Source organism: Iodobacter violaceini (assembly GCF_011601265.1).
Lineage (GTDB): Bacteria > Pseudomonadota > Gammaproteobacteria > Burkholderiales > Chitinibacteraceae > Iodobacter > Iodobacter violaceini.
In genome coordinates this window covers 288,092-342,768 of record NZ_JAAOLX010000005.1, presented here as the reverse complement: position 1 = coordinate 342,768, position 54,677 = coordinate 288,092, and the positions used below count along the sequence as shown (strand labels likewise).

Genomic DNA, 54,677 nt, shown 5'->3' with positions numbered 1-54,677 from the left:
AAAATGACGTGGCCGCTATTACCCAAAATCCAAAAGAGGATGCTATTAGTAAAATAAATCCGAGTTTATATTTTCCTCTTAATAGCGGCCATATAAATGGTAGTAAAAATACTGATGCCCATTTTAATAAACCTAAAAGGAGTTGTTTCTTTTGATCAGGGTTCATGAAGTCACCTTTGGTTGGGGCTACAAGGCCTTTTGAATGCCTCTAAATGCATAGCGGCAGGTTTTCAGTGCTCACCTGAAGCGGACACTAGAATTGATGGCCAGACTGCGAGAACAAGGTTCTCGGCAGCCTGGCGGATGCTCTCATGACGACACGCAAAAAAATCACCGGGAGATTAGTGCAATCCGGGTGATTTTTAATGCGCAATGTGCGATGAGAGTAGGTTTCGTGGCCGCAGGCGGTCTTAAGCGAAACAAGACGTGCCAAAGCCATCCAAGTGCATTAAAAATGCGTGGGGATGGTCTTACTTGGGTAGAAGGGAGTGCCGAGGTAAAGCGGCAAGGATCAGGTTGAAATCACACATCTGTACCAAAGATGTCGAACTTGCAGAAAGCACAAGATTTTGAATAGGGACTATAGAGAGTCCTTGCTGTGTGTCTATCCGTGGCCAGCTCGCACGTCGTATAAAGCGAAAAAGATAGGGTATGAGTCATTACATTAGCTTGAGCCGATGTGGGCTGTCAAGTAGTCCTTATTTAGCAATCAATGACTAAAATTTACTACGTATGATTCTTTTATGCCTACTTCTTGCATTAGCAGAAAGGGCCACGTTTGTTGTTGAGCCGCCACCTCATTGGCTATCTTGGCCAGCGCCTCATATGCTGTCCAAGAATCACGATGTAAACTGGTCTTTATACCTTTGGTTGTATCTGAAAATTACAAATACTGCCTTTGCATAGGCGTTTTTCGTCCTGCCTGCGGCAGTTGACTCCGCCCGATGAAGCTGCTAATTTCTGCTTGCGCTTGACACAAGCCCGATACCGTCTTCCGAAGCTCCTAGAGCAGTGTTTGTAACGTATTTTGGCCGATACTTCTATCCCGGCCTATAGCGGTGGCGACGGTAACACTGCGGACTAGGCCGATAGGATTGAAAGTATGAATATCGCCAGCATTCGACCGTCTACTCTTGACGGCATAAAGCAGCTTGCCAAAAAAATCAGCCGCGAGCAGAAAATCTCCCACACCATTGCTCTCGATGTGGCCAGCCGACAGGCTGGCTATGAGAACTTTGTGCATGCTCGAAGACAGGTCAAACGACCACTTTTTCCTGTATATCTGACTGTGCACTGGCACATCCCACATCGCGACCCAGGTGAACTGCGTGCAGGCCGTGAGATGTGGCGCGTCGACCTCAACCGGCCCCTTCCGGAAATTGTTGCCAAACATCGTGTCGCCTATTGTCGGGGTCTGCATGGTTTCCGCATGGAATATAACGATCACCTGGAGCACCGCTTAGATGTCATAGGGCAGGATGCGGCCAGAGATTTGCTGTTGACCGCTGCACGCGGCCTGCGCTTCATTGAGGCCACTGGCTTGCAGCCGGTTACTACTCAGAAGCAACGTGATCGACTCAGCCTAATTACCAACATACCTGGGCGCGATCATCAATCGCAATGGTTCGATCCGCTTACCGGCTCCAGCCTGGTGCTCGATGAACCGTATGCCCCAGCCCTGCGTAACGTCGCTGGGGAGCGACAAGGCTGGCTTGGGTACAATAACTTGCTCGAAAAAGCACCTGACTGGCAGGGCATCTACTTTCCGGGCGAGTGTCTGCCACGTCTGATTGGTGATAACGCCGAGCTGTTGCAGCGTATCTCAACGATCTTGGCGAGCGTTGCTCCCGTTCCCGTTCCGGAATCATGGCCACATGAGACTGCTCCATACAACGACGATTTTATTAGTCCGAATCGCCAGGCTGATGCGAGGCCGCGTCGCCCTCGCCCCGGGCCATCCTGGCGAGAGTACAAAGGTGCCGTGCCATACGGCGGTACTGCCGGCATTCCTTCTGAATGGCGTCCCAAAAAAGCAATGCCGTTTGAACTGCATCTGCAGCTTAGCCCCCTCATGCAAGCGCTCAGTTCTGGCTTTATGTCTCGGGTGAGTATGAAGTTATTACGTGCCCGTTCCAGCCTAAATGAATGGGTGATTCGGGAGCATAAGCATGAGCACCCTGATGTGGTGTATGACTTATACTATGGCCCGCAGAGATCACCCCTCTGCAAAACGGATGCCGAGCGTCTGGAGGTGCTGTCACAGGCCCGCATCATCGTTGAGCGTGGCTACGACGATTGCAAACCACGGCGTATCTTGCTTGATGCTCTGGATGCTGGCATGACCGAAGTAGCAAAGTTACTGAGCCAGAATCAGTAATTAGAATCGGTAGTTTTGTAACATCATGACCAGAGCCAGTTCATTACTATGAACTGGCTGTTTTGTTTCTATTGCGAGGCGTATCTTTTAGGAAACCTCTGCACAACTTAAATCTTCAGGAATATTGTATCAACACCTTCGTTTGACGAGCCTGAGCATGAAAGCCAACGGACAAAGAAAAACCGCCGATGGATTTCTCCAAATCGGCTATTTTGGTTGTCCCGCCTTTTCTGCTGGGGGGAAATCAATGCAGCTGCTTGAGTCTGAGATGATCCAGCAAGTTCACGCGCAGCGCGAACATCTCTTGGCATCGGCTGAGTAATTCGGTTTTTAATAGGAAGGGAATCAAGCATCATAGCCATCTGCGATATATAGATGACCACCGGCTGCTGAGCCTTTCTCAGCATTTACCAATACACCAGGCAACCAAATAATTTTAGTTTTTGCCAGTTTTTCACCGTACCGTTGTTTGCGCCAGTGGCCACGCCGCCAGTGCGTAGGCATGTTGGCCAAATTAAGAGATAACCCCATCTTCTCTGCCAAGGCTCGGCCACAAAGGTGAATCCGACGAAAGCCCAAGGAGGCAAGCTTGCTCTTAGCGCGATCACGGTCTTTCTGTTTGATGCTATCGGTTTGCTGTACCAGTCGAGCTGGAGCTTCACTTGGGTAGCCAGATTCCACTTCTGCGTTTTCTGCCGACAAATAACACAGGCAATTAGCGGCCATACTCAATGCACGGCTAAGAACGGGAGCCCATTTGTCCTCTTGGGGTTTAGGGTAGTGGCTCTTTTCATTAAGGTTGTCATATAAGTCTCCGAAAGTGAGCTCCTTATTATTGTTTTCTGCCGGATGCAGAAATTCCACCATGCCTAAGGCCCCCTCAGCGTCATGCGCCAGATTACATAGCAGTGAGCATTTGTCCCAAGGAAAGTCTTTCGTTAATGACGATGTGAAAACAATGTCTAGTGAATTCTCAAGGGGGCCATCCTGAATATGTGCCACATAGCAGCCATCGATATATCGGCAAGGGTTTGGGCTAGGAATTTCGAGATGAGCACCCCAGTACAGGTAGAATGACTGATAAGGAAACTTGATCGCAGATAGCGGTACTTCGCTAGCATTCGTTTCGCTAAACAAAGATGATATCTGACTGAGATCAAATATCTGCTCGCCATTTTCATACCACATCTGCTCTGCTTGCCCAAGACTATCCGCATCGCCTGATCCCTCCGATCGAAGAATTTCTTCGATCTCCGAGCCTGAATATACATTGGAATCTTCAGTACTGAGGTTAATGAGTCCATCAAGATATAAATCCAATATCCGCTCACTTGTACTGATTAGTGCCTCAGAGAATCCATAGGCAATTGCATCATCAATAACTCTCCATAATGGATCTTTTCGCAGTATGGAATACCTGACAGGGTGATACGTAAACAGCCGTGCCTCACTGCTCGTTTTACTAATACGAGTCTGCCGAATTCGAAGTATGTCTGCGACTTGAACAGCATATTCTTGCTGGGCAGCAATCTTTTTTAGGGCGGCAAGATATATTGGGTCCGCATTACTCATTATCGTTTACTCATTTCCAGTTAATTTCACTCAGTACTGCGCTTGTGAGTTGCTAATAGAATCTTTAGGAAGAAGGTCATCAGCGTCAATTCCATGTATTTTTTTGAAAGCTTGTCTTAAATATGCGTCAAGTAGCATTCTGAACAATGCAGTGCGATCGGCAATCCCTACTTTTTTTCCGAGATGAAAATCCAGCATAGCTTGCTGCCTTGGTGTGACGCGCAGCGGCAGTGTTTTAGTGAAATTTCTGTGGCTTAACTGGGCAAAAAAATCATAATCGGTTTGGATTTGAGTTTGAACTACCGCTTGATCGGCAGCATCGCTCACCAGCTGCTGAATGAGTTGTGGGCAGACAGGGATATTTTCCTCAGAAGACGCTTTAGTTTCTGGGCCAAATTCAATAATTTCTTTGCCGGTGTTCATGACGGGAATGCCTCTGCATAGAATCCCTCAAACTCTGTTAGCGCTTTGTTATCCTTCCCTTTGTACTCAGTGATCCCTAGTCCCTCTGCAGATGCACGACGAAAGGCAATGCGATCACCTATTTTTGAAGTTAGCAGCGGCAGTTGCATGTGCACGGATGCAAATAGGTCACGAGCTTCGTCGATATCGCGGCTACTGGGATTAGTGCTCACTAAGTTAAGGAAGGCGCGAGCCTTTAATAGTGGATTGATCTTTTGTGCTTCCTCTAGCAGCGTGGCCATGCGCTTGACCACCCAGAGATCAAACTGGCTGGAGCGGAAAGGAACCAGTAGCAATTGGCACTGTGTTAGGGCTAGGCGAAACTCTTCTGTCTCAGAGCCGCCTGCATCGATCACTACATCATCGTAATGCCGTGCTAGCTGCTGTATATGGCCACTCACTCCAGTCCCAAATTTTGGCCCCCCTACAATCTCTGCCTTACCAGGGTGCTTCTCTGATCGTGCGGTGCACCACATGTCTGCATTAAGTAGCGTCGATGTATCTATTAAAAAAACTGAACGCCCAATGCTTGCCCGTTTCACCGCAATGTTTGTCGCATGAGTGGTTGTCCCAACGCCTCCTTTTAAATTCCCGATCAAGATATTCATTTGGCACTTTCCCTATAATTTTCAATATTTTTTAGTAGACATAAGATACACGCAACTATATTGATTTTACATAAAATTTTAGTGTGTAACATACAAATATTATTGTTGGGAGTTATTGGCGTTTTCTTTTATAGGAGCGTGGGAATGGCACAGAAGCTAAGTGAAGAGCATCAGCAGCTTTTGGATCAACTGCAGAGCGCCCGATGTATCGAGTGGCACAGCATTGATCCTTCGAGAAACAGATTCCGTTTTTATATTATTGAGTGCTTACCGGCGGATCTCTTTGGCATGCTAGAGCTCACGATCAGAAATGGACGAATTGGGCATGTGTCTGCAAATAAGCCTCGATGCCTTGTTATTGTGAAGTCCGTTCAGGAACAGGTTACTGCCATGAGAAAAGAGTGTGCTCGTCGGCTAAAGCATGGATATATGCCTGTGATTGTTCACCAGTGAGCGTGTCTTTCTTCGTGAGTAGTTAGAGCGTAGCCCTGAATAATTAAATTATCGAAATCAGCGTTGTTTGGCTGTTTTTAGCTTGTTTCATTTACAAGGTCAGATATGATTTATTTCATCTTATTTGATTTAAGCAAATAGCCTAAACTGAAAAATGGAAAATATAAAAACCTCGTCTTTAAGCCCGGAGGGGCTATTTCGGAAATGGCGTAATGCACATTGGCCACCGAAGGGAATGCGATCGTATCCAGATTTGCCGCTGTATATTGGAACTCATGAGCAAGTCGCTGAGTTTTCTCAAACTATGGGAGAAGTGTTATTAGGTTTATCTTCACATATAGAAGATACGTGCAGAGGGAAAATTCCACGTTGGTTAGACGTACCTAAAGTTTCATTTGATGTGTTGCGGGTTAATTTAACTCAAACAATCGCTAAAGCATCGAAACAATTTGCAGATACAGATCAATTAGTGAGGCGATGTGGTCGATTTGATGCAAATACGCTGCAATTGATTAATGCCAAGTTACTTGAAAATCCTTTTTTGTATATTGTTGCTCACCGTCCTTTTCATGATGTGCGAGCGTATGTATTTAGCTCTAATTCTGAACCGGATCGGTTGCATTTTTTGCAATGTGGATTAGTTTTGGCATGTACTCAGCCGGATGATTTATTGATCCAAGATCAGCGTAATATTTATCGAAAACGACGTAAGGATGCATATGGTGATTCTCTTGGTACAAGTGATACAGGTTGGTCTATTTACTTGAAATAAATATAATTTTTTTTAGTTTAAACAAAGGAGTTATATAAATATGCGATCATTAAGTGTGCTAAAAATTATGCTGCTAATGTTTGTCTTGTTGAAATCTGCCTATGCCCAAACGTCTGAAATCCAAGCTAAGGTTTATGGCGTAATGGATGGAGATACTATTTCGGTTGTTACATTAGACAAAAAACAAATTAAAATAAGACTTTCTCAAATCGATGCGCCTGAGTCGAAGCAACCCCAAGGGCAAAAGTCGAAGCAATCATTGTCAGATTTAGTTTATGGGAAAACAGTAACCATTAAGACTGAAAGTGTTGATAAATATGGGCGCACTATTGGAACGATTTTTGTTAATGGTGTTGATGTTAATTTAGAGCAAATCAAAAGGGGGATGGCTTGGTTTTATACGCAATATGGGCATGATTCGGTTTATCGTGAAGCTGAAAAAAAAGCTAAGAGCCAACGCATTGGACTCTGGAATGATTCTGCACCTACTCCACCATGGGAATGGCGGCATGGTAGTAAATTGTCAAGTTCAACTGTATCTACTTCTCCTTCATTAAGCTCCTGTGGAGTTAAACAATATTGTAAAGAAATGAGCTCATGTGCAGAGGCTCAGATGTACTTAACAAAGTGTGGACGAACTAAATTAGATCGTGATCGGGATGGTGTCGCATGCGAAAGCCTATGCAAATAGTGGGTAAGTAAAGTACTTCGTCTTAATTGTTTTTTTGCGTTTACTGAGAGAAAGGCAATAATAAAATGACATTTGAAATTTTTAAACAAGTAGATAAAGATGGTGATGATGTAGTTTTTGGTGATCATCTAATTACAGGGAGAAAAACTGATTTTATTTATTTAGCTTCGTGGCTTAATGAGGGCTATGAGGCTAATCGTCGAGTTAAATCAGTATTGGTACTTTCAGAAAAGTTTAAAGTTGCTGCGGATACGCTTTCACCTTTAGTTCGTTTAGATGTTAAGGAGGCTAGATCGTTGGTTGATGTGCTTGGGCACTTGGCTGAAGGAAAAGCCAAGAGTGCAAAGGTCTATAAAGTTTCTTTGTTGTTTGCGAATTCTTTATCTATTTGGTAATTAATGAATAGAACGATTAAAGTTAGTTAGTTGGTAAAGTTATTTTTTTGCGGTCTTATTTAAAGCTTGGATAGGTTCAAGAGAACCTGCCGAGCTTTTTTGTTGGTTTAAGATAATTCTTGTTGCTTAACTGTGTATTAAATATGAAGACTTAATAAATGTGTAGCCATAAGAAATAGAGGACAATTATATTTTTCGTGTGGCGTTCAAAATGGATAGGCGAGCATTTCTACAGCAAGGAGCAGGGGTGATTTTGCTTGCTAGTCCTCTTCAAAGTCAGGCGTCACCAACACAGAAGTTTTGGACTCAGGACCGGTCGATTTGGTTGACTCGACCTGAGAGCGGTGAGCAGATAAAAGAAACTTTTTGGGCTGATGGGCAAATTCAAAAAGATGGCTACATGAAAATTTGTCGGATTATGCGAGATATCCGGCAAAACCAAACTATTTTGATGCAGCCCGGCTTGTTGAATTTATGGTGGGCAATGCAAGAAACAGTTGCTACATACTATCGCCGCCAGCCTGGTATTTTGCTATCAGGGCATCGAACAGTTAAAACCAATAACTCCCTAGAAAATGCAGCTAAACAAAGCCTCCATATTTATGGAGCAGCGGCAGACTTGCGTTATGAGCGCGTCCCTCTTCCTGATTTGTTTAATGTAGCGAATTACTTCAAAGCAGGGGGCGTTGGTTATTACCCTGGGAGTAAATTTATTCATATTGATATTGGCCGCCGCCGATTCTGGAAAGGCTAATAAGCCACTAACAAGGATTGTGGAAGATGCAAAAAAACCTATGCCAAATCGCTGTTTGCTCTGCTTTGCTTGTTATATCAGCCGCTGCACTGGCCGACTCAAGCTTTGTTGTTTCTGGTGATCAGCGAGCAGCCCCAAAGTTAGTTTATCAAGAAAATGGCAGTACTCATTTTGTCCTTTCGGAAGGTTCTTTGCCTGCAATCTTTGTTGTCGATGGCCAAAGCACAAAGCCTGTACCTTTTGAATTAGTGGGAAATGTGGCTGTTGTTTCAGGCTCTGCAAATCACTATATCTTGGCTGGTGAGGGTGGGCGATCAGAAGTTTTTCACTATGAGGGGCGGTCAACTGGGGGAGGGACCATTGATGCAGAAATGATCATGAGCCAGGCAAACAAAGCGGCTGATGTTCAGGTGGCGAGTTCAGGGCCATCTAAAGGGCTAGCTAAGGCAATGGTCGCATATGAAAAAGCGAAAGCGGTGGGATTTCGCAAGGTGCCTGTGCAGGCTGTAAATGATCAAGGTGGGATTTTGCCCGCGCTGGCGCAAGCTCCAAGCTCTTCAACTTCTGTAATGGATGCAAATTTTACCTCTAGTGAGGTGGGTGTGGTGAAAGTCAACTTTGGGGCAAATGAAACTCAGATCGCAGAAGATAATGAAGCGGCTTTACTGCAAATTGTCAGTAATTGGAAGTCTAATAAATCGAAGCGAATTATACTGCGGGGACGTGGTGACAACTCTGAAAGTGAGGCCGCTGCCCTTAATCGAGTTATTGAGGCGAGAAGTTTTTTGATTAAGCGAGGCGTTCATGCGTCTAAAATTCGGATGCTTAGCAAAGCACGATTCGATTATATTGCCAGCAATGAGAGCGAAGAGGGTAGAAGCCAGAATCGCCGTATTGAGTTAGAAATGACTGATAGCAATCAATCCGCGGTATTTAAAGCTCGAAAAACGCAAGCTTGACAAGTTGCTTGACAAGCTCAGCCAGTATTGGCTAATGTTGGAACTCATACCTCACTATCTTTATCGTTTTTCAACGACGTGCGAGCTGAACACGGATAGACACACAGAAGGACTCCCTGTAGTCCCTACTCAAAATCTTGCTTTTTCTGCAAGTTCGACATCTTTGGTAAAGATGTGTGATTTCAACCTGATCCTTGCCGCTTTACCTCGGCACTCCCTTCTAACCAAGTAAGACCATCCCTACGCATTTTTGATGCACTTGGATGGCTTTGGCACGTCCTGTTTCGCTTAAGACCGCCTGCGGCCACGAAACCCACTCTCATCGCACATTGCGCATTAAACATCACCCGGATTGCACTAATCTCCCGGTGATTTTTTTTGCGTGTCGTCATGAGAGCATCCGCCTGGCTGCCGAGAACCTTGTTCTTGCAGCCTGGCCTCTAATTCCAGTGCTTGCTTCACGCGAGTACTGAAAACCAGCCCTTGTTGATTCAAGGGTATTCCAATAATGCGCATTCACATTCGTGATGCGCATTTTTTTTCATCTTCACGATAGAGGTTTAATCATGCAAAGAACGATCGTTCTAAATGGGTCAAAACTAACAGAGCGTTTTCAAGGAACTGGTTGGGTATGTTTCCAAGTTGAAAAGGCTTAATTAAAAGTCAAATCATGCCAATTTGATTGGTAAGTTTTAGTTTTTCCGTGCGGGTGCACATTTCTCCCGTGCAGCTGGCCGTGGAGAATATTTTTTAATATCCCTTCCAGCCAAGGTGGATGTCCATCATGAAAAAATTATTTGTTATTGCAGCCATTACCGTTGCATCGTTTTCATATTTTGCACAAGGCGCAACGAGCGCTGTTGCAGCTGCAAAGTTAAAGCATGAACAAGCAATCGCCCAAGCAACAGGCGAGTAAAACCAACCCTCTTTGGGGCTCCGGCCCCTTTGGGCGGAACCTCGTTAGCTCATAGGAAATTTTATGAACCTAAACGACCTTCCCCCTCTCAAGGCGGGTTTCTTTGATTCACCCGAAGATCTTTATCACTCAGATTGCCGTGCGTTAAGCAGAAGCGATTTGTTGATTGTGGAGCAATGGGGAACCGCATATCTCAAGCATAAATGGGATTCCAATACATCAAAAAAACGAACACCAGCCATGGCGTTCGGATCGGCATTTCACAAGGCGGTTTTAGAGCCTCTAAAATTTGCTGATCAATATTGCCAAGAGCCTGAACGACCCAATGGATATGCTAATTCTGCTGAGGAGTTAAAACAGCGCTGCAAAGATGCTGGTTTAGCTATATCGGGAGCAAAGGCAGATTTAATTGATCGTATCCTTGAAGTGGACCCATATTTTCAGACTTGGGATCAAAGAAGGGAGCAGCTTATTGGTAAGAAGGAAGTTATTTCTCTCGAGGATTGGGGATTAATTTCTGGAATGCAAATCGCGTTGCAAACCAACCCTGTTTTTGAAGCAATACGTGAGGGCTCTGTATTTGAGCAATCAATGTATTGGCAAGATGTAGATACAGGTATGTGGTTAAAGGGAAGGATTGACATGATGAACCCAGAGCTTGGGCACATTATTGTTGATCCTAAAACTGCAGCGGATCCTCGGCCACATCGGTTTCGTTATGAAGCTGATGATAAAGGTTATGACATGCAAGCAGCGATGTATGTTGATGGTGTAGAAGCAATTACAGGCGAAGTACCTCCGTTTATTTTTGCGGTGGTCCATAAAGAAGCCCCACATGCTGTTTATATGTACGAAGTCGATTCTAGCTATATAGAGCAGGGTCGGGATAAGTATAAATCAGCATTGCAACAGATTAAGCAAAGTCAACTCACAAACCATTGGCCTACGACTCCACGCAATATTAAAAGCTTGGAAGGACTAATTTCATTAGCTCCAACAACACGTCGTAAAAAAATAGGTTAATTTTTATTTACTCATCCCATTGCGGGCCACCCGCGCTGGGTGGCTGCTATTTACGGAGTCATCCATGAATCTTTCTGATGAATTGACAGTATATATAGGTTGTCTTTGTCTTTTTTTGTTGCCAATGGTGATTGGTGGATTCATTCATGAACACCGGCAAAAAACAAAAGAGAGAAAACAAAATACTCGATTGTTTTTTAATACAAAGAGGAATAAATAATGACCGCAAAATCAGAATTAGCGGAGTTAAATTTATCTCCCGTTCTTTTTAAAACACTTCAGGATACAGTTTTCCCTGGGGCAACAGATGAAGCAATACGAATGGCCGTGGCATATTGCCAAGCTCGTAATTTAGATATTCTTTCTCGTGTTGTGTATTTAGTTCCGATGTATACGAAAGTACGTTCGGCAAATGGTTCTGTTGCGTCAGTTTTTCGTGATGTTGTGATGCCTGGTATTGCATTGCATCGAATTAATGCAACAAGGACTGGGACATATTTAGGGTTAAGTGATACAGAATATGGCCCGCCAATTTCGACGACATTCCCAGAGCATAAAGCTAATTTTATGAATGCTAAAGGTGATTGGGAAGAGAAGGTATATCCAGCAAGAACGCTTGTTCACCCTGAATGGGTGAAAGTAGTTGCTAAGCGCTCAGTAAATGGGGGCGTTGCCGAATTTCCAGCTAAATTATTTTGGATGGAGATTTATGCAAAGCTCTCAAAATCCGAACGGCCTAATGACACATGGATGAGTCGGCCATATGGCCAGGCTGATAAGTGTGCTGAAGCGGCAGCGTTACGCAAGGGGTTTCCCGAGTGCTGCGCGGATGTTACCGCAGAGGAAGCAGATGGGAAGGCGATTGAAGGCGAGTTCTCTCATGTTCCGGCAGGGGAAGAAGGCGAGCTTAAACCTAAAGCGAGTGCCGCAGATATTCTGCGGAACCGTACAAAGCCCGATGCAAAGAAAGATGCTGCACCTGTGAACCAGCCTGAAGGCAATAAAAAACCTGATGCTGGTGCTCCTGAAAGTAATGATCCAGAAGAGATATTTAATGATTTTATGGTGAGGTTAAACGTAGCTGCTTCAAGAGAAGAAGCTACTAAAATCATAAATTCAAGTATTAAATCAATTCCATCGTCTTATCAAGGAAAAGCAAAAGAAGAGTTTAAAAGAAAACTTTCTAATTTTGCTTGATATCAGTTTTATCTAATCACCCCGTAGGGGGTGATTTTTCTAAAAAACTATATTCGTGGCTTTTTAGAAAAATAGATTCTTCCTTTGCTCAATTTATTGAGGGCGCGACCTGAACGTCGGAAGAAACGCAGTAGGGGCAGTATTTTTCTGCTCAGTTATATCCAACCCCAACGGGCACACCACCCGTTGCGGCGTGGTGTTGTCTTTTTTATAAAGGTAAACATCATGGCTGTTCAAGTACCTGAAGGTTTTGAAGCACGTATGGCCAATGTGTGTAAGCGGCTTTATACGTGGACTTTAGAGCACCCTGTTATTCATAAGGCAAGAATAGATATTGTAGAAAAGAATGAAATTATTCTTTTTTTTGGGAGTAAAGATGAAACCGCAATTGTTTCGTCTCATACGCTACCAAATCGTAAGTTATATTACGATGCAATTGAATTTAAACCTGTTCCACTCTCTCAGCTTAGTGATTCATATGATTCATTAATACAACCTCGTTTGATTTAATGGAGACAAATCATGATGCGCGAGAAGCAAATCATTTTTCAGGATATTACATTTTCTGAAAATAGTAGAGGACAGCTGGCTGAGGCGCTTATTGTGGAATCAATGAGAAATTTGCATTTCGCGATAAGAAAAGGAAAACTGTTTCATGAAACGCTTATTTGGTTTATTGACCCGACAAGCGATTTAGATATGTGGGTTGATGCAATGAATAAATACCATCATTCGCATAATCAGCCCTCACATGATGTCGATTTTTATAGGAACTTTGTTTGTCATTACTTCAAGGATGATATTCATAAGCTTTCAATTAAATATTTAAAACATACTTTTTCACTGCTAAAAAGTGGTGATTTGATTTGTCAGTCTGAAATTTTGGATTGGATTTATGATCCAAATTCTGACTTTAAAACATGGTGTGGTTACGCAGATTTAGATTGTCGAAAAGGTATTTCGCTTTCTGTTGAATTTTAATCTACGGCACTCCCTTATTAAATACTTCTATTTTGGAATTTATCATGAAATCTAACCTTTTTATGCTTATCGTAAATCCAGCAGAATTTTTTCGTAATTTATTTGTAGCGGAAACACCTGCCAAAACGACTGCTCCTGAAGTATTAGAGCCTAAACCTTCAACTCTTCGTCATCGTGTTGAGTTGCCTCGTTATTATTTTAACGAGGAAGATCGCCATAGTAATAAATCAAATATTTTTGATGGAACAAACTTTTTTAACGTTTGGATCCAGGAGGGAATGACCTTGCAAATGGAGGTTTCCACTACGGCAATTCGACGCACTTTATTGTGCGATGACTTTGTTCAAAAAAAATATAACTTGTCCGAAAAACACGATATGGGTGTGATTGAAGTGACTGCTTTAATAACAGAAAAAGTTATTAAGTGGTTTTCATTAGAGCAAGTCTATGCAATGTTGGATGGCAAGCCTGATCCTACACTGCCTGAGCCGGTTATTGTCTTACCCCTTAATGAAACGATTAAAAAAATGCCAGAGAGTTATTCAGGAAGACAGGATGAAGTTGCTGAAACTGTGAATGAGATCCCCGCTGTAGCTGAAACTTCTAATCACAGTGAATCGACATTTGTTCGTCGAGGAACTTTAGAATCTTTTGGCGGGGATTGTTATAAACACAATCCAGAAGAGTCTGATTCTTTTTTCTTGAAAATTAATGGCCGTGAAATTTGGGGCGTTGATCTTGAACGGGCATTGGAAAAGTCAGGCGCAAAAGTAGGTGATAAAATTTCTCTTTCTAAAAACGGGAGAATTCCTGTTGTTATTAAGAAAAATATTAAATCGACTGACGGCAGCCTTGTTGTTAAAAACGTTAATTCATTCATGCAGCAGTATTTAATTATTAAATGCTGATTTGCAAACATAAAACATTCAAGGATTGTAATCATGGCTTCTCTTAATAAAGTAATTCTGATTGGAAATTTAGGTAAAGATCCTGAAAATCGTTTTCTGCCATCGGGTGGTGCAGTGTGTAACTTCAGTATTGCGACCACCGAAAGTTGGAAAGATAAAGCCACCGGGCAAAAGCAAGAAAAAACCGAATGGCATAACATCACTATGTATGGGCGCTTGGCCGAAGTTGCTGGCCAGTTTCTAAAAAAAGGTTCTTCCGTGTACCTGGAGGGGCGTTTGCAAACCCGTAAATGGCAAGACAAAACCACAGGGCAAGATCGCTATACAACTGAAATTATTGCCGATGAAATGAAAATGCTTGGTAGTCGTTCCGGTGATAGCAGCAGTGGAGTGGATGGCCAGCAAAGTAGTGGGCGGCAACAGCGTCCTGCTGCGGCAGCAACGCCTGCTTCTTCAGTTCCGAGAAACTTTGACGATTTTGAGGATGACATTCCTTTCTAAAAACTTACTAATTTAGAAAGTTAAGTGAAATTAATATAAAAGCATGGTAATCAACCTTTCGAGGTTGGTTATCCTGCATGTTCAATAACATTCGAGAAATAAAATGTCACTTGTTTCGTCTAGTGAAGCTGGATTGGTTGTAACCGTGAAGTTTAGCAATGATGGCTGGACGTGTCGTGACCAAGGGCTTTCTGTTACTCGGAAACATCAAATTGATGCTAAGTCAGAATGGTGTCTTGTCTATGGATCACAGTTTGAGGTGAAGGAAGTAGTTCAATTCAAAGTGATTTGAATATGATTGAAACCATTTATGTTTATATGATTTACATGCCCCAATAATTCTTTATGAATTTTTGGGGCATTTTCATTTGGTTGGTGACTATAGATGTCTTCTTGCTTTTGAATTGTAGAAATAAATGTAAAATATGGTTTTTATATTTGTAAATATTTTTTAACTTTTAAACTATAGGGGCATAGTATGCAACGTTTTCGTGTATTCAATGATTATGCAGATTCAAAGCTAGTATTTTCTGTTCCCTGGGCATGGCTTGCAATTTGGCTTGTTAAGCGTTTTGGTAGAAAAGATGGTTACTATAGATTGGTTGATGGAAGAAATTCAAAAACTTTAATGGAATGGGTTCACTCTAAAGAAATAAATTTAACTGATTATGAGTTTGAATTAGATCAGATCCATTTAGGAGAAAATGGAAAGAGTTACTTAAATTCATCAGGGTGCTTACACTATGGGAAAATGTATAGATCTGTTGATAATTTAAAATTTAGAAATATATCAATGATAAAAAATAATAATTGAATTTCAATTTCCACAAGTTGGAATGGCGAGGAAGAACGCTACCATCTTAAAAATAGCAATGAATCTGATGAATAAGAGTGAGCGGAGTAAACTTGCTAAGCATTGCGCCAGTGTGGCTTACGGCTCAAGCGCTGACGGGATCTCTTATAACTATGCAGATAAAATCCTCTCAGATTTTCCTTGTATTCGAGTTGAGTATAATGCTTGGGCCGAAGTATACGCCAACGATCGGCTTACTAACCTGCTTATCTGCCAATGGATAAATGGGCTTGGTAGCAATAGGTCATGGTCACGTTCGGCGAACTCAATGGTTTTTGCTGCTAAGGATGTTATAAAAAGTATGCTTGATGAATGGGCTACTAATAATGCGCCGCTCACGCAGTTGATCGATCGTCACGAGGATTGGGATGTGATTGCCAACTCGCTCAGCTGGGGAGCCTTGTGCGAACATCAGCGGGATTCAGGGCTGCTATCTGATATTGTGTTTGAAATTGTTAAATGAATTTATACGGAATTGGTTAGTGTATAGGATTGATAAAAATATATTGAAATTTACTATTTTAATTTGGTTTTGTTTGTTTTTGAAATTGTTGTTTATTTAATTGGAGTTGATTGTGTTTCTATTGAAAAAGTTGAAAAGTGCGTTTATTAAAAAATATTCTGATAAAAATGTAGCATATCCAGGGGATTATCACCGGACGTTTATTGAGGCGAGAGAACGGACAATAAATTTTGGGCTTGAAGTTGACTCTATATCCTTTAAAAAACAAACTTTTTTGTCTGATATGGAAAGTGCCTCAAAACTAGCTCAGGTTCTTAGTGAATTTTTTATTGAAAATAATATTCGTGCTGACGATGTAGCTGGGCAATGCTGGAGAATTAATATATTTATAAAAAATTTTTTAGAAGAGCATTTTGGAGTTCCTTTGGTTTTAACTATTGGTTATATTGAGGATTACCCTAATTTCGATTACTATAAAATGACTGAAGCAGAGATTGCTACATTACTTAATTCCCCAATGGGACATAATGGGAATTGTGCTGCAAATTTGCATGTATGGTTAACATTGCCTAGCATGGAAATATTAGACGTATCCTTTATGACCAGTTTTGGTAAAGTCAATAACAAACCAGAATTGATTGGTACTGTTGTCTATGGCCCACCAGAAAAATTAAGCACTCCGAATTTTAATTATAAACCTATGGTACTAGGGGAGCACTTTATTAATAGGGTTGGTTTAAATAATGCTTTTATAATTATTGATAGCATACAGGAGTAAATTGAGTGATATTTAATCAAAAGTAATTTTTTTAATTGATTGGATGAAAAAATGAGTTCGAATAGACGTATCTCTGTTGATGTTCGAGGCACAATGCTGCATTACGCAAGAGCGTCTGCAAAATTGGCGAGAGATGCGGCAAAGCAAAGGCGATATGTTCTGGGACACCATTTGCCGTAAATGTGAATTGCAACATGCCGATGTACCTTGCCATCCTTATATGCATGATCTTGGTTTAGTTCGCGGTAGCAGAGATCAAGCAACCAAATAATTTAAGGAGTTATTTGGTTGCTTGGTGTATTGGTAAATGCCGAGAAAGACTCGCCACTGGGGGGCTTATATCGCTGATGGCCATAACCTTTGGCTCTCCGTTTATTAAAGACAGCATTACAAAGCCGACGCCAAGAGGTGTGCATGCTGCGCGTGAAAGGGATTAGCTATTTGGTTGCTGATTGCTCATGAGATAATGAATTAAGCCAATTAAGACTGTGACCGATCACAGTCATGCTGGATACAGGGGAGGTAGGGATGGCGTCAGCAGAACACGACTATCAGCATTTCATTCAATGGCTTCATCGACCTGACGGAGAGGTGCCAGAAGATGTCCGCCGTTTTGGACGGCTAGTGTTGGACAACTTTTCAAGTGTCAGTGCAACTACCCGTAATAGGAGCCAACGGTCGGTATATTTGGTTGATCTTGTGCGCCAGCAGTTCACCGCTATTGATCCGGGGCAACCTCAGCTGAATTCCATAGCGACTGGGGCGGGATGGGGTTGGCAGAGTCTGTCCCATCTCTCGCTTGGACCATTCCGGGGGTTTCGGAACACAGAGGAGTTTGATCTTACACGACGCATTGTGTTGTTTTATGGCCCCAATGGCAGCGGTAAGACCAGTCTTTGCGAGGCGCTTGAGTTTGCCCTGCTCGGAGCTGTAGATGAGGGGGCGCAAAAGCGGATTGATGCCGCTCAGTACTTACGCAATATCCATGAAGGTCGATTTATACCTCCTCAACTGACGGCATTGAACGCACAAGGTCAGCGAGTTGTTGTTCAGGTGGACGCCGATGCGTATCGTTTTTGCTTTATTGAGAAAAACCGCATTGACTCCTTTTCTAGGATTGCTGCAAAACCTGCCGGTCAGAAAACCGAGCTGATAGCCGCGCTATTCGGTATGGACGACTTCAACGAGTTCGTAAGTCAGTTTAATGAATCGATTGATGCGCAGCTCTCGCTTCTGCCAGAGCAAGGTCAGGAGCTTACACGCAGACGCCAAGCAATCGCTCATGATACCGAACTGCTTGCTGGTGAAGCGGTCTCTATCGCTGCATTCGATCAGGTTGAGCGGGAGTACGCTGAAGCTTTTCAGTCCGGATGGACGTATGCGCAGTTGCAACAGGCGGTGGGTTCTACGGAGGTCCCAGGTCGATTGCAGGCTTTGAGAGAAATATTGAACAAACCTGCGCCATCCCTGTACGGTATCCGGCAGCAGGATTTTCTTTCCGCATTTTGTGCTGCAGATGAGGCTCACGAGCTCGTTGAGGTGCTTGCAGGTCAGTTGGCATTGCAGCAGGATGGTACCGCATACCAAGAACTCTACACTTCAGTTCTTGGGTTGCAGGATCTTTCTCCTGATCATTGCCCAGCATGCGAGACTGCAATTGTAGGGGAGCAGCATGTCCATGCTAATCCTTTTGTAAAGGCTGTACAGGGTCTGGAACACCTGCGGGCACTAACTCAGCTCAAGCAGCGGCACCAAGCTGCTGTTGATCAGCGGCGGATCGCCTCAGATAAATTGCAAGCATTCTTCGCCAATTTTTCCCAGCGCGTTGGAGCTACGGTCGATAGTGAGCATGAAGTTTTTCGCTATCTAGCAAATCCAAGTGTTCAACCCGGAACGGCATGGTGGAAGGTAGGGTACACCCCTGTTGCTGGAGGCGCATCACTGTCACAGCAGGCGGTCAACTACGCACTTCAGTTGGAGGAGACGGATGCCGCTACTCAGCAAAATCTTGAGCAGCGTGCGCAACTAATAGCTGAGCGGGATCGACTTTCCGAGGCGCATATAGTACTAACTCAACATGTTACTCGACGCCAACATGCCTGTGCAGCCATTGCAGAGGCTCGTCAGCGTATCAATGCTTTTGAATTGCAGAACGCTGCACTGATCGAGGCAGTCGCGGAGGAGGAGGCACGCATTGCAGCGGAGACAAGAATTCAAGTCGCCTACAATGAGTTCTTGAGCCTGCTTCGGCATTACCGCTCTGGGTTGCCAGGAACGTTGATGGCAGGTTTGAACAACTTGGCCATGGAGCTGTACAACGAGTTCAACGTCCGGGATGTTGCAGTAGATAAGCTGGCTGCACTACACCTGCCTGTTACCGGAGACGGTCGTATCGAGTTGAGTTTCATAGGCTCTCCACAAGTGCGTGTTGATGCACTCCAAGTTCTGAGTGAGGGACATGTCCGGTGCCTTGGGTTGGCCATCCTGTTGGCAAAAGCTTCTCACATCCAAGCGCCTACAGTGATCTTCGATGATGCGATCAATGCTATCGACCATGAGCATAAACAGGGAATTCGGGAGGCTTTGTTCCAGAATGAGCGCTTTGCCAATACGCAGATCCTCGTGACCTGCCACAGCAATGAATTCATAAAGGACATTCAGAACAATGTTGATCGTGCGCAGTGGGTGTCTTACACATTTCGTCATCACTCCGGGGATCATCATCCGCGTGTCTTGCGGGATTTGCCGCCGCAAGCTTACCTAATTATAGCTAGGGCCGCCGTTAACCGAGGAGACCATCGCGGGGCTCTTCAGCCATGCAGACAGGCGTTAGAAATGCTCGCTAACAAAATATGGCGATGGCTTGGGCATTTTGACCTAGGTGTAATCAGTGTCCAGTTGGGAGGTGTCGGAGATCAACCCTCGCTACGAAATTTGTGCGAAGGTCTTCGCGTAAGACTGAATGGTGCGCGCACATTCGAGCATGGCGATAAACAGCCTTTGTTGGATGCATTGGCGCTGATTCTCGGAATACCTGAGCAGACCATGCTATGGCAGTACTTGAACAAAGGCACTCACGAGGAACAGGACCGGGAGGACTTTGATGAAGGGGTGGTTGAGCAACTGGTTGCCTTAATGGAGGGAATGAATACCTTGGGGCTACGCAAGCGCTAAAAGCATTCATCGAGAATGGCCACCGAATTATTGGGGTTTATTACCAGATGAAACAGTGTCACTGAACGCCGAGTTATACCTCCAGCAGGGAGGCGTTGAGGAGAGTGTTAGGTGATTAATCGTAATGCTAATTTTTACCGTCTAAACAAGAATAAAGAAGGAAATAATTATGACTGAGAATGTTTTAAATTTTTTTTCTGCCACCCCATTTACGCATGGTCTGATGATTAGTTTTCAAGATTCAAACGAACATGAGGTGATTATGCCTGAGCAGGAGTATCGTAATTTTTTCGTAATGCCTGTAGTTGCTGATTTAGGTGCGAATTGCACAGAAGAGCAGAATGAATTTCGAGTAAGAAAAGTTTGTGGGATTATGGAAAGCTATTTATCTGGGCTTAACGACGCGGTGCTTAATTCCTCAATAAAGGAGCGAGATGCTGTTTCTACCTATGCTTCACTGAAGGATGTGTGTGAGAAAATGTTTGGCGGTGCAACCACGTTGCTGGGCCTGCAGTATCTTAATGAAATAAGTAGCATGGAGACTAGAGTTCAAAGCGAACAATCAAAACGAGAGTTAAGCAAACTTGTGCAAATGTTCGGTCAGAGCTAACCGGTCTTAATTTTATTTTATGTGAGGCTAAATTCAAGAAAAAAAAGCCCAACCTTAATTGGTTGGGCTTTTTTTACGCTGATATCTAATAGTTTTTCATTGTCTGTATTGTGACTAAGTGCGTAACGTGACAGGATTAATTCATACTCAAATGTCCCATAATAATCGTTATGGGGCATTGATAAATCAATTCATGTAAATATGCATGAATTACACAATAATTCATTTATTTTTACATCTATGGCTTTTTGGCCTTCTTTGCCCATTGTGTGCAAAAAAACATGCTGTATTCTGTATTTGTATTGCAAAGCGAATGAGTTTTGCTTCAAACCAAGTGGTTTTAAAGATTGATGGTCTAAAAGGAATAATTTTATGGCGTGGGAATCAACTGGAGTGCTACCTCTGTTGTCAGAAAATTTATACGGGTGGCCACAGTCAAAGCCCGTGTTGGCTTTTTTGAAAGGAGGCAGAAAAACGGTTGTGATATGCAGCTGTCCAGACGAAGACGATCCGCATTTTGTTCGGTGGGTTGAAGATAATTCTGATGGGTTGGATGTGAGCCGCGATGTGCTCTGCTGGTGCTCTTTGCCTGCGGATCCTCCGGCGAATTTGATTGCCTGGATGACCTCCTCATCTTTGTCGCAAAGTAATTGCTTGGTGCAACGCTAAATGAACTTAATTCCTAGTGTGAGTCTTGAAAAAATGCTGCTACAGCGTAGCGCTGTGATTGAGCGCTTAACAGAGGCGCATCGTCTGCTTTGCGAAGCCGCTGAGTTGGCAGGTGAAGCTCATTTGGGGGACTTATCAGATTTGCTAGTTTTAGAGTCTAAGTATTCGAATCATATGCCAAGCCAGCATCGCTTACTGGAATGTGGGGTTGAGTCACTGATTAGGGTGTTGGATATTAATGGTTGGCGTTATTTGATGAATGAATCTGGAATTCGTTCGTTTATGGATAGCTCCGCTCGTGAGCAGTGGGAGGATCAATTACGAAAAGGAGTTGTTGTTCCCCTAGATAGAAATGCGATTGAGTCCACATTTAATTCTCTTTATGCTCAAAGGCAGGAAATGTTAGAACGTGGTGTGATTCAATTATTCAAGAATTTGTCGTGGGACCATAAAACTAATCAGCCCTTCAAGTTTGGGAATAAAATAATAATTAACTACTTTAGCTCTACTATGTGTGGAAAATCTCTTTATATTAGAAGTGAAGCAACAAATAAGTTGGATGATTTAATGAGAATTTTTTGTAAACTATGTAATCGGCCAGAACCAGATCATCGGCATGCAATGAGCTACTTGATTGGGAATCAAGAAAGGAGTGGGCAAAGATTCTTTCAGAATGATTTTTTCTCTGTTCGCTGGTTTAAAAAAGGCACGGCGCATATTGTTTTTTTGCAGAAAAATTTAATTGATAAACTCAATGATATTTTAAGCAAGCACTACCCTTTTGCTCTGCCTAGTGCTTGTTTATAATTGGTTTTTTTCTATATTAATAACATTCTGAATAGTGGTTTAAGAGCAAAATGAATCCATTTAAGAAAAAACAAAAAAAGATTATTTCTTCTGAATTATACAATAATTTGGTTGTTCCTATTTTTATGGCCTTAGAAATGTATTCGAGTGGGCAAATGGGGCCAGCTCACTTTGATAAAATACTTCTATGTTTTAATGTTACGGAAAAAATCAGGAAAAACACACATCTGCCTTTATTACGCAGAAAATCTTTAGATGATCTGAAATCAATACTTTTTGAATTACATGCACAGTACAAACAAAATGGTTTTTTTGTTTATGATGAAAATACAGATTATTTAATGGGAAAGGCGGTTGTGAACTTATGTAATCAATGGCGTTTTCTTCCTGAAGAAACTCTGCTCTATGCGATGTTGGATGTTATTGAACAGAGCCAATTAAAAAATGCTGGAACTTCTCAATTCTCTAAAGTCGTGACCCATGCCTAATCCAGAACTAGAACTCACTAATACACGCTCTAAAGCCGCGGCTATTTTAGATGATATGTTTTTTAAGCAGCATGAATTACCCTCAAGCATCACAAAGTTGCGTCAGCTTTTGGGTAACTCAGGATCTAATACAGTGCTGCAAGGCGTGCTGAATGAATGGAAAGAGTCTCTTGGGTTGCGTGTGTCTCAGCAACTACAGCAGCCCCCTCTCCCTAGTCCTCTAATCGCACCAATTTTAGCTGTGTGGGACGCTGCACTGCATTCAGCCTCTGTGATCACTCATGAAAAATTGCAGGCGCAGTTTGATGAGGCAGAACGAATAAAACGATCGGCTGAGGAGCAAGTGGCTGTTATGAGTAAAAGGCTGGATGAATTACAAATCGAAGCTCGGGATTACAGCCATAAACTTGAGCAATCTACCCAGTACTTAGCCTTGGCCACACAGCGTGGTAATGAACTGAGCTCGGATCTTGCTCATGAACGAGCCAGGTTAGACGGTGCATTAGAAAAGATAAGCGCGATGAATGAGCAGGCTCAGCAAGACAATATCCGGCGGAATGAGTTGGAATTGAAGTGCCTGCGGCTTGAACTCGCAGCTGAGCAATTGGTTGTCAAGCCTATAGCAGGGGCTGTTGCGGGCGGGATTGAATGATGACAGAACTTCTTGCCCCTACTTTTCCAAAAATATTTGAAGGCTCTTTCGTGCACTGGCCTATTCCTGATGGGAAAAATCGTGCATCTGGGACTGCTCAAATTTCTGCAATGAATGATGCCGAAGCCGTGCTGTGTTGGTTAAGTGAATATACGGGCAGCCCGAATACCGTAGTCTCCTATCGAAAAGAGGCGGAGCGATTCATGTTGTGGTTGGCGGAGACTTGGCGTGGAATTAGTGATGTCAGTCGAGAGGATATTTTAAGGTACACCCTTTTTTTGGCGGATCCTCAGCCAGCCGTTAAATGGTGCGGGCCAAGAAGAGCTCGTACACATGCGGAGTGGAAACCGTTTGTTCATGGGCTTCAGCCAGGAGCAGTCCATCACACCATGCTTTGTCTGCAATCCATGTTTAGTTACCTTGTTGAGGCGAATTACTTAAAAGGCAATCCAGTCGCTTTATCGCGCAAATTAAGGCGTAGCCAGGGGCAAGATGCTCGCACCTCAGTAAGGGCTAGATTGCTTGAGAGTGAGATCATCGAACGGATTTTAGCTTTTTCAAAAAACCTGACTTATCCAGATGGTGTGTCTCTCATAGAAAAAAGAAAGCTGGCTCGTGCACGATTCGTTATGGCGTTCTATCTTATGGTCGGTGCGCGATCTAGCGAGGGAGTGGCCACATATTCAGGCGATCTTGTCGGTCGGCGAGATGGTGATATTACGCGTTGGTATTGGTGCGTTGTTGGCAAGGGGGGAAAGCGGGCTGAGGTTCCGATCCCTCCCGCGCTATTGCCTATTTTGTATGAATACCGTGTCTGCTTTGGCGTAATGGGAACTCAGAGCAAAATTGCACGTTTACCTCTGCTACTGCCCCTTGGCATCAATGTGTCTACGCGCACGCCTATGATTTTGGATAGGAAATCGCTATATCGCATCATTAAAGGGGTATTGGCAGACATTGCACTTGAGCTGAAAAATGAGGGGCGTTTGGAGCAGGCCGAGGTGGTGAGCAGTGCTAGCCCACATTGGCTGCGCCATGCTTATGGAAAATGGCAGGTGGATCATGGCATTGAGTTACGTAATGTGATGCGTAATTTACGTCATAGCAATATGAATACCACGATGATTTATGTCGATGATGATTCAAATCAACGACATAAAGAAACAGAAAGTATCTTTTAAAGTGTGAATAAACAAAGGAATGCTTATGGGCGTTCAGATTGATGCTAAATCCGCTGATTACCAAGCTGGCTACCGGCAGGCTTTGAATGATGCCGCTAAAGCCTGCGGTGGAGAAGCGTGTATTGCCGCTGGCGAGAGCTATCAAACGTCACAGGGGGAGTTTTGGGATGCCGGTGGGGTTTATGGCCAGGCGAGATTTGACTGTGAACAGTTAATTCTCGCAATGACTAAATGACCAAGGGAAGATTTATGATAATCCTGCGATCAATATTTTCAAATTGCTCCGCTCTCGCTTCGTGATGGGGTTATATGAGCCTGAGCGGCTTGCTGGGGGGGGGGTGCGGTAATTGATCCTTATTAAATAAATAGTAAGATTGACCTTGGGTAAAAGAAAGGTAAAATCCAAAGACATCGACATATTAATAAATAGGGACGGGATGAATATTGATATTTACAGGCCTGAGACACGCTCAGATCTTTACCTCTTTGTGATGGCAGATAATGATCCAGGTGCCGTTGTTTCCAGCGTGCTCGAACAGCTTGGCCCATTCACGTTTATTAAGTCGCGAGAAGTTAATCTTGGTCAAAAGATTATTGGGGCTGATGCAAACGAAATTCTCGATAATATTGAACGCACGGGTTTTCATTTGCAGGTGTCAAAAGTTGCCAATCAAGTTTCTGATGGAGGGGCTGCTATCGGTGGAGGGATTCTTGGGGCAAGTGTAGCGGGGCCTGTTGGGGCGATTATTGGGGCATTGATTGGGTATGCGTTGGCTGAGCATGCAAAGAAGGCTTCAGATGACCTTTGATTTGAATACCTGCATAAAGGTTGCGCCAGTTGTTTGTGGGCTAGTTGTAATGCTCACTGTTTGGGGTTATCGCACACTTAAATCTAAACCTGTTACCGTCGAGGACATGTTTGTCGTTGGTATTACAGGAAGTTCTTTTCCTTCAGGCGTGATTTTTATTGCTGCGGCTTTTGATTCTTCTATGCTGGCTCAAGTTTCTGAAGCACCTGTATATATTGGAATTGCTGGCTGTGCGGTTCTGTATATTACAGGAAAAACTGTGAGAGAAAAAACTACGGCTTGATGGCATTGGGCTGGTGAGGGAGATTGCATTTCCTTAACCTATTGATAGTATCACCAACTAATTTATTAAATCATAATGATGATTATTCCGCATATACCCTTGAGATTATTTCATGGTTCTGCTCTGCCTGATCTTACGAGCTTAAAAATTGCCTTTGCGCAAAATGATACTCCTTTGGGGCCAGGAGTATATTTAACTGAAGATCCATTAGTCGCGAGATGTTATTCCAAAGATTTAGGGAAAATATATGAGGTTGAGGTAAGGGGAAATAGGAGTTACGTCATTAACCTTGATGAACCTTTTAAAAAACAGACTTTTGAGGCCCGTTCTTCAATAATTAAACTTTTGCATCTGGCTAAGTGTGAAATGCCTTCTACGGATAAACTGGATGCTCGCAAGATTATTCAAATGACGCAATCTAAATTTACAAAAGAAGAACGTAATCTGCGTCTTGCACAATTAGGTATTTGGATGATTTTTGGAACACTTGATTGCTATGAGTCTAACGGGCGTGGTGATCGAGGCATTCAATATGTGATTTTAGAAGATACTTCGATTATGAGTGTAAAACCATATATCAAGCAGGTTGAGCCGAGTGAAGTTTAACGGATCGTTCTGACTTGTGCTGCTGAGGATGGATCTGAAAGGTACACTTGGGATATTGGTATTGCACCCTGATGGTGGCGTGGCGGATTGAAATGGGGGGCTTTCCCCCCTTTTTTTGTCTGCTAAATGAGTTAATTAAAATTTCATATGTTTTTGTTTGTTTTTTAAGCTTTTTTTATGGCTAATTAGCACTCATTAAAGAAAATATTACATTAAATGATGCTTCATAATTACCCGTTCTGAATAAATGCTGATTTGTGGCGATTTATCAATCACGGGTATATTATATGTTTCTTATATTGTCGTATATATCTATTTTGTTTGTGCTCTATTTAGTGGCTAAGCTTGTGATGGAAATCCGCCGTAGTTTCGAAATTTTAGAGTCTAGCTCAGCAAAGACTGCGAAAGATCGACTTTTTGTTGAATTTGGCTGCGCTGTTTTGAGCGCTCCAATATATCAAGTATACGTTGATGGACGGCCTGCCTATTCCTTATCCGAAATTCAAGTTGTTGCCTTGTTTTTTGAGCACCCTATGCCTCTTGATGTAAGCCTAAAGATATTAACGGAGTTTTTTCCTTTGCACATAAATGGGAAAGAGTATCGTTTTAAAAAAAGGCAATCTATGCGGCCAGATTTTATAATGGATATTGAAAAAATTGAAAATGTTGAGAAAGAATATTTCGATACAAAATAAATAATATATTTTAATTATTAAACTTAATCTGTCTTTTGTTATTGATTGTGAATAAATAAAATGTATTGTGTTTGTATTGAATAATGATGTGTGGTTTTTTTATGGATAGTAATTTTGGTAAAGAGGCAATGCAGCTCGATCTTTTTTCTCATGTGAGCAATGCGTATGTTCAAGCTGGTGATGAAGCAATAAGTAATGCTTCTTTATATGTGGTTGTGGCTGAGAAATTGGGTCGGCCTGAGTTGCTTAATATTAAAACTCCTGTTGGCTCTTCAGGAGAAATGCACAACCTGATAAAGCGTAAAATACGCTGGTTTCAGCAGACGCTTAAACAGCTTGGTGTAATAGAGCGGGTCCAAGGAGAAAGGGGCGTATGGCGGCTTACTGAGGCAGTAGGTAAGGACTTGCACAAGGCTGCTGATTGTGTTCGTCTTGTCGCTTTTAGTACAGATCTGGGTGTTGCTATCTGGGGGCATTGCAAAGACATATTCACCTCTGTCAGTGAGCCTATCTCGTTGTGCATTACTTCTCCACCCTACCCTTTACGGAATGCACGGGCATATGGGAATCCAGCCGAATCAGAATATATTGATTTCATTTGTTCCGCGTTAGAGCCCATCGTTAAAAATTTAATTCCAGGTGCTAGCGTTGTTCTAAATCTGAGTAGTGACATTTTTCTGAGTAAATCTCCGGCTCGCTCCTTGTATGTTGAGAGACTGGTCTTGTCGCTACATGACCGATTGGGACTTTTTCTTATGGATCGGATCCCGTGGGTTAATAAAAGTAAGCCTCCTGGCCCGACATACTGGGCCTGTGTTAATCGAGTGCAATTAACAACGGCATATGAGCCAATTTTTTGGTTTACAAATGATCCATTAAAAGTCCGATCGGACAACCGGCGCGTGCTGGAGCCTCACAGCGATAGGCAGCAACGTTTGATGGCCGCTGGTGGGGCAAAACGATCGGCATCGTATGGAGATGGCGCTTATAAGATTCGCCCGGATTCGTTTGGCCGAGTTACTGAGGGAAAAATTGCTAGAAATGTTTTAGAGCGTGGCCACGCATGTAGTGATACTAAAGCGTACAGAGAGTACGCACTAAATCATAACCTACCTGTTCATGGCGCAATGTTTCCTACGAGCATCCCCGAGTTTTTTATCCAGTTCTTGACCGAGCCAAATGACTTAGTTGTCGATTGTTTTGGAGGAACAATAAAAACGGGGCTGGCTGCAGAGCGCCTTGGCCGTCGTTGGATGTCTACAGAGTTGATCATTCAATATTTGCGCGGGGCCGCAGGGTTATTTCAAAAGTTTAATGGTTTTGAAATGCATCCTGCACTGAGGTCCATCGGGTAGGTACGACTATCCATTCTTTAAATTTTGAATTCATAGATTAAATCGTGATTTTCGATGGTGCGACAGATAAAAAAGAGGATTTTGATATGGGCTGGAAGACTTTAAAAGAACATTTCGATATTGAACACTTTGTTCAGGTCACGAAAAAGGGTATTTGTATTGGGTCTGGGTTTGTTCATGATCTTGTAACCATTGACCCCAAAACGGGGGCGCTTCAGGAAAATCAAACTTTTCATGGACTTATTCGAGAGAAATATCCGGCGTTACTGAAAGCCACCCCCCAAGAAATTGTAGCGCTTATTGCTGCCCCAGATACGTTTGCTGCTTCTATCCCTGTCTATACTTACGATGGAATCAAAATTATTGAGAAACAATGTGAAATTGTTGGTTGGCCCAATGTCACTCACGACGGTTGTATGATGTATGAAAACAGCTTTTCGACGGATAAGGCTCAAGTTATCGCATGGGCAAAACGCAATACTGCATCTGCTATTGAATGCACATGCAATCGAATTGAAGAATTTGAACAGGAGCTCCTTACGCTTAAGCAGCGCTTGGCTGGTTATGAGGCTGAGCAAATAGAGCTGGAAGTAGCACATCCGACAACCGAGCAAGTTTAATTGGCAGGAGAATTACTGTGGAACTAACTGCAGATGAAATTGAGCTCATTCAAAAACGCAGAGATAAAGAAGCAGCACGGCAAGCTGCACATGTTTTTCAGCGCAAAGCAATCTCAACCGCTAACGATTTTGCCAAATGGTCTGATGAGAAAAACCAAGGACTGGCGTATTCAACTTTCATCAACGACTTTTTTTATCAAGAAAGTGATGGAAAACAAATGTATGCAGCGGTTGAACGTATTCTTGATGCTGCGAGGCCACAGTAATAGCGATGATAGCTGCACCATGGATTGTGAGCGTAGGCATAAGTGCCCGAATGCAACCGCAAACCAAGTTATCTCATTGGGGGGGGCTGTCTAAGTCTAAATATGGCATGGTTGAGGGGATATGTTTATTTAAGGAATTTTAATGTTGATCTTGCCTATCGCAGAGGTCGGCTAGATATCGGCCAAGGTCAACTATTCCAGCCTGGCGTAATGTGTTGGATACAGTTATTGATCGTTGCTCGTCTTTTGGGAGCAATATTGCTTGGGCATTGTTATAGGGAATTGGTAGTTCGTGTGATAGCCATGTTGCCTTGAAAGATTTCATGGCATCGCGAATTGTGTTACAGACGTCAGGTTTATTTGAAATGATAAAAATATCAAAATCGTTACGTAGTGAGGCAATTGCTAGGGGGTTAAGCTTGTGAACACGAATTTTGCTCTTCAGCGGTACCTTTATGTTGAGTCGGCGTGCAATAAGTTTAGCCGCCGCCAAATGATGGGAGCCGCCAGAGTTCAGTAAAAATATACGTTTATCCCATCGATGTACGGTAAAGCAGTCTGAAGTTTTGGGGGAGTGGATTATACGAATTTCTTTATGAGCAAGGTTTTGTGTTAATTTTTCAGTGGTGATTTCATCAATCATCTCAGGTGCATTTTCTTCTACCATTGCATCGGTACTGGAAAATTTGCTTAGGTCGGATTTTGATAATGCAAATCCATACACTTCCTGGATATCACAGGCCCACTGTTCGATAATCTCACAGCTACTAATTTGAGCATACTCTGGTCGGTGTGTGGAGAAATGGCCTTTGCTGCTGCTCCAGCCTTGGATATCTCCTTTATTAAGACGAAGAATACTACCTAATTCATGCCATGCAACAACGCTTTCTACATCAATGAGTGTTGATGTAGGTTTTAGTGCTACATGAATATCCTGACGTTGTTCAAACAGGCGTAATAGTTTCGCAGGTTGGCCAAAGTATTCACGAATGCTATCAAAAATAGGGTGTTCTAGCCGTCTCATTGTGACTTCCAGTTAGTTTTCATAGCGAAAATATATTTCGGCCAGTTACTTCTAGCTTAGGTGTGACTAATTTTTTTTAGAGTGGTTTTGCAGTTGCAAGATACTGAATCTTCAATGACAATACAATTTCATGCTTTTATCAATATATTTGACGCGAGAACTGAACGCGAGCTGAAAACACAGTATGTACCTACTCGGTACTTTATCTATTTCGTTTAAGACGATGTTTAGCTAACGCCTTCAGTGGCGTTTTTTTTCGTCCAGACTTTATCTAAAAAAGATTATTTTTGGATAAATAAATTTTATTCAAGTCCCTAGAGGGTGCAACCTCTAGGGGGCACCTCTCGTTAACTTTTTTTGGAGGTGTTATGAGAAAGTATCTTTGCCCTAGTAGGCTGGCAGAACAAGCCCGTGGGCCGTCCATGTGCATATTAAAAAATTTTACGCTAGGTTTGCAGCGTAAATATGAATGGGTTATGGGGTCCACACAGGGCAATCCTGTGGGTGTTGAGTTCTCTAATCGTTCTGGTGATCAATGGGCCGTGATATTGCCTGAAATGAGCAATCCCGAAGATGGGGCTTATCGCATCCAATATTTCCGGGCTTCAGGGTTTACGTCACACGGTACATATAAAACACTTGAGCTTGCCGCAGAAGAAATGTGCTGTTCATATCATTTAAAAGCACTTGGCATGCTAGATAAGCTGAGCGGAACAACCATGTGGAAGCAAGGAAATGAGTTAAATAGTCTGATTTACAAAGTTAATGCAGGTCAATTAAGTTGGTCTGAATTTTGTGATATTCAAAAAGAGCTAATGCGTGAATCAGGGCAGAATTTTGAGAGCTACTCAGATGATGAATTGGTTATTCTTTTTGAAAATAAAAACTATCCTTTGTCGCGTCGTTTAAGCGCAAAAATAGAGAGTATCAAACGTATGGAGGTTCCCTTGAGGAATAGTGCAAGAGAACGCATGCATGCATATGTTAAAAATAGATTAAATATGCTTTGTATGGGACATAAGCGATCATTGACGCTTATGTTTTAAGGATTTTAATATAAAGTATGTTTTATATTTTTAGATTGCTAAGTAATTTGGATCGCTATATGTTCCATTAATAAATTAAACTGGCATTATGCTATAATAAGTAGAAAATTCATAATGGGTAATTCATAGCAAAAGGGGTTTATTTCCCTCTTGCTATGATATACCTAATCATTCAATATTCAGCATGTACATTTTATGGCATGCCATATTATTTAATAGGTATTAAAAATGACCGATGATCAATCAATAATCAAAGATTTGGTTCCTGGCTCAATTAAAGGCAGTATGAAAGGTACGAGCAGTGCCGATCTTTGGCAGCCATCAATTGATAAGCTGAAAATTCTGCCTGATTTCAATGTGCGTGTGAAAGATGAGGAATACCACGCTCATATCCGCTATCTGGCAGACAGCATGAAGGCTCACGGTTTTAAGAAAAACGGAGCAATGGAGGTCTTTGTTGCGAAAGAAGGCTTAGAAGATGTTATCTACATTACAGATGGTCATTGCCGGTATGAAGCGGTGCACTTGGCTAACTCAGAGCTAAGTGAAGCAGATCAAATTAAAACGGTTTACGCTGTTACAGTTTCTTCTGGCACCTCGATGGAGGATATCACTCTGGGATTGGTCCAAAGCAATTCGGGCAAGCAACTAACCCAGTATGAAAAGGCGGTGGTATTTAAGAGGCTAAGTATGCAGTTCGGTAAAACGACCGCTGAAATTGCCCATAGTGCCTGCGTATCGGTCACTCACGTTGATCGCTTATTATTGTTGATGTCTTCCCCTCTTCGTGTTCGTCAAATGGTTCAGGAGCGTTTAGTCGCTGTTGATGTGGCCATCGATGCAATTAAAGAGCACGGAAGCAATGTTGTGCAAGTTCTGGAAAAAGCTTTGGCAGAACTAAGAGCTAAAGCTGATCTTTCTGTGAAAGGCGGTGTTGTTGATAATAGTGCTCGCGTAAAGATTACAAGTAAGCACTTAAATCCGCAGACTGCTCATCAAAAACAGGTAAAAAAAGCTGCCCCAAAGCTGTATGCAACTGTAGCTAAGTTAAAGGCCCACCCGGTGTTTGATCATTTACCGGATGATCTTCGCCAAGAGATCATGGAGCTGATGGGGGAGTTAGTTGAGCCGGAAACACCTGATGATGCACAGCAGCAGTCTTTACCTTTGCCGCTTGATGAGGACAATCGCGTCTCTCAGGAAAGTAAAGAAGTTGCTTTATGATTTTGAATCTTAACCTCGCTTTAATCCCTTCTCCGGGGATTAAGCGAGGTTTTTTTTATTTTTAAAAAATAGCGACATTTAAGTTGTTGCTCCATTTTAAAGTTGTTTCATTGCTTTCGATTGGTATAATATTTATTGAGGTTTGTCGGTGAAAGCTTACAAAGGTTAGGGTGGGATAATATCAGTACTGAATGGAGTAAATTTTGGCTGGCTTTGAAATGTGCTGGTTAATTAGAGTTTCCTACTGTTTGCTACAATATTAATGTTGCCACTGTACCCTCATAGAGAATGGCAACATTAAATTTTTTTATTTCAGTTCGGTTTTATGTGAATCTTATCTGTTGGTCCCATTGCGTATTGGAGAGCGATAGAATCGCTAGCTATACATATAACAAAGTAATTTGGAGTGATTGGTATGAGTTACGCTTTAAATCAAATGAAAAAAGAGACAAAAAGATTTTTCAAACTTTTTGACACTCTTCCATCTACGGATTACCTGCGGGCACGCTCAGCATTAGAAAATTTAGGCGCTTGTTTTTCGCAGGCTAATTTTGCAAATGAAGTTGAGCGTGAAGAAGGACTTGCACTTTTATTTAAAGCGAAAAATAAAGTGATCGCCCATATACAGCTTTCCTCTTCAACTTGCGATGAATCGCGTTTTTACCAATGACAAACAATCAATTACTCGCCATTTATAAGTGGTGCCTTTGTCTTAAGAAAGGCGCACTTTACGCTATAGCCATTTCTATTGGCTTAATAATGACGGCTTATGTTGCCGGAATCACTTCAAATCGCTCATCTAGCTTATTTGATTTTATTTTGTACTTTATTGTTTTTTCTGGGGCGCTTCATTGCATGCTTGGACTTATTCAAGGAATGTCTGCTATTCAATTGCGTGAGCGCAATAAGGAAAATAGTAAGGAACGTTCCTGATGGAATCTAATGAATTTTTATTAGGGCAAGAAAATTTCTTATCTGGCCTGCCGTTAAAGATACCTTTCGAACAAGGCTCCGTGCAGTTTAATGAGTATGAGCGGGGTTGGGTTCAGGCATTGCGTGGCAATCTTAAAACTTCGGCTAGAAGCGATAATTGTTTTATACCTAGTCGAAATGGTTATATCAGATTGCCTAAATAGTTAAAAAATATAAATTTAAAATGTAGTGTTATTGATTGCTTTTCGGTTTTATGTATTTTTATTTAAAAAAAATGGAATTGTAATGACAACAATTTATGAACTTGTAAAAAGTGCTAAAGATATTGATATTGATGGTTTGACGATCTTTGACGGCAATGTAATGAGAGATAGTGATTTTTTAAAAAAGCAATGTCAGCTTTTTTTGGAGGTCGGGAGTGAAATTGAAAAGAAAATTCACGATTTAGCTATGTTAAGATCATGGGGGAAGAGCCCTCTTGAAGAGGGAGAAATGATGCTGGCGTATCTCAATGCCTTAAATAAATATTCGCTTGAATTTACAGGTACATTTTCTTTGAAACCTCAATTTGCTGAGCCGATGAAAAATGTCAGTGATGAATTATTGAAAAAATATTCAAATTCAGTCAGGCATTATAAACAGCTAAAGAATTTTTTTGATTTTTAAGTATATATGGTGTTTATTTTTTGTGTCATGTTTACATTTTTTATAGCAATAAAATTTAAAAAAACCCCAGCTTAATTCCAAAGGAATAAGGCTGGGGTTTGTCTTTTAATGGTGGTTTTTTACTAATGTTGATTGCTCACCATTTTAATTGATTTATCCACGTATATTTGTGTCGGTTCTATTCCAACGTAGCGAACATAGTTATGTCCTTCTGGATTTACCGCAATTGATTTACGTCCATGCGATTGAATGATGACAACCAAGCTATATGCATGAGCTCGCCACTTTACTTGTTCCTCATCGGTTAATTCTCCAAAATTTTTAATTTCTCTATTGAGATTGAAGTCGCTGTTTGTCCCTCCTGTCCCATTGAAAAAATAATAGCGATCTTCTAAAAGACTGGCCATAAATAAATCATATTCTAATGGATCTAAAGTCAGAATTTTTTGTATTTTGCATTCTCTAATTTCCCAGTTGAAATTTTTCTTCCATTGGTTGTCTATCCAGTAAGGGGGATTTTCCTGTGGTTTAGAGCATTCATTGATATAGTCTGCAATATGGCTAAATTTTATTTGCGTTGAAAATTTCGCAATTATGTGTTGCCCTAAATAGAAAATTGGCTGAGAAACATTTGTTTTTTGATTTATTACTGCTTTAGCTTGATCATTGCTGCGTTGTTCTGCTAATTGCTTTTGTTTTAATTCATCGAGGACAAGCTCTGCTGCTGCATCGTCAGGGAAAGATTTAGCAAATGCTTCTTTTGTCATCAGACGTCTTGCGGCTTCTTTAGAGCGATAGCCGGTGAAAAAATAGTTGCTATGAATTACACAACGAATATAGGTCCATTGCTCACCTTCTAAGCTGAGATATACCCGATCAAATTCAAATTTTTTTCCTGCTTCAAGTACGTCTGTAACAGAGAATATCTTGTTATCCGTATCTGATTTCATCTCATCATATTCGTAGCAATGTATAACCGAACACTCTTCTAACGTTGCTTGAATGGTTTTAAGTGCGTTTTTACGAATCGTTTTATAAGACATGATGTGCTCCGAAAGTGAGACACCAATCCCCTTAAGGATTAGTATCCCTAAGGGTTATAAAATGTGAAGATTTTTTAAACGCTTTATATAAAAGACTAAAACTTAATTTAATGATTAATTACGATAAATCGGTAAGGCTAAATTGCAATCAATCTTTCTTACGTGAAGTCTGAAGGAATCACTACCCGAAAAGTCTCAAAATCCTCTTTAGTGGCAGAACGTACCTGTGTATCGCTTGTAATGTGAACTGGCCCGTTTAGCCAATCATGGCCACCTTTAAGCCTGCTTCCAAAAAGAACCCTCATTAGGCCTGGATACTCATCATTAATATAACAAGGGTATGTTCATCTTTAACGACATATTTCACCGCCATGATTGTTCCTTTATTGCGGCTTATTTGTTTGCAGCCTAATTTGGTCTGCGCGAATAGAGATTGCATGAGTTAGTAGTGGCCAATTTTCATCTGCCATTTCTAGGCTGCCTTGGAAATAAAGGGCATCGCACCTCTCGATGATTTTCTTGAGTTGTTCTAAAGACTCTGCAATCGTGATTAAGTTAAGAGCTGTGGTGAAATCTGGAATGTGGATCCGTCTTTGCAACGTTAGGTCATATTCCCCGTCTGAAAGCATAATCTGCATTACATCGATGTTTTTCAACTTCGAGCATAAGGCTGCAAGAGTTGCCATTTCGTAAGTAGTGAGCATAAATATTTTCCTCAAAAAAAAAGAGCGCGGGCCTAAGGCCCACACTCTCCGTTGATAAGCACCGTAATAGCTTCGGTGCGATTTTAAAAATTAATGCTTAAGCTGAGCCATTTTTTCGGCCAGCGTCCACAAGGCTTTATTCAGGCGTACATTCTCAGATACGCCTTTCACTGCGCGTGTTGACGTCCGGTTCCCTTTGGCTGTTCTTCCTCTTAATCCGCCACGGATCAAGTTTTCTTGAACAGTGTTAAAGGTGGTCCATAAGTCAGGCAGTTTGTCTTCTGATCGACGATAAGAAAGTAACTTTGAACTGTCGATGGGAGCTGCATCTGCGCTTTCATATTTCAGCTCTAATGCCGATTCAGCAAAAATATTTCGCTCCCGATCGTTCAATTGCGTGGATTGCATCAGGTCTATTTTGCCCATCAACATGGGTGTTTCTTTAACAACTTCATAGGTCCCTTCGATAACATCATCAATCAAATTTCGACCGGAATGATGTACTCGCACAGACGCAAAAGTGGCATCAGAAACAATAATTCCATTGGAGCAGACAAAGCGGAATAAGCCAGCATGCAACTGGTAGCTGCTACTTCCGTCATGACTGTTTAATAGAATAATTTCAGGGCAAATATCTGTTTTAGATAAATCATTTTGGTGTCGAAGCACAACCATATGCTTAGTGTGATCACGGCGGTCGAGATCACGCGTCTTACTTTGCATGGCTCGAACCGGCACAAAACCTTCAGCACGCATGGCATCAAGTACTTGGATGGTGGGGATGAACTGATAACGCTCAGAACGACTGTCGTGAGGATCTTCAGCAAAGACGCTTGAAGCTGCACGACGGAGTTGGTCATTGCTTAGAGAGGACGCGATAGCGCCACGATTACTGTGCATTAAATGAGAAGTACCGAACATGATGAATCTCCAAAAAAGAAGAACACCATGCCCGCCTGGGATGGTGTTCCCAGTGGGGTGAGTTTAAAAGTGAAAAGCTTAAATGCTGATCTGTGCCTTAGTACAAACGGCTTCAAGATCTACTACACAAAAAAACGGAATAATCTTCTTTGTGTTTGGGGGGTAAAAAATACAAGTTGAGGCGATTTGCTATAAGCAATGACTGTGTTTCAGCTCGTGTTCAGTTCGCACGTCAAATTAATGATTGAAGCATGAATTTTCATTATCTACGAAGCCCTTATTGTTTGCAACATGAAAGAGAAGTGCTAATTATTTGAATTATTTTGAGAATAATCATATTAAATCAGCATAATTTCTTTCAAAGTTTTACTCCTTTGTTACAATGCTCGAAGGATAAAATCAGCGAGATGACAATGAGTACAGACTTAAATTGCCCTACATGTAATAGCGATGCGACTCAGCGACTTTCCGTGATCTTTGAACACGGAATTTCTGACATTAATACTTCATCCAATACATCGGGTATCGGGCTTGGCCGAGGCGGTTTAGGTCTTGGTTTGGCCAAAACGAAAACACGGGGAACCGCCCAGACAGCAATGTCTCTGAAGGCTTCTCCTCCACCTAAAAAACGGTTATTGAAGCCGCTTGGGTACATCTTCCTAGTGTATTTTGTTCTTAGCCTTTTTTTGGGGCACAACCAGGTACTCGCTGGGCTTGCTGGCACCTTGTGGATTGCAGGCTCTGTAGCTTGGATTGTCTTTGCTGTTAATTACAACTCGAAAACATGGCCACCTCTCAAAGCCATATGGGATGACTCGTTTCTTTGTAATCGTTGTAATCATATGTTTCAAGTTGGTAAGAAAACATAGGATATTTGTCCAGTGCTGACATTCAAGCGGCCTGCAACTCAGTAATCTACAAAGGATTAAGGGAAATGAGAGAACGAGATCTAAAAAAGATTGGTATCTTGTTTTGTGTGGTTGCTGCACTCTGCTTTTTAGGGAGTTGCAGTGGCATGCTTTGGCTCTACATCAATAATTATCCAAGCAGTGCACTTCTCCCTCATCCCATTGTTGCGATGTTGCTGGGAGTGTTCACTTGCTCAATCTTGGCTATGTTTTGCTTTCTCTTTGCTAAGCAAAAGCCTCCGAGAGGCGGTAAACGTCGTAAGGCAGCTATTGCTACGGCAATTATCACTGCAAGTCGCATTAGCGCATAATCACGGGAACGAGCATGAGTATGATGAACAACTTGCAAGCAATGGGCATCATCAACGACGCAGCTGAAAAGCTGCGAGTGATGGGTCTAACGTGCTGGATGTCTCCCAATGATCTTGGGAATTTTGGTATGTCTGTTTCGCTTCACGTTGGCGAAACTGAGCTGGCCACGGCGGCTGCTCATGTTGCCCAGCGAGATGGATCTACTGCCCCGCATCTTGCCGATGATAAGGTACGCGAACAATTTGCAGTTAATGTTGCGGATGCTGAACTATTCAAAACATCAGGCCAATAACCTTTTATCCATCTACATTAGCTGTAGAAAAGCCACTCCCCTGTGAAGGGAGTGGCTTTTTTATTTAGCGCTGGTATTAAGAGCGAGTTCTAGTTATTTGCATTGCTATCGATAGGTATCCATTGGTAAAAATTGGCTACCTGTTCGCACCGATAGTTTTTTCCGTTAAACGTATATTCTCCTCCCGGCGAAAATATGTATGGTTTTGATGTTTCAAATGAGAAACAGAAATGTTGAATTTCATCAATAGGGATAAATGTAATTTCTTTGGAATGAAAGCTATTTATTGCTCCGATTGTTGCCGTCAATATTATGAGTAAAATACTTAAAGTGGTTATTAAATGATTACTTACGTAGTCGCTGACTTTTTCAGCTACTTTGTCAATAAATGTGTCTGATTTTTCATAATGAGAATATAAATTATCGAGATAGCATTCCAATGCGTTTATTTTTAATGATTCATGTTTTTTATCAAGATCATTGTCTTTGAATTCTTCAGGCTGGTAAGCTAAATCTATAATGTCTGGGTCGATAACATCGTATCCTGCTTGAATAAGTAGAACATTTGAATGAGCACGCGTAATAAAATCTGGATGTGTTGAGTGAATGGTCATTATATATTTCCAATTTAGATTTAAAAAAAGATTACGCTACGTAGTAAAACTCATCATCTGGGTCAAAGCGCTTAAGTGCATCAATAACAATTTCAAGATGGAGTTTTTCAGCGACCATAAATGGATTAATTTTATCGAATGGCGTTTCTCGATAAATTGTGTTTAGTAACTCCAGCTTTTCATCGTCAGCCCCGATAATTTCGGCAATTGCATACTGGCTATTGGGAACGATATAAAGCTGACTGGTTTCAAGATCTAAATACCAATGCCCTTTGCTAAATTCTTCTGGAAAGGCATTAGTTTCCGTTTGGCTTTCTACTTCAAAAGTATATTGGCCTAACTCGTTTGAATCGAAGCCTGAAGTATTGCCATTACTTATCAGCCGTAGAACCTCACGGATGGAATTTTCTAAATCTGACGTTGTTTTGCCGGTAATGGAAATCGCTAGTTTTTTCATGGTGTATCCCTCAAGAAGCAGGTACACCAACCCGTTAGGTGTCGATGCACCCGTTGGGTTTAAAAAAGGAATGAAAACGCTATGGTTAGTACTAGCTAAAGTATTACTTTATCCAGTACATTAATTCTGATGTGCCCCTGAACTCACCTTTAAATGGTTCAAGTTCAACACCAGTTTCTGTAGTGAGCAGATAGCGATCAGCAATTTTATATAAGCTGATCGCATTGTTACTCGCGTCGAAGGACACATGAATGCAAGGCACATCATCATCCCCCGTTAAAGGGTTTGTATTGACTTCCATGATAACGCTGGCCATATCGTCTATATGGCCACAAGAAATCCCTAGGTCAGCATATAACTGGCCATTACTTTCTCGTTGATCATTAATACTGAGCTCGAATGGTTTTTCCTTTACCGCATCCTTGGAGTAGTGGTCCCAATGAGCGATAGGTATTGATTGCGGCATTACTCCTGCTGGATCTTTTTTTTCATTGGCCGGCAATAAACTTTGAGTAATGCCCGTAGCTTGTTCATTGCTGCCATTTAGAAAATTTACGATCTCAGCTTGTGTGTAGTGAACGCGGACAACGCAGTATTGGTTGTTGTAACCACATTCAACGAGAACGATTTCTGTTCCTCCGGTCACGAGAACGTAGTTATCTTCAACTTGTTTTACGCTCACAACAAACGCAGGGTTGATCCATATGTCACGGCTGCTTTTATGCTGAGGATGGGCGGGGATAAGAACTAACATTGGTAGGCTTCCTTTTAAAAGGAGGCGTAACACACCCGGTGGGGAGTGTTGCGCCCACTGGGTTTGAAAAATAGACGTAAAAAAGCCCACGTCGAAACGTAGGCTTTATTGGGCTAAAAGTAACTTTTAGCTTGGTTTTGTTTTTTGATCGTGGCGTTTCTGCCGGATTCGATTACTCCAAACCTGGCCAACGGCACCAAAAACAGCAACGAAAACAATTGCACCAATGAACATACATGCAACTTGAATGATTTGTGCGAGTGCTGGGTTCATTGATCTGGCTCCCCAAAAACAATATCTAGCAGAGTGGCTGCCAAAAGTGCAGCTAGCCATATCAGTATAGCAGTGAAAGCACTCACCAGAATGTACTCATCACCTGCTACTTTCATACAGACGATATATGTCCCCCCCGCACCGGCCAACCCCGCTACACGTAAATGATCGGCTAGTTTGCGAGCTGAGTAGTTATGTTTTTTAACCATCAAGCATGACCCATTAGCTGCTTGCTGTGGTCGGTCTTAGCGATAAATTCGAGGGTTTCTTTATACCCTAAGCATTTGCCTGCCAACCGTGCGCCAGCCATCAAACTTAGGCACTCACCAAGTGTCTGAGTCTCTAAATTGAATTCATAAACTCCTCCTTGGTTTATAGCGTCCTGCCATGAGCCATAGGAGTCTGAGCTGTAACATGCTAGGGCTAAAAAAGTATCGTCATGGTTATCTGAAACCTGAATATCCTCCCATGGCAACCACTCCGTAGCCTTGGCCAGAAGATGATTATGCTCACTGACTTTATGCATGATTGTTCCTTTCTGAAGGGAATCATGCCCCCATTGGGCATGACCCAATGGGGATTGAATGAAGTTTGTTTGATTACGCTAGAGGCATATTTGAAGTGTCTGGTGCGTAGTTGAGTACCGAAGGGAATGCATCCTTCAGCTCTTGCAAACTGAGTAAGTGATATTTCCAATCATGTTCTTCAGGCGTTGCTTTTTTTTGAAAGGCACCAAAGGCATCAGCAAAAATACTGCGTAATGCAATCACTTGATTGGCTGTAAAAATCTGAGTTCTTTCTGGATGAGCGCTGAGCGTTGGTTCGTCATAGTCTGTGCTTTTAATTACTGCGGTCACATTGACTAAAGTTACGCCGCTTTCGATTAAACGATCGTAATGTTTTAGAGCTTCAGTTTCTGGGTCGTTATGATCGCCAAGAAGGTATGGCTGCCAGTGATCTGTATCACCAATCGTCCAGCAGACGATAAATGATTTTGCTTTTTTATCCATGCTGCTGTTTAAAGCAATTTCATTGCTCATCATGTTTTCCTTAAAAACGACGCAACACCCCCGTTGGGGTAGTGCGCCCATTGGGTGAATAAATCGTAGTTGATAAAAAACAGGGGGAAGGAATGCCTCAAAGTTCATAGACGCAGGTTTTCAGTGCTCGCGTGAAGCGGACTCTGGAATTGATGTCCAGACTGCGAGAACAAGGTTCTCGCAGTCTGGCGGATGCTCTCATGACGACACGCAAAAAAATCACAGGGAGATTAGTGCAATCCGGGTGATTTTTAGTACGCAATGTGCCATGAGAGTGGGTTCCGTGGCCGCAGGCGGTCTTATGAGAAACAGGACGTGCCAAAGCCATCCAAGTGCATTAAAAATGCGTGGGGATGGTCTTACTTAGGTAGAAGGGAGTGCCGAGGTAATGCGGCAAGGATCAGGTTGAAATCACACATCTGTACCAAAGGTGTCGAACTTGCAGAAAGCGCAAGATTTTGAGTAGGGACTATAGGGAGTCCTTGCTGTGTGTCTATCCGTGGCCAGCTCGCACGTCGTATGAAGCGATAAAGATAGGGCATGAGTCATCACATTAGCTTGAGCCGATGTGGGCTGTCAAGTCTTGCTCATTTGATCAATAATTACAGAATTATGCGTAGTAAATACGTAGTGTTTATTGTTTGGGGGCACTAAGTACTGCGTATTTACTACGTAAAAACATGTGCGAAGCATGAAAATTGATGCTTTGAGAAAATTTTGCCTCAAGTGGCAAACCCTATGTGTGAGTGCTTTCTTTATGTATGGACTGGTATATACTTTGATATATACCAAAGTATAAGGAGGTCGCCATGAGCCACATCGCCAAACTATTTGTAAATGGGCGTAGCCAAGCCGTGCGCTTGCCTGCGGCATATCGCTTTGAGACTAAAGAAATATACATTCGGCAAGATGCAGAAACCGGAGATGTGATTTTGTCGCGACGACCTGCGGACTGGGATGGTTTTTTTGCTGCAATAGCCGGATGCGTGGATGATGATTTCTTGAGTGAGCATGAGCGTGATCAGGGCACTCAAGACCGTGATCCATTTGCTGGATATGGGGAATGAAGCGCTACATGTTGGATACCAATACCGTTAGCCATTTGATTAAAGCGCATCCGCAAGTGGCACAACGAATTCAAGCTGTACCGATGGCCTCGTTGTGTATTTCAGCGATTACAGAGGGAGAGCTGCTGTTTGGTTTGGCAAAACGCCCTGATGCTAAGCGCTTGCATCTTGCTGTACGAGAGTTTCTCTTGAGGGTGGAAGTATTGCCCTGGGATAGCCATGCTGCTGAGCGTTACGGTGTAACTCGTGTCGAAATGGCCCAGTATGGTAAAAGCCTTGCGCCTTTGGACTGCTTGATTGCAACTCATGCGCTAAGTATCGGTGCTGTGATGGTAAGCAACGATCAGGCGTTTAAGCACATGCCAGGGTTGTTGCTGGAAGATTGGACACAATAATGGTGAACCAAACGACTTACAGCTCTCTACAAGCTTGTGTGTAGAACGCCGGTTCTTAAATTGCGCCACACAATGCCTCCTGTGTGAAGTGCTCTGATAAGTTCTTACTTAAACCAAAAAGATAAAAAAGTACTACGTATTTAATACGTAGTATTTATTTTAATCTTGTCGCATAAATCGATAAATTCTGAATTTACTACGTATTTACTACGCTATATCTTTGTTTTGTGTTTCTGCATGATGCCGTTTCAATAAGCCTGGGCTGCTGATATAGCAGCTGGTCACATAAGGCCGACCATGCCCGAGCATTTGAGAAATACGGTAGCGAGTGGTCATGTCCTGCTGTGGACGCAATACTCCACCTTTAATTGGTGATGGCCCGCCTTCTAATTTTTCATATTGCTCATTTGCAAATTCGTGTCGGAGCCCGTGACTGGAGATCCCGAGTTCATTTTTTGTGATGCCATGTTTGCGCAAAACGTAGGCATAATGGTTTTCCCATTCTTTGAGTGTCTTGTAGGTTTTTGGCACCATGGTTGCCTTCCCTTTGAAAAGGGATCGGCAGGTATCGAGTAGCTGACGTTGCTCTACCGTCTTGATCGCAATAACACGGCCACGGCCACCTTTGGTCCCTCGCGATAGCTCAATCATATCCAGGCAGTCGGCGATACAAGGCTGGAAAAGCCAGCTCTCTTTCCGGCGCAGGCCAAAGTGATATTGAAGCTTGAGTTGTAAACCGATAATTAAATTTTCGTTCGCGACTTCTTCAATTTTACTGAGCACATCAATGCCATTTCCCGTCCACGTCTTGTCGCTTGTTGCTCCATATGCCCGTTTAGGCAGAGGCTTAGAAAGTTGAGCCTTTGCATCATCAACAATGCCAAACTTTCCCATCCAGCAGCAAAATTGGCGTAATACGCTGACACGATTTTCGATTGTTGATGCGCTTAAGTTTTGATTCTGCCAAAGCGAAAATAATGCGATCAAGTGCTTTTGGCCAAGTGAGTGACTACGCTCAATTTTGTAACCAAGCCCGCGCAATTGTTTAAATGCGTTAAAGATCGTTGTCGCTTTTTTATCTCTGGTTTCGTCACTCACTATATTGTGGTGGCTGTACTTCATCTTGGCGGGTTTGCCGCTGTGCTCCGCAAGCAGGGTGCATATATCGAGGTGCAGTGGGCTTATTTGCAATTCGCCATTTTTTTCGCGCAATCTCGTGGCCATTCTTTCGACTTGCAAATCTTTTTTTACTGTTGGGCTGTGTGCTGGGCTACTTGTGTTTATTCGCTTCCGGCGTGCTCGGTCTTTATTGATTGCAGCCTGTTTAAGTGTGTTCATGTTGTGCTCTGCCTGTATTTGTAAATCAATTCAATACCCGTGCAGTCGAGGTCATAAATATTCAATGCTGTGCGGTTGCAGTGCCGCAGGTGTTGCGATCAATAAATCTTGGCCAGCCATGTTCTTTAGAGCTGAATTCATCCTCCTGTTGTGCGTGGCATACGCAATACAGGGCTACGCTAGGCGTAGGCTTATCGGGAGACAAAACCCGATAAGCAATGATCCGGTTATAAGTACCGGCAACTAATTCTTTCGCACCTCCATCCTGATCATATCTTCACTCAATGGGCCTACTTTTGAGCGATCAGTTCTGCACAATTTCATAACGATTGCCACGCCTGCGATAGGGAGGTTCGGTATGTAATTCAAGCGGCTGCTTGCGGGTGCTATGGGGCTATATGCGTATTTTTTTTACCAACCGGCTCTGCATGGCCGATCTATTCAATGGATCAAAAAAAACAAAAACCGCGTTGTGCGAAGTAGATAGGGGCGAAAAAATGCCAACACTACAGGCGTTGCGAAATTTGCTTACTTAAGATGCATTGGTATGTGTTGTTCGAGAGAACAACTGGTGTGGATTACTAGACCCATTGGCGAGTGCCAATAGGAGCGATATTTTCTATCGCTTTTTTACTGTCAGTCTGAAAAAAAAACTGATCTATGTGCCTAAGCTATTGCCTTGGCCGTACTTCTTAACTCATCAGTATTCAAATAGCTTCAATCGCTTGATGCTCTTTCTACTGATCTACAAAAGGAGCGAACTCCTCTAAATGGTCTAGGTAGTCCTAGCCTAGTCCGGTATCTCTACCAGCATTTTTGATTTGCCCTTTTTAGGGGCGCTGCATTTATTGAACGCTCAGCTTGCGTTTGTGACTGCAACATCAATCTAAGTAAAACACTTGTAAGTGTCAACATTATTTTGCGTTCAGTTTTTAATCTCCTGTAAGTATCACATTATTTATGGGGGTAAATCATTGATAATTAACGTCATTGATTTGTCTCTCTAATTATCACTCATTAAGTGATTTTTTTACGGCTTTAGTTTTACGTGTACTAATGGCGTGAAATATAGGGGGACTTAGCAAACGAGGCGACACTAGCCCTGTCGTAAAATAGGGGCTTAAATAATTGAACTTCTTTAAAGGGAATTAAGAGATGGCCGGTGCTAAAAGTGGTGTGTTGGAGCTAAAAAATAAAGAGGCAAAACATCGGGCTGAGCTGCTAGATTTGAAAAAAAGAATTAAGGCTGAAGAGCAGAAAGAGCTGAAAGTTAAAATAGATCGCTTGGGCAGGCTCGCATTAAAGTATGGTTTGAATCAGATGTCAGATGATGATCTTGAGTTGTCTTTTATGAAAATTGCTGAAGACAATATCGCCCGATCCAGTACTCCAGTAGATCAAATTTAAAGGGCATAAAAACTGTGCTGAGCCTCGTTCTTTTACATGAATAAGTAGGTTTGTATGTCTAAAACTGCTCCACTATTTATAGATAAGCTGGCGTCAAAAATTTCCAAAGCGATTCTAATTTGCTTCGGCGTAATGTTATGCGTGCTTCAATTAATTCCGTTACCTAGCCTGGTTATAAATTTTTTGTTCTGCATTGCCATGTGCTTATCTTTTTTCGCAATTGTCTCAATGATTATCACCATGCAAGCGTTGCCAAAAACCTTGCTGTGGATTAGCTTGTTGGGAGTGGTTTTCGCCGTGGTGGTTGTTCTTTCATCGCTGCCAGAGCAGGTTCAAGTTAATGCAATCAAGACGTTTACGGTTATTGCTTTTATGGTAGCTGCGGGCTTTTCGATTACGAGATCTCTGTTACGCCAGCCCGCAAATGATCATAAGTTAATGGTTTGGTTATTACCAAAAATGCTTAACATTTATGTGAAAGCGATATGTAGATGGTATACCAAAAAATCAGCATTTAAGGTCATTCAAATTCAAGTCCCACGACGCGACCAGATGGTTTCAGAGTGTGTTTCTCACTGGATTATTAAGACAGAGTTTCAGAGTTTTATGCTGACAATTTTGCACGTATCCGGGTCGATTGAAGGGGCAAGTTTAGAAAACTTGATGGTGATAAATTCATCTGTAGCAGGGCGTATTGAAATTCCGACGTTGCATACCTTGGCTTCAGAAGCTAAAGAATATTGGGAGGTTAAAAGCATGGGCCGCGTGACATTTAATGAGCACGTTGTGTTTCTAACTACGCCTGATAATGCCGTTGTAGATTCAGTATATTTTGGCACGATAGGGTTGTTTGTTGCCGTGCGAAACCTTTTGAAATTGAGAAGGAATGGACAGGTTTAATGCCAAAAAAACTATCAGGAGGGAGACAAGAGACAGGGGTGTATGAAATTTCTGATCAAGGGGATTTGGTGCTTGTTTCAAAATCTCTTCGTGCTCATTTGATGAAAAGTCTATATCCAAATCAGGTCGATGAAGTTTCAGATACACCAGGCAGGGTTGGTGAGGAAACTAGCCTAGATCAAATAATCTATTTTTAATTATTAAATTTAATCTGTCTTTTGCTATTGATTATGAATAAATAAAATGTATTGTGTTTGTATTGAATAATGATGTTTGATTTGTTTAGAGATAATAATTTTGGTAAAGAGGCAATACAGCTCGATCTTTTTTCTTATGTGAGCAGTACGTATGTTCAAGCAGGTAAGGAAGCAATAGCTTCGTCACTCGATGTGTGCCTTGCTGAGATGAGTTCAATCTGGCTGGGCAATCACTTAATCGAACCAGAAGCAGCAACATTAACCCACTCTTAAACTGGAGCAAGACAATGAGCCAAGAAAATAAACTGACCACTTCAAATGACATTCTTGATGGAATGAAAAAGTTCATCCCAACGCATTTTGTTATGGGTGAAATCAGCGACGAACTGGCAAGCGTTATTTTGGGCAATTGTACAACCGAAGAGCAAACAAGATGCCATATCTCATGGCCTCTATCAGTTTTGAGTGCGTGAATTTTGAAGGCTTGAAGCGCGGAAGTAGGCCGCGTTATTGTGTGTGAGCTTATGACGTTTGGGATTTTCGAAGAGAGGTACTGCTAATACGTCTCTTCGATTTTTTTTGTGTAAGGGCTAAGGAAAAATGATGTCCAATTCTTCACTGCTATACCAGCATAACGGCGTGACTACTGAAGGGGCTACCCACTCAAAAAGGCCCGTAGTTTTGGAAGGGAAAGTGATTACTTTTGGGGCAATTAAGGCGCTTGCCTCTTCTAAGACCAGCCGTATTTCTGCCGTGGAACAGCATGGAATTGTGCACTTTAGGCGCAATTTTTGATACGCCAGCTCTCAACAGGTTAAGGAGCTTTAATGTTAAAAAGCCACGAATTTTTTCGTGGCTTTTTTGTTTTTGGAGTCGTAAATCACCCAGTATATTTTTCAGGCTCGATAACTTGGGTTGATGGGACCCAGTGGCCATCTGCCTTAGATAAAACGATAGGCTGACTTTTTACACGATCGATAAAATTAAGTGAATGAACGGCTTGCCGCACAGTCTCATTGCCATCCAAAAATGCCTTGCTGAATAGTCTAAATAGCATTTCTTCAGCGCAAGGGATCTGGTTTGTGCCTTTCTCCCAGCGTGCAATCGTTTGTGCATCCTTGTTTAACCATTGAGCTGCTAGATCACCTTGGGACATGCCAATCATTGTTCGCATGAACCGTATTTCTTTTCCGTTGAGGTGAGCGTTGCCATTGATAAGAGCAACGGCGATTGCTCGATCAAGACCCTCGGAGTCTTCGATTTTAACCGCTAGACCATAAGTGGTTTGGGTGTGCGTATAGCCATTTTCAAGATAAACGTTGTCTAAACCACACATCGTATAGTGGTATAGCTGAGTTTTGGTCTGCATTTTAGCATCCATCGGCGATTTCATTAGCCTATCAAAATGATAGTTTAACAAAGCGCTGTGAAGGCTAGAGTAATATTTATAGGGAAAGATTGGAGTTAGATTTTATGTCTGTATTGATCAATTTATACTACGTATTCAATACGTAGTATAAATAATTACATTCTGTATCTTGCTAAAGATATACGTAGCATATACGTAGTATTTCATGGAATAAAGGCTGCTAATCGAGTGCCTTAATTTATGAGTCTGATTTTTTTGTCCGAAAAATGTATACAAATATCGGACCAACTATAAGTGTTCCAGAACGGGTTTCAAGACAGAATGTTTGAGCCGTTCATGGCGCGAAGAATATTGCCTTTTTGGTTTTATCTGACTTTGATATATGATATGTATATCGTACACATGGAGATGCTGCTATGCGGGCACTGATGGATATACCAGATAACAAAATAGATGCGTTGGCCAAGGTTTGTGAGCGAGCAGGTATCAGCAGGGCTGAAGCTGTGAGGCGTGCTATTGACGCATTTATTCAAGCCAATACACCTAAAACAGATGAAGCATTTGGCTTGTGGAAAACACGGCCCATTGACGGGGTGGAATATGAAAACGGGATGCGAGAAGAATGGTAAAGGCGTTATTCGATACCAATATTCTGATCGACTATTTGAATGGCCATGAAGAAGCGCGTAACGAGCTATCCCGTTATACAGAAGTTGCAATCAGCATGATTACCTGGATGGAGGTAATGGCAGGGGCCACAGACCTAGACCGGCTTGAGACAGAGAGTTTTTTACAATCTTTTGAACTACTGCCCGTTGATATGCACGTTGCACGCAGGGCCGTTGAAATTAGGCAGGCTAAAAGGGTAAAGCTACCAGATGCAATTATTTGGGCAACAGCTCAAGAAAATAATTTATTGCTGGTCACTCGTAACCCTAAAGACTTTCACGCGGATGAGCCTGGCGTGCGTATACCGTATCAACTGCAGGTAAATCATTAAAATAAAGTCGGTGTATGCCGTAAGCCGAAATCATGGAGCTGAAACGCACTGGTTGACAAGCTTGGCTCTTGTAGTGAGCTTTACAATTAGACGATAGAATCGTTGCGGTTACCGCATAAAAAACAATTACTCTTTTTGAACACCGGCAAAATGCAAGGAGCAGGGGAATGGTTGCTCATTTTAAGGTTGTAGCTGGATATACTCCTATTCATAAAATCACCCGGGAGAACGTCGAAAAACTCTTGGGGCGACGTGCGCCTTGGTTTAGACAAGGGCAGTTGCGTGGAGATGACAAGCATTTTGCCCTGTGCCCATATTGCGATACGCCTATTCAATTGAAAGGGGTATACAAGCAAAAAGAAAACAGCCCGAGGCCATATGGTAGCCACACAGGAACGGCTATTTTAGGTTTTCCATTTAATGAGCTTGATTTGGCATTCTGCCCCTACAGGCTAAAAACACATTCACACAACAAACATGTACGAAGGGAGATGGGGCCAGTTGCCCAACAATTAATAGACATGGCCATCGCTGAGTTTGATCGTATTGTACTTATTCTGCGTGATGATTTCGGTTTCGCATTTTCGGATGCATTTGCGGGACGAATGCTTAAGCAATGGTTTGATTCAGAGGGCTACCTATATACAGGAGCCAATCTTCGAAATCTGCCTTGGATGATTGCTTATTTTGGTCCAACGCAAAGTCTATTTATGCAGCCAGTAGGGGAAAATGTTGAGCTAGCAACACTCATTCTTGCGCAAGTGCCGCAGGCGAGTATTTCGCCATCAGGGCGACTTGAGAAGGGGAGCGCATGGTATGCGCTTGATTTGCAGTGCTTGCATCATCGAGCTGAAATTAAAGCAGAAGACGGTACGCTGATTGAAAGTTTAATTCTTCGAGTTCAGGATTTTACAAAAACCAACGAAGCAGCCAAAGCTCCGACGATTTTTACAAAACAACTACTCTTCACCCCTGAGCGTTTTGAGTCACTGATTCATACTTCTCCAGAGCGTGCTCGACGAAATACCCAACTTCTAAAACTTGCGCAGGATATTGCCAAAAATAGGAGTAAATGACTTCAAAGACTGTAGGCGTCACTCCACTTTTCTACATGGCTTGCTGATAATTGGCCATAGAGACAGAGCTTGATCTGCTTGATTATGTGTTTGATTTTTTTCATTTAAATGGGTGAACCTGGGTCCATCCCTAGTCTTATAAGGTTATATCGCTGGCATCTGGGCGTTCTATCGCGATATTGTAATAAGCGATATACCTTACAAAACTCAACAATGTTCATAATTACACCATACGATGTTTGCAATCCTACACCAGCGAGAATAAAGCTTCGTGTAATATAGAATCCCTCCTGTAAGCCCTTGGTTTCTCATGACCCTTGATCTGCTTGCCTCTTTCGCCGCTGCTTTTAATCAGGATCAGCGCCTTATCTCTCTTCAGCTAGGCGACGGTGCAGCATGGGGCGAACAGCTCTTGCCTCAGCGTGTAACAGGCAGTGAAGGAATTAGTCGGGCTTATCGCTATCAGATTGAGTGCCTTTCCCCCTCATGCGACATAGAGCTTAAATCTCTGCTCGGCTTGCCGGTTGTTTTGGCTGTGGCCGATGCAAATGGCGACGCCATTGAGCGCTGTGGGGTAATTTCACAAGCACAACTTTTAGGCTCAGATGGGGGCTTTGCTAAATACGCTCTCACAGTAGAGCCACCTTTTGCCCTGCTTAGATACCGACGCACTTCACGCGTTTTTCAGGATCTATCGACTCCGGATATTGTGAAGCAAGTCTTGGCCGAGCATCAGGCTAAAAACCCCGTTTTTGCTGCCGTGCAAACACTGGATTTCAAACTCTCTGGCACGCATTCCCCTAGATCCTACTGCATGCAATATCGAGAATCAGATTTTGATTTCTTAGTGCGGCTGATGCACGAGGAAGGCTTAGCCTGGCGATTTATACATTTAGCCAGCGATACGCCACAGGTACAGCTGCTTGTATTTGATGATGCATTTTCCCTAGCAGAAACTGAAAAAGTGCGTTTTCACCGGATAGATGCGACGGAGGAAAGCGACGCACTTACAGTATGGAATAGCCAGCGCCAAATTGGTAGCAGCTCGGTGTCGCTCGCCAGCTTTGATTACAAGGCCACCACCACAAACCAAAGCTTTGATGAAAGTCGTATCGACCAAGGCGAAGGTGGGCAGCAGCTGCAAGCAAGCTTTGAGGATTACGATCCGCAATCTCTGTATTACGCCAATGATTCTGAAGGCCTCAGCCACTATGCGCAGTTGCGTCAGCAAGCACTCGATGCACAAAAGAAATCATTCACCGGCTCTGGTACTGTGCGTGCTTTGCAGGCTGGTCAGTGGTTCCGCCTAGAAGATCACCCCGCTCATTCTTGGGATGCTGCCGAGCAACGCGAATTTGCCGTGACTGAGCTAAAATTCACCGCTAATAATAATTTGCCTGTGGATTTGACTCAGCAACTTGGCCTGATCGCCCCCAGCCTTTTGACCGCTAGTGCTAAGGATAGCAAGCCTTACCAAGCTGACTTTACCGCTCAAAGACGCGGCCAGCCAATTACTCCACGCTTCGCCCATGAAGAGCACAGCAAGCCTAAAAGTCATGGCATGCAAACCGCTATCGTAGTTGGCCCTGCTGGATCAGAAGTCCACACCGACGAGCAAGGCCGTATTAAGGTGCAGTACCACTGGCAACGTGCCGCCGAACATCCCGAGTTTGGCGCAAACCTAGACGATAAATCATCCTGCTGGATTCGCGTTGCAATATCATCGGCTGGCGCAAGTTTTGGGCATCAGTTCATTCCTAGGGTGGGCATGGAGGTGACTGTAAGCTTTATAGAGGGCGACATCGACCGCCCCATTGTTACCGGCGTACTGCACAACGGCAGCCATCCAGTCCCCACCTTCAGCGGTGCAGGTACTTTACCAGCTAATAAAACGCTATCAGGCATCAAAACCAAAGAGCATGAAGGCGGCCAATACGGCGAGCTGCTGTTTGATGATACCAAGGGCGAAGTTCGAACCAAATTATCGAGCGAGCACGGCAAAACCCAGCTCAATCTTGGCTACTTAACCCACCCGCGCACCGACGGTAAAGGCGAGCCACGCGGTGAAGGCTTTGAATTACGCAGCGACAAACAAGGCGCAATCCGCGCCAGCGGTCTCTTGATTAGCACCGAAGCCAAAGGTGGCGCAAGCGGCAAACAGCTGGATCACAGCCCTGCGCAAAGCCAGCTTGATTCAGCCCTTGCGCTAGCACAAAGCCTTGGTGAAACCGCCACCAATCAACTCGCTGATACCATCGAAACCGGCGATGGCGATAAAACGGTTAAGTCAGACAACAGCGCAGGCGACAAAACCACTACCGGCCATCTTCACCACCATGTGCACGCCAGCAAAAGCTTAGAAGCAGGCAGTAACACCGATAAAGACGGCAAGAGCAAATCGAAAGATCAAGCTGGCCAGCAGCAAATCATCTTGCTACATGGTGAGGACGGCGTAGCCATCACCACGCCACAGAGCCAGACGATCACCGCAGGCACAAACCTTGATTTAGTTGCTCAAAGAGACAGCAATCAAACCTCTGGCCGCCGCTGGATTCATAATGTCGGCCAACATATCAGCCTGTTTGTAGCGGGAGTAAAAGACAAAGTCGCGCTAAAGCTGATCGCAGCCAAAGGTAAAATCCAGCTGCAAGCACAGAGCGATGATATTGAAATCACAGCAGACAAAAACATCAAAATCACTGCCTGCAAAGAAAAAGTAGAAATCGCGGCAGGTGATGAAGTGCTCTTCACCTCTGGTGGAGGCTATATCCGGCTAAAAGGGGGCAATATCGAGATCCATTGCCCAGGGGAAGTGAGTATTAAAGGGGCCAGCCATGAGTTGAGTGGGCCAGCGAAATTAGATTCAAACTTCCCCTTTATGCCTAAGCCGGAAAATAAAGATAATTGGATAGAATTAAACTATGGGTATAACGATCTGGAGCCCGTTAAAGGTGCTCCGTTTAAATTGAAGTACCCAGATGGAACAGAAATCAATGGGGTATTGGATGACAAGGGCTTTGCTCGAGTTCAAGGCGTCCCCCTTGGTACTGCACAAGTAAAATTAGGTGAAGATAACCGTAAATGGAATGCAAAAAATAAAACTGAGAATCCTCATGCAGGCTCTGCTTCCGACGCGGAAGCCGCACTGGCTCTCATTAAAGGCATGTTAAAAAAATGAGTATAAATAGCAAACGTGTCATCTCTATCATTCCAGTAGAAACCAGCTCAACAGACGCAATTAGGATGGCAGTGCGGGAAGTCGGCCAGTTTCTTGGTTTGTTTTACCCAGCGGCACTGATCGCTCAACATGAAGTCGCGGAAAAAATCACAGGCCAATGGCTTTCCCGCATTCAGGCTTTTCATAATGGCGATGATTTTTTGCAGCTAGTCAGAGACTATTTGCAATCTATTCTCAGCGGTGGAGAACGCAGCAAAACATCTGATTCTCTTGCGTATTATTTCAGTGGATTTATGCCGACTTACGGGGCTTCTTGCACGCTGATTGATATGGTTTACGATGGCAGGGAGTGGTCTGAAATCAAAGCCTTTATGCACCATATTGGCTACGGTGATGCCCGAAAATATATTGAAGAATTTGATTATAAAGGGGCGCAAACCAAGATCAAATCAGAGCATAAGGCATGGTTGGATATTTTAAAGCAACAAGATACTGCGCTCCATTTAGCGCAAAATGGCCCGCCAGTTCAACTTGCTTTTGCTCCAAGCCCAAGCTACTTGCCTACGATGACGGATGTGCCGCTAGAGCCTATGACCATGCCTAAAACGGCAGCCGCACCTTCACGCCTCGCATCCATGGCTCGAATTGCCTTGTCCCCAGCTATGATTGGCTTACTTCTGCTAACCATTCCTGGCAATGCAATGCAGGAAGATACGGAACAGCAAGAGCTGGATAGAATGGCCCAGCGTGAAACACGTCGGAAAAAGCTGGCTGAAGAAAAGAAAAAACTGATTATTTTAGAAGTTACCCAAGCCAATACTGCGACATCTAATACAACTAACAATCGATGCACAGATCAAGTAGATCAGAACAAAAAGAATGGCGCAGAATGTGAAAATGATGGCTATGGGATCATGGAAAAATCCCTTTTGTATAAGCGCTTAATTGACCCACCAAAAGGGAAAGGGCTGGATGGCTTGTTTGAAAAGCCGGAACAAGAAAAAAACAAACCTAGCCCATTTCCTGCATTAGTGACCCAGCCTAAATCAGGAAAAATAATATTCATTCCTGCTGAAACAAGGCCACCTAACATTGAATACTCATGGGATGAAAAATTTCCATTCCCTGCCTACCCACGTTTTGTGGTGTTTGAGGCAAAAAATATTGCTAAGCACTTTGATGAAAAAGATACCGAAGGGATAAAAAAAGAAGCAAAAAACAGACTAAAGAATACGTGTGATGGCCAGCAAATGGGCACTGTTTGGACGGAAAAAAGAATTCCTACTGCTTTGCAAAAAGACAAATCACGGAGCCGTGAAGAGAGCACCGATATCAGAAAATCGATAGTAAAAAGCGGGTATTCTCGTTGGATATTTATTTGTCTGCCAGGGCCTCTGGGGGATACTAAAGTGGGGAAGTTATATATTTTCATCGACGTTGAAGCCGCTGGAATTGATTTAGAGTCTGCAGTGGCAAAGCCACGAAAACCTAAATCAACAGATTCCAATAATACAGAGTTTTAGGGAGGGAATATGACATTTAATAAAAATCGCAGACAGCGCTTCATTAGTGAGGATCATTATCAAGAGTTTATGGCCGGCCTGCTGTATATGATAAGAACATCTGAGGAAGAATTAAAACATGCTGAATCCTTGCGACCT

At 42.8% G+C, this 54,677-nt stretch carries 70 protein-coding genes (2 of these 70 running past the window's edge); 54 read left to right on the top strand and 16 right to left on the bottom strand.

All coding sequences use genetic code 11. The features are described 5' to 3' along the window. A protein-coding gene (locus tag HA050_RS11945) for a hypothetical protein (protein WP_166826297.1) crosses the window boundary here: on the bottom strand, positions 1–166 show its 5' portion. The gene continues 125 nt to the left of window position 1, outside the view; only the first 166 of its 291 coding nucleotides appear in the window; it begins with the start codon at positions 164–166; its stop codon lies beyond the left edge, outside the window. 936 nt (positions 167–1,102) lie between these two features. Here HA050_RS11945 and HA050_RS11940 point away from each other — a divergent pair. Continuing rightward, complete coding sequence (locus HA050_RS11940; protein ID WP_166826294.1) at positions 1,103–2,377, top strand: DUF5623 domain-containing protein; 1,275 nt, start codon at positions 1,103–1,105, stop codon at positions 2,375–2,377. Between the two features lie 157 nt (positions 2,378–2,534). Then, positions 2,535–2,699, top strand: a complete 165-nt coding sequence (locus HA050_RS11935; RefSeq protein WP_166826291.1) for a hypothetical protein — start codon at positions 2,535–2,537, stop codon at positions 2,697–2,699. A gap of 23 nt (positions 2,700–2,722) precedes the next feature. Here the strand turns inward: HA050_RS11935 and HA050_RS11930 are convergent, their stop codons facing one another. From HA050_RS11930 to HA050_RS11920, 3 genes are read right to left on the bottom strand one after another with little or no spacing between them, the layout of a single operon-like run. Next, positions 2,723–3,949: an AcrVA2 family anti-CRISPR protein gene (locus HA050_RS11930; protein WP_166826290.1), complete on the bottom strand. Its 1,227-nt coding sequence runs from the start codon at positions 3,947–3,949 to the stop codon at positions 2,723–2,725. Positions 3,950–3,979: 30 nt separating this feature from the next. Further along, positions 3,980–4,372, bottom strand: a complete 393-nt coding sequence (locus tag HA050_RS11925; RefSeq protein WP_166826288.1) for a hypothetical protein — start codon at positions 4,370–4,372, stop codon at positions 3,980–3,982. Next, positions 4,369–5,019 carry a nucleotide-binding protein gene (locus tag HA050_RS11920; protein WP_166826286.1) on the bottom strand — a complete coding sequence of 217 codons (651 nt, stop codon included), beginning with the start codon at positions 5,017–5,019 and terminating at the stop codon, positions 4,369–4,371. Before HA050_RS11920 ends, HA050_RS11925 begins: the two co-directional genes overlap by 4 nt. Before the next feature lie 144 nt (positions 5,020–5,163). Between HA050_RS11920 and HA050_RS22600 the strand changes: the two genes are divergently transcribed. From HA050_RS22600 to HA050_RS11775, 30 genes are all read left to right on the top strand, one after another. Continuing rightward, a complete protein-coding gene (locus HA050_RS22600) occupies positions 5,164–5,472 on the top strand; it encodes a WGR domain-containing protein (RefSeq protein WP_166826284.1) in 309 nt (102 codons plus the stop codon). A gap of 154 nt (positions 5,473–5,626) precedes the next feature. Continuing rightward, entirely contained in the window at positions 5,627–6,244 is a 618-nt protein-coding gene (locus HA050_RS11910; RefSeq protein ID WP_166826282.1) for a hypothetical protein, read from the top strand. Between the two features lie 40 nt (positions 6,245–6,284). Continuing rightward, positions 6,285–6,935 (top strand): thermonuclease family protein, encoded by a 651-nt coding sequence (locus HA050_RS11905; protein WP_166826430.1) that lies wholly within the window; start codon positions 6,285–6,287, stop codon positions 6,933–6,935. Positions 6,936–7,000: 65 nt separating this feature from the next. After that, on the top strand, positions 7,001–7,330 hold the full coding sequence (locus HA050_RS11900; protein WP_166826280.1) for a hypothetical protein: 330 nt from the start codon (positions 7,001–7,003) through the stop codon (positions 7,328–7,330). Positions 7,331–7,577: 247 nt separating this feature from the next. Continuing rightward, complete coding sequence (locus tag HA050_RS11895) at positions 7,578–8,084, top strand: YcbK family protein (protein ID WP_166826278.1); 507 nt, start codon at positions 7,578–7,580, stop codon at positions 8,082–8,084. Between the two features lie 26 nt (positions 8,085–8,110). Next, a complete protein-coding gene (locus HA050_RS11890; RefSeq protein ID WP_166826277.1) occupies positions 8,111–9,043 on the top strand; it encodes an OmpA family protein in 933 nt (310 codons plus the stop codon). 784 nt (positions 9,044–9,827) lie between these two features. Then, a complete protein-coding gene (locus HA050_RS22350; RefSeq protein ID WP_267896108.1) occupies positions 9,828–9,959 on the top strand; it encodes a hypothetical protein in 132 nt (43 codons plus the stop codon). Between the two features lie 63 nt (positions 9,960–10,022). Beyond that, positions 10,023–10,982 (top strand): PD-(D/E)XK nuclease-like domain-containing protein, encoded by a 960-nt coding sequence (locus HA050_RS11885; protein WP_166826274.1) that lies wholly within the window; start codon positions 10,023–10,025, stop codon positions 10,980–10,982. A 219-nt stretch (positions 10,983–11,201) separates the two neighbouring features. Continuing rightward, positions 11,202–12,179 (top strand): phage recombination protein Bet, encoded by a 978-nt coding sequence (bet, locus tag HA050_RS11880; protein WP_166826271.1) that lies wholly within the window; start codon positions 11,202–11,204, stop codon positions 12,177–12,179. Between the two features lie 225 nt (positions 12,180–12,404). After that, positions 12,405–12,689, top strand: coding sequence for a hypothetical protein (locus HA050_RS11875; RefSeq protein WP_115226410.1), 285 nt, complete (start codon positions 12,405–12,407; stop codon positions 12,687–12,689). Positions 12,690–12,701: 12 nt separating this feature from the next. Continuing rightward, positions 12,702–13,160 (top strand): hypothetical protein, encoded by a 459-nt coding sequence (locus HA050_RS11870; protein ID WP_166826269.1) that lies wholly within the window; start codon positions 12,702–12,704, stop codon positions 13,158–13,160. A 44-nt stretch (positions 13,161–13,204) separates the two neighbouring features. Next, on the top strand, positions 13,205–14,068 hold the full coding sequence (locus tag HA050_RS11865) for a hypothetical protein (protein ID WP_166826266.1): 864 nt from the start codon (positions 13,205–13,207) through the stop codon (positions 14,066–14,068). A 33-nt stretch (positions 14,069–14,101) separates the two neighbouring features. Then, on the top strand, positions 14,102–14,569 hold the full coding sequence (locus HA050_RS11860; RefSeq protein ID WP_166826264.1) for a single-stranded DNA-binding protein: 468 nt from the start codon (positions 14,102–14,104) through the stop codon (positions 14,567–14,569). A 478-nt stretch (positions 14,570–15,047) separates the two neighbouring features. Next, the gene (locus HA050_RS11855; RefSeq protein ID WP_166826261.1) at positions 15,048–15,383 is read left to right on the top strand and encodes a hypothetical protein; all 336 of its coding nucleotides are present in this window, start codon (positions 15,048–15,050) and stop codon (positions 15,381–15,383) included. Between the two features lie 58 nt (positions 15,384–15,441). Continuing rightward, entirely contained in the window at positions 15,442–15,885 is a 444-nt protein-coding gene (locus HA050_RS11850; RefSeq protein ID WP_166826258.1) for a hypothetical protein, read from the top strand. 112 nt (positions 15,886–15,997) lie between these two features. Next, the gene (locus HA050_RS11845) at positions 15,998–16,663 is read left to right on the top strand and encodes a hypothetical protein (RefSeq protein ID WP_166826255.1); all 666 of its coding nucleotides are present in this window, start codon (positions 15,998–16,000) and stop codon (positions 16,661–16,663) included. A 528-nt stretch (positions 16,664–17,191) separates the two neighbouring features. Continuing rightward, positions 17,192–19,837: an ATP-binding protein gene (locus tag HA050_RS11840; RefSeq protein ID WP_166826252.1), complete on the top strand. Its 2,646-nt coding sequence runs from the start codon at positions 17,192–17,194 to the stop codon at positions 19,835–19,837. Positions 19,838–20,006: 169 nt separating this feature from the next. Beyond that, positions 20,007–20,447, top strand: a complete 441-nt coding sequence (locus tag HA050_RS11835) for a hypothetical protein (RefSeq protein ID WP_166826249.1) — start codon at positions 20,007–20,009, stop codon at positions 20,445–20,447. 669 nt (positions 20,448–21,116) lie between these two features. After that, positions 21,117–21,923 (top strand): DUF4942 domain-containing protein, encoded by an 807-nt coding sequence (locus tag HA050_RS11830; RefSeq protein WP_166826246.1) that lies wholly within the window; start codon positions 21,117–21,119, stop codon positions 21,921–21,923. A gap of 50 nt (positions 21,924–21,973) precedes the next feature. Continuing rightward, positions 21,974–22,411 (top strand): hypothetical protein, encoded by a 438-nt coding sequence (locus HA050_RS11825; protein WP_166826243.1) that lies wholly within the window; start codon positions 21,974–21,976, stop codon positions 22,409–22,411. Further along, positions 22,404–23,063: a DNA-binding protein gene (locus HA050_RS11820; RefSeq protein WP_166826240.1), complete on the top strand. Its 660-nt coding sequence runs from the start codon at positions 22,404–22,406 to the stop codon at positions 23,061–23,063. The genes HA050_RS11825 and HA050_RS11820 overlap by 8 nt, the downstream gene beginning before the upstream one ends. Further along, a complete protein-coding gene (locus HA050_RS11815; RefSeq protein WP_166826237.1) occupies positions 23,060–24,244 on the top strand; it encodes a tyrosine-type recombinase/integrase in 1,185 nt (394 codons plus the stop codon). The genes HA050_RS11820 and HA050_RS11815 overlap by 4 nt, the downstream gene beginning before the upstream one ends. 25 nt (positions 24,245–24,269) lie before the next feature. Continuing rightward, on the top strand, positions 24,270–24,479 hold the full coding sequence (locus HA050_RS11810) for a hypothetical protein (protein ID WP_166826233.1): 210 nt from the start codon (positions 24,270–24,272) through the stop codon (positions 24,477–24,479). Positions 24,480–24,681: 202 nt separating this feature from the next. Next, on the top strand, positions 24,682–25,053 hold the full coding sequence (locus HA050_RS11805; protein ID WP_166826230.1) for a YcgL domain-containing protein: 372 nt from the start codon (positions 24,682–24,684) through the stop codon (positions 25,051–25,053). Next, positions 25,043–25,336 (top strand): hypothetical protein, encoded by a 294-nt coding sequence (locus HA050_RS11800; protein ID WP_166826227.1) that lies wholly within the window; start codon positions 25,043–25,045, stop codon positions 25,334–25,336. Before HA050_RS11805 ends, HA050_RS11800 begins: the two co-directional genes overlap by 11 nt. 75 nt (positions 25,337–25,411) lie before the next feature. Further along, positions 25,412–25,942, top strand: a complete 531-nt coding sequence (locus tag HA050_RS11795) for a hypothetical protein (RefSeq protein WP_166826225.1) — start codon at positions 25,412–25,414, stop codon at positions 25,940–25,942. 350 nt (positions 25,943–26,292) lie between these two features. Beyond that, a complete protein-coding gene (locus HA050_RS11790) occupies positions 26,293–26,637 on the top strand; it encodes a hypothetical protein (RefSeq protein WP_166826222.1) in 345 nt (114 codons plus the stop codon). A gap of 101 nt (positions 26,638–26,738) precedes the next feature. After that, entirely contained in the window at positions 26,739–27,992 is a 1,254-nt protein-coding gene (locus HA050_RS11785) for a site-specific DNA-methyltransferase (RefSeq protein WP_205836414.1), read from the top strand. Between the two features lie 44 nt (positions 27,993–28,036). Next, complete coding sequence (locus HA050_RS11780; protein ID WP_166826192.1) at positions 28,037–28,612, top strand: hypothetical protein; 576 nt, start codon at positions 28,037–28,039, stop codon at positions 28,610–28,612. Positions 28,613–28,629: 17 nt separating this feature from the next. Continuing rightward, on the top strand, positions 28,630–28,878 hold the full coding sequence (locus tag HA050_RS11775) for a hypothetical protein (RefSeq protein WP_166826189.1): 249 nt from the start codon (positions 28,630–28,632) through the stop codon (positions 28,876–28,878). Positions 28,879–29,017: 139 nt separating this feature from the next. Here the strand turns inward: HA050_RS11775 and HA050_RS11770 are convergent, their stop codons facing one another. Continuing rightward, positions 29,018–29,902 (bottom strand): DUF6685 family protein, encoded by an 885-nt coding sequence (locus HA050_RS11770; protein WP_166826186.1) that lies wholly within the window; start codon positions 29,900–29,902, stop codon positions 29,018–29,020. Positions 29,903–30,270: 368 nt separating this feature from the next. Between HA050_RS11770 and HA050_RS11765 the strand changes: the two genes are divergently transcribed. From HA050_RS11765 to HA050_RS11740, 6 genes are all read left to right on the top strand, one after another. After that, positions 30,271–30,948 carry a hypothetical protein gene (locus HA050_RS11765; protein WP_166826183.1) on the top strand — a complete coding sequence of 226 codons (678 nt, stop codon included), beginning with the start codon at positions 30,271–30,273 and terminating at the stop codon, positions 30,946–30,948. A 228-nt stretch (positions 30,949–31,176) separates the two neighbouring features. Then, on the top strand, positions 31,177–32,172 hold the full coding sequence (locus HA050_RS11760) for a ParB/RepB/Spo0J family partition protein (RefSeq protein ID WP_115226431.1): 996 nt from the start codon (positions 31,177–31,179) through the stop codon (positions 32,170–32,172). A gap of 415 nt (positions 32,173–32,587) precedes the next feature. Next, positions 32,588–32,842, top strand: coding sequence for a hypothetical protein (locus tag HA050_RS11755; protein ID WP_115226432.1), 255 nt, complete (start codon positions 32,588–32,590; stop codon positions 32,840–32,842). Next, positions 32,839–33,105: a hypothetical protein gene (locus HA050_RS11750; RefSeq protein ID WP_166826180.1), complete on the top strand. Its 267-nt coding sequence runs from the start codon at positions 32,839–32,841 to the stop codon at positions 33,103–33,105. The genes HA050_RS11755 and HA050_RS11750 overlap by 4 nt, the downstream gene beginning before the upstream one ends. Further along, positions 33,105–33,308 carry a hypothetical protein gene (locus HA050_RS11745; protein ID WP_166826177.1) on the top strand — a complete coding sequence of 68 codons (204 nt, stop codon included), beginning with the start codon at positions 33,105–33,107 and terminating at the stop codon, positions 33,306–33,308. The genes HA050_RS11750 and HA050_RS11745 overlap by 1 nt, the downstream gene beginning before the upstream one ends. 82 nt (positions 33,309–33,390) lie before the next feature. After that, complete coding sequence (locus HA050_RS11740; RefSeq protein ID WP_166826174.1) at positions 33,391–33,771, top strand: hypothetical protein; 381 nt, start codon at positions 33,391–33,393, stop codon at positions 33,769–33,771. A gap of 122 nt (positions 33,772–33,893) precedes the next feature. Here HA050_RS11740 and HA050_RS11735 read toward each other — a convergent pair whose 3' ends face one another. From HA050_RS11735 to HA050_RS11725, 3 genes are all read right to left on the bottom strand, one after another. After that, positions 33,894–34,814 carry a hypothetical protein gene (locus HA050_RS11735; protein ID WP_166826171.1) on the bottom strand — a complete coding sequence of 307 codons (921 nt, stop codon included), beginning with the start codon at positions 34,812–34,814 and terminating at the stop codon, positions 33,894–33,896. 383 nt (positions 34,815–35,197) lie between these two features. Beyond that, positions 35,198–35,518, bottom strand: coding sequence for a hypothetical protein (locus HA050_RS11730; protein ID WP_166826168.1), 321 nt, complete (start codon positions 35,516–35,518; stop codon positions 35,198–35,200). 90 nt (positions 35,519–35,608) lie between these two features. Next, positions 35,609–36,439 (bottom strand): DUF932 domain-containing protein, encoded by an 831-nt coding sequence (locus tag HA050_RS11725; RefSeq protein WP_166826165.1) that lies wholly within the window; start codon positions 36,437–36,439, stop codon positions 35,609–35,611. A gap of 413 nt (positions 36,440–36,852) precedes the next feature. Here HA050_RS11725 and HA050_RS11720 point away from each other — a divergent pair, with 413 nt between their 5' ends. From HA050_RS11720 to HA050_RS11710, 3 genes are all read left to right on the top strand, one after another. Further along, positions 36,853–37,308 carry a hypothetical protein gene (locus HA050_RS11720; RefSeq protein ID WP_166826163.1) on the top strand — a complete coding sequence of 152 codons (456 nt, stop codon included), beginning with the start codon at positions 36,853–36,855 and terminating at the stop codon, positions 37,306–37,308. A 65-nt stretch (positions 37,309–37,373) separates the two neighbouring features. Then, a complete protein-coding gene (locus HA050_RS11715) occupies positions 37,374–37,658 on the top strand; it encodes a DUF2975 domain-containing protein (protein ID WP_166826160.1) in 285 nt (94 codons plus the stop codon). Between the two features lie 14 nt (positions 37,659–37,672). Next, positions 37,673–37,951 carry a hypothetical protein gene (locus HA050_RS11710; protein WP_166826157.1) on the top strand — a complete coding sequence of 93 codons (279 nt, stop codon included), beginning with the start codon at positions 37,673–37,675 and terminating at the stop codon, positions 37,949–37,951. A gap of 89 nt (positions 37,952–38,040) precedes the next feature. Here HA050_RS11710 and HA050_RS11705 read toward each other — a convergent pair whose 3' ends face one another. The 6 genes from HA050_RS11705 to HA050_RS11680 all read right to left on the bottom strand — a co-directional run bounded on the left by HA050_RS11705 (position 38,041) and on the right by HA050_RS11680 (position 41,089). Next, positions 38,041–38,565 (bottom strand): hypothetical protein, encoded by a 525-nt coding sequence (locus HA050_RS11705; protein ID WP_166826154.1) that lies wholly within the window; start codon positions 38,563–38,565, stop codon positions 38,041–38,043. 31 nt (positions 38,566–38,596) lie between these two features. Next, the gene (locus HA050_RS11700; RefSeq protein WP_166826151.1) at positions 38,597–39,022 is read right to left on the bottom strand and encodes a hypothetical protein; all 426 of its coding nucleotides are present in this window, start codon (positions 39,020–39,022) and stop codon (positions 38,597–38,599) included. Positions 39,023–39,125: 103 nt separating this feature from the next. Next, positions 39,126–39,776 (bottom strand): hypothetical protein, encoded by a 651-nt coding sequence (locus tag HA050_RS11695; RefSeq protein ID WP_166826149.1) that lies wholly within the window; start codon positions 39,774–39,776, stop codon positions 39,126–39,128. A gap of 126 nt (positions 39,777–39,902) precedes the next feature. Beyond that, positions 39,903–40,049, bottom strand: coding sequence for a hypothetical protein (locus tag HA050_RS11690; protein ID WP_166826146.1), 147 nt, complete (start codon positions 40,047–40,049; stop codon positions 39,903–39,905). Positions 40,050–40,257: 208 nt separating this feature from the next. Further along, positions 40,258–40,575 (bottom strand): hypothetical protein, encoded by a 318-nt coding sequence (locus HA050_RS11685; protein ID WP_166826143.1) that lies wholly within the window; start codon positions 40,573–40,575, stop codon positions 40,258–40,260. Positions 40,576–40,648: 73 nt separating this feature from the next. Continuing rightward, positions 40,649–41,089, bottom strand: coding sequence for a hypothetical protein (locus HA050_RS11680; RefSeq protein ID WP_166826141.1), 441 nt, complete (start codon positions 41,087–41,089; stop codon positions 40,649–40,651). Between the two features lie 809 nt (positions 41,090–41,898). Here HA050_RS11680 and HA050_RS11675 point away from each other — a divergent pair. Both HA050_RS11675 and HA050_RS11670 read left to right on the top strand, forming a co-directional pair. Further along, positions 41,899–42,156, top strand: a complete 258-nt coding sequence (locus tag HA050_RS11675) for an antitoxin (protein WP_166826139.1) — start codon at positions 41,899–41,901, stop codon at positions 42,154–42,156. Next, positions 42,153–42,551 (top strand): type II toxin-antitoxin system VapC family toxin, encoded by a 399-nt coding sequence (locus HA050_RS11670; protein WP_166826136.1) that lies wholly within the window; start codon positions 42,153–42,155, stop codon positions 42,549–42,551. Before HA050_RS11675 ends, HA050_RS11670 begins: the two co-directional genes overlap by 4 nt. A gap of 207 nt (positions 42,552–42,758) precedes the next feature. On the opposite strand, the gene HA050_RS11665 is transcribed toward HA050_RS11670, so the two are convergent. Beyond that, positions 42,759–43,889 (bottom strand): phage integrase N-terminal domain-containing protein, encoded by a 1,131-nt coding sequence (locus HA050_RS11665; protein WP_166826134.1) that lies wholly within the window; start codon positions 43,887–43,889, stop codon positions 42,759–42,761. Positions 43,890–45,044: 1,155 nt separating this feature from the next. On the opposite strand from HA050_RS11665, the gene HA050_RS11660 reads away from it, so the two are divergent. The 5 genes from HA050_RS11660 (at position 45,045) to HA050_RS11640 (ending at position 46,866) form a co-directional block, all read left to right on the top strand. After that, positions 45,045–45,296, top strand: a complete 252-nt coding sequence (locus HA050_RS11660; RefSeq protein WP_166826131.1) for a hypothetical protein — start codon at positions 45,045–45,047, stop codon at positions 45,294–45,296. Between the two features lie 54 nt (positions 45,297–45,350). Then, on the top strand, positions 45,351–46,196 hold the full coding sequence (locus tag HA050_RS11655; protein ID WP_166826128.1) for a hypothetical protein: 846 nt from the start codon (positions 45,351–45,353) through the stop codon (positions 46,194–46,196). After that, entirely contained in the window at positions 46,196–46,393 is a 198-nt protein-coding gene (locus HA050_RS11650; RefSeq protein WP_166826125.1) for a hypothetical protein, read from the top strand. Before HA050_RS11655 ends, HA050_RS11650 begins: the two co-directional genes overlap by 1 nt. Before the next feature lie 72 nt (positions 46,394–46,465). Next, the gene (locus HA050_RS11645) at positions 46,466–46,666 is read left to right on the top strand and encodes a hypothetical protein (protein ID WP_166826122.1); all 201 of its coding nucleotides are present in this window, start codon (positions 46,466–46,468) and stop codon (positions 46,664–46,666) included. Between the two features lie 14 nt (positions 46,667–46,680). After that, positions 46,681–46,866 carry a hypothetical protein gene (locus tag HA050_RS11640; protein ID WP_166826119.1) on the top strand — a complete coding sequence of 62 codons (186 nt, stop codon included), beginning with the start codon at positions 46,681–46,683 and terminating at the stop codon, positions 46,864–46,866. Between the two features lie 407 nt (positions 46,867–47,273). Here HA050_RS11640 and HA050_RS11635 read toward each other — a convergent pair whose 3' ends face one another. Then, complete coding sequence (locus tag HA050_RS11635) at positions 47,274–47,786, bottom strand: transcriptional regulator (RefSeq protein WP_166826116.1); 513 nt, start codon at positions 47,784–47,786, stop codon at positions 47,274–47,276. 392 nt (positions 47,787–48,178) lie between these two features. On the opposite strand from HA050_RS11635, the gene HA050_RS11630 reads away from it, so the two are divergent. From HA050_RS11630 to HA050_RS11605, 6 genes are all read left to right on the top strand, one after another. Next, positions 48,179–48,391: a ribbon-helix-helix protein, CopG family gene (locus tag HA050_RS11630; protein ID WP_166826113.1), complete on the top strand. Its 213-nt coding sequence runs from the start codon at positions 48,179–48,181 to the stop codon at positions 48,389–48,391. Beyond that, complete coding sequence (locus HA050_RS11625) at positions 48,385–48,762, top strand: type II toxin-antitoxin system VapC family toxin (protein WP_166826110.1); 378 nt, start codon at positions 48,385–48,387, stop codon at positions 48,760–48,762. Before HA050_RS11630 ends, HA050_RS11625 begins: the two co-directional genes overlap by 7 nt. 167 nt (positions 48,763–48,929) lie before the next feature. Beyond that, positions 48,930–49,838, top strand: a complete 909-nt coding sequence (locus tag HA050_RS11620; RefSeq protein ID WP_166826107.1) for a hypothetical protein — start codon at positions 48,930–48,932, stop codon at positions 49,836–49,838. A 310-nt stretch (positions 49,839–50,148) separates the two neighbouring features. Then, positions 50,149–53,016: a type VI secretion system Vgr family protein gene (locus HA050_RS11615; RefSeq protein ID WP_166826104.1), complete on the top strand. Its 2,868-nt coding sequence runs from the start codon at positions 50,149–50,151 to the stop codon at positions 53,014–53,016. Continuing rightward, on the top strand, positions 53,013–54,539 hold the full coding sequence (locus tag HA050_RS11610; protein WP_166826101.1) for a hypothetical protein: 1,527 nt from the start codon (positions 53,013–53,015) through the stop codon (positions 54,537–54,539). Before HA050_RS11615 ends, HA050_RS11610 begins: the two co-directional genes overlap by 4 nt. 9 nt (positions 54,540–54,548) lie before the next feature. Further along, positions 54,549–54,677: the start of a PoNi-like cognate immunity protein gene (locus HA050_RS11605; protein WP_166826098.1), read on the top strand. It continues 849 nt past the right edge of the window; only the first 129 of its 978 coding nucleotides appear in the window; its start codon is at positions 54,549–54,551; its stop codon lies off the right edge, out of view.

Excerpts from the sequence above, each read along its gene's own strand:
- HA050_RS11940 (WP_166826294.1), top strand. The coding sequence starts at position 1,103 with ATGAATATCGCCAGCATTCGACCGTCTACTCTTGACGGCATAAAGCAG.
- HA050_RS11935 (WP_166826291.1), top strand. The coding sequence starts at position 2,535 with ATGAAAGCCAACGGACAAAGAAAAACCGCCGATGGATTTCTCCAAATC.
- HA050_RS11930 (WP_166826290.1), bottom strand. The coding sequence starts at position 3,949 with ATGAGTAATGCGGACCCAATATATCTTGCCGCCCTAAAAAAGATTGCT.
- HA050_RS11925 (WP_166826288.1), bottom strand. The coding sequence starts at position 4,372 with ATGAACACCGGCAAAGAAATTATTGAATTTGGCCCAGAAACTAAAGCG.
- HA050_RS11920 (WP_166826286.1), bottom strand. The coding sequence starts at position 5,019 with ATGAATATCTTGATCGGGAATTTAAAAGGAGGCGTTGGGACAACCACT.
- HA050_RS22600 (WP_166826284.1), top strand. The coding sequence starts at position 5,164 with ATGGCACAGAAGCTAAGTGAAGAGCATCAGCAGCTTTTGGATCAACTG.
- HA050_RS11910 (WP_166826282.1), top strand. The coding sequence starts at position 5,627 with ATGGAAAATATAAAAACCTCGTCTTTAAGCCCGGAGGGGCTATTTCGG.
- HA050_RS11905 (WP_166826430.1), top strand. The coding sequence starts at position 6,285 with ATGCGATCATTAAGTGTGCTAAAAATTATGCTGCTAATGTTTGTCTTG.
- HA050_RS11900 (WP_166826280.1), top strand. The coding sequence starts at position 7,001 with ATGACATTTGAAATTTTTAAACAAGTAGATAAAGATGGTGATGATGTA.
- HA050_RS11890 (WP_166826277.1), top strand. The coding sequence starts at position 8,111 with ATGCAAAAAAACCTATGCCAAATCGCTGTTTGCTCTGCTTTGCTTGTT.
- HA050_RS22350 (WP_267896108.1), top strand. The coding sequence starts at position 9,828 with ATGAAAAAATTATTTGTTATTGCAGCCATTACCGTTGCATCGTTTTCA.
- HA050_RS11885 (WP_166826274.1), top strand. The coding sequence starts at position 10,023 with ATGAACCTAAACGACCTTCCCCCTCTCAAGGCGGGTTTCTTTGATTCA.
- bet (WP_166826271.1), top strand. The coding sequence starts at position 11,202 with ATGACCGCAAAATCAGAATTAGCGGAGTTAAATTTATCTCCCGTTCTT.
- HA050_RS11875 (WP_115226410.1), top strand. The coding sequence starts at position 12,405 with ATGGCTGTTCAAGTACCTGAAGGTTTTGAAGCACGTATGGCCAATGTG.
- HA050_RS11870 (WP_166826269.1), top strand. The coding sequence starts at position 12,702 with ATGATGCGCGAGAAGCAAATCATTTTTCAGGATATTACATTTTCTGAA.
- HA050_RS11865 (WP_166826266.1), top strand. The coding sequence starts at position 13,205 with ATGAAATCTAACCTTTTTATGCTTATCGTAAATCCAGCAGAATTTTTT.
- HA050_RS11860 (WP_166826264.1), top strand. The coding sequence starts at position 14,102 with ATGGCTTCTCTTAATAAAGTAATTCTGATTGGAAATTTAGGTAAAGAT.
- HA050_RS11855 (WP_166826261.1), top strand. The coding sequence starts at position 15,048 with ATGCAACGTTTTCGTGTATTCAATGATTATGCAGATTCAAAGCTAGTA.
- HA050_RS11850 (WP_166826258.1), top strand. The coding sequence starts at position 15,442 with ATGAATCTGATGAATAAGAGTGAGCGGAGTAAACTTGCTAAGCATTGC.
- HA050_RS11840 (WP_166826252.1), top strand. The coding sequence starts at position 17,192 with ATGGCGTCAGCAGAACACGACTATCAGCATTTCATTCAATGGCTTCAT.
- HA050_RS11835 (WP_166826249.1), top strand. The coding sequence starts at position 20,007 with ATGACTGAGAATGTTTTAAATTTTTTTTCTGCCACCCCATTTACGCAT.
- HA050_RS11830 (WP_166826246.1), top strand. The coding sequence starts at position 21,117 with ATGAACTTAATTCCTAGTGTGAGTCTTGAAAAAATGCTGCTACAGCGT.
- HA050_RS11825 (WP_166826243.1), top strand. The coding sequence starts at position 21,974 with ATGAATCCATTTAAGAAAAAACAAAAAAAGATTATTTCTTCTGAATTA.
- HA050_RS11820 (WP_166826240.1), top strand. The coding sequence starts at position 22,404 with ATGCCTAATCCAGAACTAGAACTCACTAATACACGCTCTAAAGCCGCG.
- HA050_RS11815 (WP_166826237.1), top strand. The coding sequence starts at position 23,060 with ATGATGACAGAACTTCTTGCCCCTACTTTTCCAAAAATATTTGAAGGC.
- HA050_RS11810 (WP_166826233.1), top strand. The coding sequence starts at position 24,270 with ATGGGCGTTCAGATTGATGCTAAATCCGCTGATTACCAAGCTGGCTAC.
- HA050_RS11805 (WP_166826230.1), top strand. The coding sequence starts at position 24,682 with ATGAATATTGATATTTACAGGCCTGAGACACGCTCAGATCTTTACCTC.
- HA050_RS11800 (WP_166826227.1), top strand. The coding sequence starts at position 25,043 with ATGACCTTTGATTTGAATACCTGCATAAAGGTTGCGCCAGTTGTTTGT.
- HA050_RS11795 (WP_166826225.1), top strand. The coding sequence starts at position 25,412 with ATGATGATTATTCCGCATATACCCTTGAGATTATTTCATGGTTCTGCT.
- HA050_RS11790 (WP_166826222.1), top strand. The coding sequence starts at position 26,293 with ATGGAAATCCGCCGTAGTTTCGAAATTTTAGAGTCTAGCTCAGCAAAG.
- HA050_RS11785 (WP_205836414.1), top strand. The coding sequence starts at position 26,739 with ATGGATAGTAATTTTGGTAAAGAGGCAATGCAGCTCGATCTTTTTTCT.
- HA050_RS11770 (WP_166826186.1), bottom strand. The coding sequence starts at position 29,902 with ATGAGACGGCTAGAACACCCTATTTTTGATAGCATTCGTGAATACTTT.
- HA050_RS11765 (WP_166826183.1), top strand. The coding sequence starts at position 30,271 with ATGAGAAAGTATCTTTGCCCTAGTAGGCTGGCAGAACAAGCCCGTGGG.
- HA050_RS11760 (WP_115226431.1), top strand. The coding sequence starts at position 31,177 with ATGACCGATGATCAATCAATAATCAAAGATTTGGTTCCTGGCTCAATT.
- HA050_RS11755 (WP_115226432.1), top strand. The coding sequence starts at position 32,588 with ATGAGTTACGCTTTAAATCAAATGAAAAAAGAGACAAAAAGATTTTTC.
- HA050_RS11750 (WP_166826180.1), top strand. The coding sequence starts at position 32,839 with ATGACAAACAATCAATTACTCGCCATTTATAAGTGGTGCCTTTGTCTT.
- HA050_RS11745 (WP_166826177.1), top strand. The coding sequence starts at position 33,105 with ATGGAATCTAATGAATTTTTATTAGGGCAAGAAAATTTCTTATCTGGC.
- HA050_RS11740 (WP_166826174.1), top strand. The coding sequence starts at position 33,391 with ATGACAACAATTTATGAACTTGTAAAAAGTGCTAAAGATATTGATATT.
- HA050_RS11735 (WP_166826171.1), bottom strand. The coding sequence starts at position 34,814 with ATGTCTTATAAAACGATTCGTAAAAACGCACTTAAAACCATTCAAGCA.
- HA050_RS11730 (WP_166826168.1), bottom strand. The coding sequence starts at position 35,518 with ATGCTCACTACTTACGAAATGGCAACTCTTGCAGCCTTATGCTCGAAG.
- HA050_RS11725 (WP_166826165.1), bottom strand. The coding sequence starts at position 36,439 with ATGTTCGGTACTTCTCATTTAATGCACAGTAATCGTGGCGCTATCGCG.
- HA050_RS11720 (WP_166826163.1), top strand. The coding sequence starts at position 36,853 with ATGAGTACAGACTTAAATTGCCCTACATGTAATAGCGATGCGACTCAG.
- HA050_RS11715 (WP_166826160.1), top strand. The coding sequence starts at position 37,374 with ATGAGAGAACGAGATCTAAAAAAGATTGGTATCTTGTTTTGTGTGGTT.
- HA050_RS11710 (WP_166826157.1), top strand. The coding sequence starts at position 37,673 with ATGAGTATGATGAACAACTTGCAAGCAATGGGCATCATCAACGACGCA.
- HA050_RS11705 (WP_166826154.1), bottom strand. The coding sequence starts at position 38,565 with ATGACCATTCACTCAACACATCCAGATTTTATTACGCGTGCTCATTCA.
- HA050_RS11700 (WP_166826151.1), bottom strand. The coding sequence starts at position 39,022 with ATGAAAAAACTAGCGATTTCCATTACCGGCAAAACAACGTCAGATTTA.
- HA050_RS11695 (WP_166826149.1), bottom strand. The coding sequence starts at position 39,776 with ATGTTAGTTCTTATCCCCGCCCATCCTCAGCATAAAAGCAGCCGTGAC.
- HA050_RS11690 (WP_166826146.1), bottom strand. The coding sequence starts at position 40,049 with ATGAACCCAGCACTCGCACAAATCATTCAAGTTGCATGTATGTTCATT.
- HA050_RS11685 (WP_166826143.1), bottom strand. The coding sequence starts at position 40,575 with ATGCATAAAGTCAGTGAGCATAATCATCTTCTGGCCAAGGCTACGGAG.
- HA050_RS11680 (WP_166826141.1), bottom strand. The coding sequence starts at position 41,089 with ATGAGCAATGAAATTGCTTTAAACAGCAGCATGGATAAAAAAGCAAAA.
- HA050_RS11675 (WP_166826139.1), top strand. The coding sequence starts at position 41,899 with ATGAGCCACATCGCCAAACTATTTGTAAATGGGCGTAGCCAAGCCGTG.
- HA050_RS11670 (WP_166826136.1), top strand. The coding sequence starts at position 42,153 with ATGAAGCGCTACATGTTGGATACCAATACCGTTAGCCATTTGATTAAA.
- HA050_RS11665 (WP_166826134.1), bottom strand. The coding sequence starts at position 43,889 with ATGAACACACTTAAACAGGCTGCAATCAATAAAGACCGAGCACGCCGG.
- HA050_RS11660 (WP_166826131.1), top strand. The coding sequence starts at position 45,045 with ATGGCCGGTGCTAAAAGTGGTGTGTTGGAGCTAAAAAATAAAGAGGCA.
- HA050_RS11655 (WP_166826128.1), top strand. The coding sequence starts at position 45,351 with ATGTCTAAAACTGCTCCACTATTTATAGATAAGCTGGCGTCAAAAATT.
- HA050_RS11650 (WP_166826125.1), top strand. The coding sequence starts at position 46,196 with ATGCCAAAAAAACTATCAGGAGGGAGACAAGAGACAGGGGTGTATGAA.
- HA050_RS11645 (WP_166826122.1), top strand. The coding sequence starts at position 46,466 with ATGTTTGATTTGTTTAGAGATAATAATTTTGGTAAAGAGGCAATACAG.
- HA050_RS11640 (WP_166826119.1), top strand. The coding sequence starts at position 46,681 with ATGAGCCAAGAAAATAAACTGACCACTTCAAATGACATTCTTGATGGA.
- HA050_RS11635 (WP_166826116.1), bottom strand. The coding sequence starts at position 47,786 with ATGAAATCGCCGATGGATGCTAAAATGCAGACCAAAACTCAGCTATAC.
- HA050_RS11630 (WP_166826113.1), top strand. The coding sequence starts at position 48,179 with ATGCGGGCACTGATGGATATACCAGATAACAAAATAGATGCGTTGGCC.
- HA050_RS11625 (WP_166826110.1), top strand. The coding sequence starts at position 48,385 with ATGGTAAAGGCGTTATTCGATACCAATATTCTGATCGACTATTTGAAT.
- HA050_RS11620 (WP_166826107.1), top strand. The coding sequence starts at position 48,930 with ATGGTTGCTCATTTTAAGGTTGTAGCTGGATATACTCCTATTCATAAA.
- HA050_RS11615 (WP_166826104.1), top strand. The coding sequence starts at position 50,149 with ATGACCCTTGATCTGCTTGCCTCTTTCGCCGCTGCTTTTAATCAGGAT.
- HA050_RS11610 (WP_166826101.1), top strand. The coding sequence starts at position 53,013 with ATGAGTATAAATAGCAAACGTGTCATCTCTATCATTCCAGTAGAAACC.